The organism is Streptomyces sp. NPDC096040 (assembly GCF_040303265.1).
In the GTDB taxonomy this organism is placed as follows: domain Bacteria; phylum Actinomycetota; class Actinomycetes; order Streptomycetales; family Streptomycetaceae; genus Streptomyces.
On the sequence record NZ_JBEOTA010000014.1, the window covers coordinates 1 to 54391 of the forward strand.

Genomic DNA, 54391 nt, shown 5'->3' on the forward strand with positions numbered 1-54391 from the left:
GACCGTGTCGACGAGAAGAAGACTAACCATCCCAGGATCCAATGTCTACTCCGACAAGCATAGATTTTCGCACGCAGGGGTCACCGGCAGGGCCCTCACCGCCGTATGCCGTCTCTCCGTGTCCGGGGGCGGCAAGGGGCGACTGCCGGTGACCCCTGCGTGCGAAAATCTATGCTTGTCGGAGTAGACATTGGATCCTGGGATGGTTAGTCTTCTTCTCGTCGACACGGTCAAGTGAGACCCGGCAGACACGAACTGCCGGGTAGCAGTACCTGAAGTTGCAGGTCAGTGCGGATCTGGAGCTCCGGAGCCAACGCGTTTGCACCACGGTGACGGGGCTGAGAACCGCACTGGGCAGCCCGCAGGTCGAGGGGCTGCCAACAGCATCACCGAGCAGTACCGCAGTACCCGTACATCAGGTGGTTGGTTCAGAGGAAGGACGGAGGAGTTAGACGCCATCAGGATCGCCCGGCCCGAGAAGCTCTCGGTCCGGGTACCGCAAGACGACCCGGAATGGAAGGTGGTCCCCGGTCACGCAGCCGCGATCCTCGCACCCCTCCCCTTACCGGGCCGGGTAGCGCAAACAGAAGGTCGGCGCAGCATTAGGGCCGACAGATGGTGTTCAATTTCCTTCGGGGCTCTGGTGCCGTACGGCACCAGGGCCCCTCGACGCGTTGTACAACGAGGTGACATGGCAGCAGATACTCCACTCGGCGATCGTCTGGATGACGACGACTACCCCGCATACACCATGGGCCGGGCCGCCGAAATGCTCGGCACCACCCCTGGCTTCCTCAGAGCCATCGGTGAGGCTCGTCTGATCACTCCGCTCCGTTCGGAGGGCGGTCATCGCCGGTACTCCCGCTACCAACTGCGGATCGCCGCCCGCGCCCGCGAACTCGTCGACAGGGGAACCCCGATCGAGGCTGCTTGCCGCATCGTCATCCTCGAGGACCAGCTCGAGGAAGCTCAGCGCATCAACGCCGAGTACCGCCGTGCCGCGAACGAGGCTTCCGGCATTTCCAGTCCCGGTTCGAGCTGATCGTGCGGGCGCGGGCGGGCCGGCTCGAGCCCGCCCGACGACCGATCTGAAAGCCAGGCGGAGCGCGAGCTCGATCTCGTCACCCTCTCCGACGTGCTTCAGGGCGGCTACCAGGCGAGTGCGTCCTTCGCGTTGTCCTGCCAGTAGGTGAAGGTGGCAGCGCTGTTGAAGAAGACGCCGCCCTTCGGCAGCTTCAGGGTCCTTTCCTTGTTGATCGCGTTGCCCTTCCTGTCGGTGAAGAACACGCCCAGGGTCTTCTCCTTGGCTCCGCCTTCGCCGTCGGGGGGTGGACGTCGTGATGCCCGCGTACGCGGACCGGCCCGGCTTGAGCGTCACCACGGCCTGCGGCGTGGTCTCCTCGGCCCATGGCAGGGGGGCCTGGGCGTCGGCGGCGGCCCTCAGGTAGGGGGCGATGCAGGCGTAGCAGGGCTTGGTGCCGGTGTTGGTGGCCTTGAGCAGCAGGTGGTTGATCGGGCGGGACACCTCGGTGACGGTCAGCGGCAGCAGCCGCCGAACTGACCGAGCTGGGTGACGGCGGTGAAGGCCACACGGCGGGACAGGATGCCGCCGGCGAAGTCGACGATGCCGTAACACACGGCGGACATCAGCGCGAGAAGGGCACCCAGAAGTGCCCCCGAAACGGGGTGAACCGCTGCCGCGGCACTGCGTGAGGCGGTTGGTGCGCTGCGGGTGTACGGCGAGCGTCCGGGGGTAGTCGAGGCGGGCTGGTGAGGGAGCGGCGCATCGCCTGGGGAGGTCGAGCGCCGCTCCCTGCCGGAAGGGGGCACCGTCCTGCGGCTTCCGACCCAGTGCTGGGTGTCATGTCACCGTGGCGGGAACCCGGCGGCCATGAACACTGAGACAGGGGTGCGGCCATGAAAGACGCCGAGAGTGGGATCCGGGGGTCGTACTGGCTCGAGACGGCGCCGCCCGTCCATCCCGCGCCGCCGCCGTCCGGTGACCTTTCCGTGGAGGTCGCCGTGGTCGGCGGTGGCATCGCCGGGCTCAGTACGGCCTGGGAGCTGGTCCGGCAGGGGCGTGAGGTGGCGGTGCTGGAGGCGGACCGGCTGGCCGCCGGGGTGACCGGGCACACCACGGCCAAGCTGACCGCCCTGCACACCCTGATCTACGACCACCTGCGCCGGACCCGCGGCCCCGAGGGCGCGCGGCTCTACGCGCTGTCGCAGAGCGAGGCGATCCGGCATGCCGCCGGGATCGTGGCCGAGCTGGGCATCGACTGTGAGTGGGAGGAAGCGGCGGCTTTCACGTACGCGCAGAACCCCACGCGGGGGGAGGAACTACGCGCGGAAGCCCGGGCGGCGCGGGAGGCCGGGCTGCCCGCCGAGTTCGTCACGGAGACGGACCTGCCCTTCGGGGTGGCCGGGGCGGTCCGGGTGAGCGGGCAGGCTCAGTTCCATCCCCGCAAGTACCTGCTGGCACTGGCGGACGACCTGCGCCGGCGCGGCGGCACGGTGTACGAGGGGACACGGGTCGTGGGCCTCACCGAGGGCGAGCCCTGTGTGCTGGAGACGGACGCGGGGGTGTCGGTGCGTGCCGACACGGTCGTGGTCGCCACCCACTATCCCGTCTTCGACCGGGCCCTGCTGTTCACCCGGCTCTCCCCGCGCCGGGAGCTGGTCGTGGCCGGGACCGTCGACGAGGACCGGGCCCCGCGCGACATGTACATCACGCCGGAGCAGGGCACGCGGTCCGTGCGCAGCGCACCCCACGGGGACGGCAAACGCCTGCTGATCGTCACCGGCGAACACTTCACGCCCGGCTCCGCCGACGTCGAGCAGCGTTTCGCCCGGCTCTCCGACTGGGCCGACAAGCACTTCCCCGGGCTGACGTTCACCCACCGCTGGGCCACCCAGGACAACGACTCCACCGACTCCGTGCCCCTGGTCGGGCCGCTCCACCCCGGCAGCCGCCACACCTACGTGGCCACCGGTTTCGGCGGCTGGGGTCTGAGCGGCGGCATCATGGCGGGCCGCCTGATCAGCGACCTCGTCGGGGGACGTGAGGTCGAGTGGGCCGGTTTGTACGACCCTCGGCGCCTGGGCCCGGTGATCCGCGAGGGGGTGTCGTTCCTGAGGCACCAGGCTCAGGTCGCCCGGCACTTCATCGGCGACCGGCTGCCGACGCTGACCGGAACGCGGCCGGAGGACATCGTCCCGGGCGACGGCGCCGTGGTGAGGCTCGGCGGGCATCCGTGCGCCGTTCACCGCGACGAGAGCGGGCAGCTCCAGGCCGTGTCCGCCACCTGTACCCACCTCGGCTGTCTCGTCGCCTTCAACCGTGCCGAGCAGGCGTGGGAATGCCCGTGTCACGGTTCCCGCTTCGCCCCGGACGGCCGGATCCTCCAGGGGCCCGCCGTGAAGCCGCTGGAGAAGCGGGATCTGTGAGGCGCACGGGGGGTCCCGGACGCTTGGATCAGGGCAGTTCCGCGCTGTCGAGGCTGAGCAGTTCCATGAGCTGGGGCCGGTGGAGGCCGGCGATGTCCTCGAGCAGGTCGGGATGGCGCAGCAGAGCGGCGGCTTCGGTGTCCCACTTCCCGGGGTCGGTCAGCCGCCGCAGGCCGTCGACCGACTCGTGTTCGCTCACGGAGTGGGCCTGGCGGGCGGCGTGGGTGGCCAGGGCGGGGTCGGCCAGGAGGCAGGCCGCCCAGCTGACGACGGTTTCGTCGATCCAGGTCCGCCAGGCGGTGTCGTCGGGCTGCGGCTCGCATCCGGTGAGCCAGTCCAGGCGATGGGATCCGCTGGGTGCGAGCAGGTGGAGCAGCTGCACGTCGAGGTCGGTGGGGAACCGCAGGGTGGCGGCGAGGGCGACGGCCTGGCGGGCCTGGGCCTCGGCCAGCGCCCGGCTGAGCGCGCCGCCGGGGGCGGGATAGGCGGCGAGGAGCCAGCGGGTGGAAGCGGTTATGACAGGTGTCAGATCGTCGGTCACGGCGGCGGGTCCCTTGGGAACGTGCTCGCCTGTGGCCGTGTCCGGCAGATCGGTCCCGCGAGCTGTTTCGCGGAGCCACGCTGCCCCGCTCGTGACCCACCAGCGTAGGCAGCCGGACCCGAAGAGGGAATGAGCCACATCACAGGAGGTCAGGCGTCCGGGTTCCCGATCAGGAACCCGGACGTGTGCCGCCTGCCCCTGCGGGGGTGGGTCAGGACCTGCCGCGGCCGGTGATGAAGTCGCGGGCCCGGTCCACCAGACCGGCGCCCGGGGCGAGGAGCTTGTTCGCGGGCGGAGTGTTCGGGGCCGCGGGGTGCGGGCGGGTCGGGGCCAGGGACTTGGCCCGGCGGATCTTGTCTCCGAGGTCGTTCAGCGCCTCGGGAGAGCAAGCCTGCCGCAGCATCGGGAAGAGGTTGTCCTCCTCGTCCTGGACGTGGGCGGCGACCTCGTCCATGAGCTGCTGCAGCAGCGGGCTCATCCGGGAGTCCTCGGTGTCCGTCTTCTCCAGCTGCTTGAGGATCTTCTCGACGCGGCTGTGGTCCGCGATCTCCTTGTCCGCGATCCGGTCGCCGCCGTCGATGTGCTCGCGTACCGCCGGGTACAGGTACTCCTCCTCGGCGATCGAGTGCCGTACCAGCTCGATGGTGACCTCGTCCACGAGGTCACGGAGTTCCTGCCCGCCGCCCGGCATCATCTGGATCCGGGCGAACATCTTCTCGACCTCCCGGTGGTCGGCCATCAGTTCCGCAAGCGCGTCTCCGCCATGCCCCATCGTGTGTCCGCCTCTCGCTGGTCGTGCTCGGCCGGGACGATCCCGCCCAGCTGTCACTGGTTCCCGATCCGGCCGGACGCGGCGCAGCCCAGGGCGAGGTCCACCCGGTCGGACGCCTCGGCCATTACCTCGGCACTCGGTGACCGTCGCACGTAGAAGGGCCGGTGGGCGGGTTATTTGGCGCCGCCGCCTCCGCTGCCGAAGGATCCGCTGGAGCCGGGCTCCCAGCGCGGGCGGGTCTGGTTCTCGCCGGGCCTGCTGGGGGCGTTTCCGAGCTGGTGCGGGGTGAGGCGGTCGTCGTCGCCGGTCGCCCGGGGCACTTCGTTCGGCTCGCGCATGTTCTGTTCCTCCCGCACCGGCCCCGAGGGCGGCGGTGTGGGGTGGTCCCCGCGACGCGGTGGCGGGGACTCCTTGCGCCGGGCGCCGATTCCGAAGCGTACGGCGCCCACCAGTGCGGCCGTGAGGAGAAGACCGCAGACGATGATGACGACCGCCCCTGCTACCGAGCCGGCGGCGGCCAGTTGCTCATGGGTCGTGTGCATGGGCGCCGGGTACCCGCCGGCCCGCAGCGAATGCCAGGGCGAAGGGTCATGGCTGACGTGGCGTGCACCGGGGCATCGGTAGCGTCGCACGGAGTGGACGAAATTCCGTGTGTCGGCCATGCCGGTGTGCGTGGCCAGACAAAGCGGAGAGTCGTCTCCGGGATTGCCTCGTCCTTCCGGGGCATCCGGTAGGACATGGCTACTGGATCGGCAACGGCGCGCGGACGCGGACTCGGTCAGGCTCAACGTGCGGCGAACAGCAGAGCGGTCGCGGCAGCGGCCCGTGCAGGCTTCGTCGCCCGCGGGGTCCTCTACGCACTCATCGGCGTTCTCTCACTGCGGATCGCCTTCTCCGGAGGGGGCCAGCAGGCCGACCGGGGCGGCGCGATCGCCGAAATCGCCCAAAAGCCCTTCGGCGCCGTACTGTTGTGGCTGCTCGGAATCGCCCTGGCCGGGATGGCCCTGTGGCGGCTGTCCGAGGCCGCCTTCGGGCAGGCGGGTCCCGACGGCGCGAAGCCGGGCAGGAGGGCGATGGCCGCGGGCCGTTTCTGCTTCTACGGATTCGTCGCATACTCCGTGCTCTCCTACGCCGCCGGGGACAAGGGCAGCGGCAGCGGCAGTTCCGACAAGAACTCCCAGGACGTCACGGCGAAGGCGTTGGACTGGCCCGGAGGGCAGTGGATCGTCGGCGTCGCGGGTGCCGCGGTGACCGCTGCCGGCGTCTGGATCGCCGTCCGGGCCCTGATGCGCAAGTTCGAGAAGCACCTGAGGATGTCGGAGATGTCGCAGCGGACGCGTAAGTTCGTGGCCTTCTTCGGTATGTTCGGCGGCACGGCCCGGGGCATCGTCTTCGCCACCGCGGGCTGTTTCGCCATCGCCGCGGCCGTCCGGCACGAGCCCGGCGAGGCCAAGGGCATGGACGACACGCTGCGTACGTTCGCCGACACCCCTGCGGGCCCCTGGCTGCTGGCGCTGATAGCGGTCGGCCTCATGGCCTTCGGGGTCTTCTCCTGCGCCAACGCACGCTGGCGCAACGTCTGACAGCCGCCGGTAGAACGCGGCACACGACGAGTACAGGACGAGGAAGAACGCGCAGGTGACGGATCCTCTCGTCTCCGGCGGGGCTTGGCCGGCCACCGTCTCCAAACCGGCGCGGAAGGCCAGTTGCCGGCCGACTCCGGAGACCGCGCCGCCGACGGTCAGGAGTGCCAGGTCGGAGGTGAGCAGTGCCATGGCCACGACGACCATGCCGAGGATCAGACCGGCGCAGCCGAGCAGGAGCGAGCGGCGTTCGCTACCCATCGACTCCGCGCCCCGGCGGGCGCAGGTCTGGCTACTTGGCTGCCTCGGCCTCGTGTGCGCGGCCCGTCCGGCGCCGCGGCGAAGTAGGGGCTCGAACGTACGCGGACCTCGCTCTCCCTGGTGGTCGACGACCACCGTGACGCCGCGCCGCTGACCGGCGCACCGGCCCGCGCCGCCCGACGGTTTTACCTCGGCATTACCTCCCCATGACCGAATGACTACAGATCTGTAGTCATGATGGATCGGTTCTTGGTTAGGTATGCCTACGCTAATGAAGCTGTCAGTGGCGGAGGTCGGGCAGGGAGAGCCGCATGTGGGATGACGCGTTTCCGAGCTTCCTGATCGGACTGCGGGAAGGACTCGAAGCCGGACTCGTCGTCTCCATCCTCGTGGCCACTCTCGTCAGGGCCGACGCCCGCTCCCGTCTGCCGCAGGTGTGGACGGGCGTGCTCGCGGCGATCACGCTCGCGATGAGCTTCGGTGCGGTCCTCACCTTCACCGCCGCGTCCCTGTCCGCGACCGCTCAGGAGGCGTTCGGCGGCACACTCAGTGTGATCGCGGTCGCGTTCGTCACCGCGATGGTGTTCTGGATGCGCCGCTCGGCCCGCACGCTGTCCGGCGAGATCAAGGAGAGGGTCACCGGGGCGCTGACCATGGGCGCGGGGGTCCTGATCCTCACCTCCTTCCTCGCCGTGGGCCGGGAGGGCCTGGAGACCGCGTTGTTCCTGTGGACCACCGCCCAGGCGGCCGGCGAGTCGGCCGGTCCCCTGACCGGCGCCGCGGTCGGCCTGGTCCTGTCGGCAGCCCTGTGCTGGGCTCTCTACCGGCGGGTCCTGAAGATCAACCTGACGAAGTTCTTCACCGCCACCGGTGCCGTCCTGATCGTCATCGCGGCCGGCGTCCTCGGCTACGGCCTGCGCGATCTGCAGGAGGGCGGTGTGCTGCCCGGCAGGACGGCCTACGCGATCGACCTGAGCGGCAGCGTCGACGCCGGCTCCTGGTACAGCACGCTGGTCCAGGGCGTGTTCAACCTGACGCCGACCATGACCTGGCTGCAGGTCGCCGGCTACGTCGGTTACCTCGCCACGGTGATGACGCTGTTCGTCCGCGGAGTGCGTGCCCCGGCAGCAGGGCCCGCCGCCCGGAAGGCGGTCTCCGCACAGGGCGCCCCGTCGGTGCGCCGCCGCCCCGGCTGGGTGGTCCCCGTCGCCGTCGTCACCGTCCCCGCCGTGATCGCGGGCCTCGCCGTCGCCTTCGGCCGGCCCAAGCCCGCCGCGGCGCAGACCGTCGCCGTCTCCGGGAAGGAGTGCGGCAACGGCTTCTCCGCGCCGAAGCCGGGCCGGCAGACCTTCCAGATGCACAACACCGGCGACAAGACCTCCGAGGTGTATCTCGTCGACCCGGACACCAACGCGGTCTACGGCGAGATCGAGGGCCTGGCCCCCGGCACCACCCGTGCCCTGGTCGCCACCGTGGCCGGCGGCACGTACGCCTGGCGGTGTGTCCCCACCGGCGGCACCGCGGTCACCTCCAAGGCCGTCCGTGTCACCGGTGGGGGAGCGGCGAAGGCGGTCGTGCCGGTCTCCGCGCGGGACCTGGCCACACCCCTGAAGCAGTACAGGGCGTACGTCGACCAGGGCCTGGCCACTCTCGTCGCCCAGACCCGCTCGCTCGCCGCCGACATCAAGGGCGGCCACCTCGACCGGGCCCGCACCGACTGGCTCACCGCCCACCGCACCTACGCCTCCCTCGGCGCCGCCTACGGCACGTTCGAGGACTTCGACCAGAAGATCAACGGCAGGGCCGACGGACTGCCCGGCGGCGTTCATGACAAGGACTTCACCGGCTTCCACCGCCTCGAGTACGGCCTGTGGCACGGTGAGTCCGCGGCCGCGCTCGCGGGCCCGGCCCAGCAACTCGCCGCCGATGTCGCGGGGTTGCGCGAAGCCTTTCCGCGCCAGGACTTCGACCCCTCCGACCTGCCGCTGCGGGCCCACGAAATCCTCGAGAACACCCTGCAGTTCGAGCTGACCGGCGACACCGACGAGGGCAGCGGCACCAACCTCGCCACCGCCGACGCCAACCTCGCCGGCACCCGCGAGCTGCTCGCCGTACTCGAACCGCTGCTGACCACCCACTCCCCGCACCTGCTGCCGACCCTCGACTCGGACATCGCCCGGCTGCAGAAGCTTCTCGACGCCGCCCACCACGGCGGCTCCTGGACCCCCGTCAGCGGCCTCGACGCGACCGCCCGGGCGCGTGTCGACGGAGCCACCGGCCAGCTCCTGGAAGACCTCTCCCCGGTGCCGGACCTGCTGGAGATCCGGAAGTCAGCCTGATGCCCACCCCCGCACCCCGCCACAGCGTCGACCCCGTACCCAGGGAAGGGAACGCCCCCATGCCGTCCGCCGAATCCACCGCCCCGCAGGGCGGCTGCCCCGCCGGTACCGGCCGCCGCTCGTTCGTGAAGACGGCCCTCGGCGCCGGAGCCGCCGGAGCGGTCCTGGCCGGCGGCGGCCTCGCGCTCGCGGAGAGCGGTGGCGGCACCGCCGACGCGGCTACGCAGACGGAGAACGCCGCCAGGGTCCCCTTCCACGGCACCCACCAGGCCGGCATCGTCACCCCCGCCCCCTCGGCCGCCACCTTCGTCTCCTTCGACGTGATCGCCGACGACCGCGACGCACTGGCCGATCTGCTGAAGACGATCACCAGCCGCGCCCGCTTCCTCACCTCCGGCGGCACCCCCGCCGACCTCGGCGTCGGCGCCCCGCCCGCCGACAACGGCATCCTCGGCCCGACCGTCCCCGCCGACGGCCTCACCGTCACGGTCGGCGTCGGCGCGTCCCTGTTCGACGACCGCTACGGCCTCGCGAAGGCCAGGCCCCGCAGCCTGACCCCGATGCGGACCTTCCCCAACGACAACCTGAAGGCCGCCGAGTGTCACGGTGACCTGTCCCTGCAGATCTGCGCCCACCGGCAGGACACCGTTCTGCACGCGCTGCGCGACATCGCCAAGCACACCCGCGGCGCCCTGCAGATCAAGTGGCGTATCGACGGTTTCCAGAACACCCCGCGGCCCACCGGCGCGCAGCGCAACCTGCTCGGGTTCAAGGACGGCATCGCCAATCCCGACGTCACTTCCGCTCGCGAGACCAACCGCCTCGTCTGGGCGGGCGACGGCGAGCCCGCCTGGGCCGCGGGCGGCAGCTACCAGGTGATCCGCGTCATCCGCATGCTGGTGGAGTTCTGGGACCGCGTCTCGCTCACCGAGCAGGAGAAGATGTTCGGCCGCCGCAAGGACACCGGCGCCCCGCTCGACGGGGCCAAGGAGACCGACATCCCCAACTACGCCAAGGACCCGCAGGGCAACGCGATACCGCTGGACGCCCACATCCGCCTCGCCAACCCACGCACCGCCAAGACCGACAGCACCCGCATCCTGCGCCGCGGCTACAACTACGACCGTGGGATCGACGACGTCGGCAACCTCGACATGGGCCTGGTCTTCTGCTGCTACCAGCAGGACGTCAAGCGGCAGTTCGAGGCCACCCAGACCCGCCTGATCGACGAACCCCTCGTCGACTACATCTCACCCACCGGCGGCGGCTACTTCTTCGCCCTGCCCGGAGTCCGCGACAGCAAGGACTGGCTGGGCCGCGGGCTACTCGCCACCTGACCCCGCGACCTCGGGCCCGCCCAAGCCGTTCAGGCCGCCTGCCATGGGGCGCGTCCCGAATCCGTGGCGTCCTTGCGGGTCACCGACAGACATGGAGGCGCCCAGCGGACGGGTGAGGATGTAGGCGGTCCAGAAGCTCCACACCGCGTCCGGGCCGAGGGTGAAGGGGGCGATCGCCACCGCCGCGGTGGACAGGGCGAACAGAACCGCGGACAGCCCGTGGCCGAGGTCCATGCGCTCGGAGACCAGGTGTCGCCGGCGGCGGTGCCGAGGGCGAACGTGAACAGCACGGCCGGCCAGTAGAACGACCCGCGGCCGGTGGCAGAGCCGGCCAACGCTCGCTCTCAGTCGGCGTTGGGCCTGGCGAGGCCGTGGTCGTAGGCGAAGATCACGGCCTGGATGCGGTCGCGGGCGCCGATCTTGGCGAGGACGCGGCCGACATGGGTCTTGACGGTGGACTCGGACAGGACGAAGCGGGTGGCGATCTCGCCGTTGGTCCAGCCCTTGCCGATGGCGACGAGGATCTCGCGTTCGCGGTCGGTGAGGGAGCCGAGCCTGGAGTCCTCGCCGGCTTCCCCGCGGCGGGCGGGGACGTAGCGCGCGAACTCGTCCAGGAGGCGGCGGGTGAGCGCCGGGGCGATGACCGCGTCGCCGGCGGCGACGGCCCGGATGCCCGCGAGGAGTTCGTCGGGGCGCACGTCCTTCAGCAGGAAACCGCTGGCACCGGCGCGGAGCGCGGCGTGGACGTACTCGTCGAGGTCGAAGGTGGTGAGCACGAGGACACGCGAACGCTCACCGGCCGCTGCGATACGGCGGGTGGCCTCGATGCCGTCCATGCCGGGCATGCGTACGTCCATCAGGACCACGTCCGGACGCAGTTCGGCCGTCTTGCGCACGGCCTCGGTCCCGTGGGCGGCCTCCCCCACGACCTCGGTCTCGGGGATGGAGTCCAGCAGCATGCGGAAGCCGTACCGCTGCAGCGGCTGGTCGTCCACGATGAGCACGGTCGTCACCGGGCACCGCCTTCGGGGGTCAGGTCGAGGACGGCCTCGACGCTCCATCCTCCGCCGGCCGCCGGACCGGCGCTGACGGTACCGCCGTACAGAGCCGCTCGTTCCCGCATGCCCACCAGGCCGTGTCCTTCCTCGTGCGGTCCGGGCAGGGTGATGGCCGGGCCGGTGTCCTGGACCCGGATGGTCAGCCGGGTGTCCGTCTCGATGATCGCCAGGTGCACCCGGGCGTCGGTGTCGGCGTGCTTGAGGGTGTTGGTGAGGGCTTCCTGGACGATGCGGTACACCGTCAGCTGCACCCCGCTGTCCAGGGCTTCCACGTCGCCGGAGGTCCGGTAGACGACCTCAAGACCGGCGGCGCGCACCTTGGCGCACAGCGCGTCGATGTCCGCGATGCCGGGCTGCGGGCTGAGTTCGGGGCCGCCCCGGGGACCGTCCGCCGGCTCGCGCAGCACGCCGAGCACGCGGCGCAGTTCGCCGAGGGCCTGGCGGCCGGTGTCCCCGATGAGCCGGAGGGCTTCCTTGCCGCGTTCGGGTGCGAGGTCGGTGGCGTAGGCGCCGGCGTCGGCGAGCGTGATGATGACGGACAGGTTGTGGCCGACGATGTCGTGCATCTCGCGGGCGACGCGGGTGCGTTCGGTGGCCGTGGCCAGTCTGCTGCGCTGGTCGCGCTCGATCTCCAGCCGGGCGGCCCGGTCGCGCAGTCCGGCGAGCTGGGCGCGTCGGATCCTTACCATCAGGCCGAGCGCGAGGGCCGCGGTCGCCGTGCTGAGCAGGAAGAACAGCGCGTCCCAGACGGACACCGCGGCGGACGCGCGCACGGCGACCAGCACCATGGCACCCGCCGTGGCGGCGCAGGCCCACGGCAGCTGCCGCCACTTTCCGTGCAGGGCCAGGCTGTACAGGGCGACGAAGAGGGCGACGTCCGCGCGCAGCGCGGCGCCCAGGGACCACTGGAGGACGAACACCGCGGCGATGACACCGAAGGCCGCCACGGGCCTCCTCCGCCGCCACAGCAGGGGCAGCACGAGTCCGGCCTGCAGCGTCAGCATTCCCGCGACGGGCAGCTGGGTGAAGGCGAGCCGGAAATGCCGGCCGTCGCCGTCGCCGCCGTCGCCGCCGCCGTGGGGGAACAGGTCGGGCAGGCAGAACATCAGGAAGACCAGGGCCACGACCGCGGTGTCCAGCACCCACGGATGCGCCCGGTCGGCATGCCGCAACCGCTGGCCGCCCCGGGACAGCCGGGCGACCAGCGGTCCCATCCCGCTGAGGTCATCGGTGCTCACGGACGTCACCTGTCCATGATGCGGTCGTCACACGTCGCTGCGCGTGAGCCGGTACGCCGCTCCGGCCAGTGCCAGCGCCGTCCAGCAGAGGAAGACCAGCAGTCCCGCGCCCGGTGACAGGGTCGTGGAGTCGTGGGTCAGGGCGAACATCGACTCCCCCGCGTTGGAGGGCAGGTAGGGGCTGATGTTGTCCTGCCAGGAGCTGGGCAGCAGGGAGATCAGTCCCGGGATCAGCATCAGGGCGGCCACCAGGACCGAGATCCCGCCGGCCACCGATCGCAGCAGCGCGCCCAGGGCGGTGCCGATCACCCCGACCAGGCCGAGATAGAGCCCGGCGCCGAGCAGGCTGCGCAGGACACCCGCGTGCGAGAGGCCCATGGCGGCGGGCGTGCCCGAGACGATCCCGCTCCCGATCAGGAAGGTGACGAAGGCACCGACGGTTGCCACGGCCAGCGCGACCAGCCCGAACACGGCCGCCTTGGACCACAGCACCGGCAGCCGCCGGGGCACCGCCGCGAGCGTCGAGCGGATCATGCCGGTCGAGTACTCACCGGCCGTGACCAGCACGCCGAGCACGCCGAGGGCCAGCTGGGCGAAGTTCGTACCGAAGAGGGACAGGCTGACGGCCGTCCGGTCGGCGAAGTCATGGTCGAGGTGGCCGGAGTTGAACCCCGACTTGTAGCGGCTCGCGGCGATCAGGCCGAACGCCACCATGAACAGCAGGGCGAGGCCCAGGGTGATCCAGGTCGAGCGCAGGGACCACAGCTTCGCCCACTCCGAGGCGAGGACCCGCCGTCCCGTCACCCGGTAGGCGGGGCGGTCCGGGGCGGTCCTGGGTTCCTCGACGGTTGCGGTGAGGGTGCTCATGCGGGCCTCCCGAGGGTCTCGATCCCGGTCGTGGAGCCGTGGTACTCCACGGCGTCCCTGGTCAGGTCCATGAACGCCTCCTCCAGTGACACCGTCCGCGCGCTCAGCTCGAACAGCGCGATCCCGTGCTCCGCCGCCTTCAGGCCGATCTCGCGGGCACTCAGCCCGGTCACCTGGAGCTCCTCGGAGCCGATCCGGCCGGTGACGTCGACGCCCGGCCCGGCCAGCACGTCCCGCAGCCGCGCCGGGTCCTGCGACGCGACCTGCACCGTGTCGCCGCCCGCCTCGCGGATCAGGTCGCCCACGGTCGTGTCGGCCAGCAGCCGCCCACGCCCCACGATGATCAGGTGGTCCGCGACCAGAGCCATCTCGCTCATCAGGTGCGAGGAGACGAAGACCGTGCGGCCCTCGTCGGCGAGCGCCTTCAGCAGATTACGGATCCAGAGCACGCCCTCCGGGTCCAGCCCGTTGACCGGCTCGTCCAGCATCACCGTCTGCGGATCGCCCAGCAGAGCCGCCGCGATGCCGAGCCGCTGGCCCATCCCGAGGGAGAAGGCGCCGGCCCGCTTGTTCGCGACGCTGCCGATGCCCGCGAGGTCGATGACCTCGTCGACCCGGCGGCTCGGAATGCCGTGGGTCAGCGCGAGGGCTCGGAGGTGGTTGTGGGCCGAGCGGCCCGGGTGGATCGACTTCGCCTCCAGCAGGGCGCCGACCTCCTGGAGGGGGGCCTGGTGGCGGGCGTAGTGCTGTCCGTTGACGGTGACGGAGCCGTTCGTCGGGGCGTCCAGGCCGACGATCATGCGCATCGTCGTGGACTTGCCCGCGCCGTTGGGCCCCAGAAAGCCGGTCACCGTGCCCGGCTTCACGACGAAGTCCAGCCCGTCGACGGCCGTCTTCTCGCCGTACCTCTTGGTCAGCTGCCGTGCCTCGATCATCCGCGTTCTCCCTGTTGGGCTCGGGCGTCGGTCGCCTTCTGCGCCTCACAGGCCACGCTAAGAGCCGCATCGGCCGATCCCGTGGTACCGGAAGCCTGAACCGTGCCGGCCGCGTGGTACCGCGGTACTACGCCCCTACCTGCGGTGCGGTGCGTGTTCGTCGGTTCCGTGGTGGTCGCAGCAGGCGTCGTCCGGCCGCTGCGGACGGTGCCCCGCCCACGCCGCGCCCGGCGTTCCGGCGTCCGCCGCGCACTGGGCCCGTACCGCGCTGTCGACCAGGTCCTCGCTGTCGGAGGCGGCGTTGGCGAGGCCCGCGCAGCACAGGGTGAGCAGGAGGGCGCCCGCCACGAAGGGCAGGGTGCGGCGCGGGGGAGGCGGGTCCAGCAGGGCCCGCACCCGCTGGGGCACGGCCCCGCCGGTCGCGGCCAGGGCGGCGGGGCGCGCCGCGCCGGCGGAGGCGAGTGCGGCCCGTCCGACGGCGCGGGCGACGACCGTACGGCTGCCGACGCGGGCGGCGGCCTCCTCGTCGGCCCAGCGCTCCAGGACGAAGCCACCTGCCTCGGCGAGGGGGCGCAGCAGCGGATTGGCGGCGGCCGTGAGCCGCCACACCGCCTGGAAGAGGTGGTGGCGGCCGCGGAGATGGGCCCGTTCGTGCGCCAGCAGCGCCTCCCGCTCCACGTCACCGAGGCAGCGCAGCATCCCACTGGAGACCACGATCCGTCCCGGGGCGCCCGGCAGCGCGAACGCCTGCGGAACCTCGTCGTCGACCACCGCCAGCTCGGTGTCTCCGGGCATCCGGCCGCATTCCCGCCGCGCCCACACGGCATGGCGGACCTGCCGTACGGCGGCCACGCCCAGCGACGCCAGCCCCGCCGCCAGGGCCAGGGCGCTGACGGCCGCTACGGACAGGGAGACCGGGTCCTCGGTACGCAGCGCGGCCACCGACCAGTGGCCCTCCTCCGCGACCTCGGGGATTTGCGCGAACCCCATGAACGCCAGCAGGGCCAGCGAGCCGAGCCAGCCGACCGCGGTCACCAGCGCGGTGCAGGCCAGGGCCCAGGCGGCAGGCCGTGGCGCCGGGCGCCGGGCGGCCCGGGGGGCGAGCACCGCGAGGACGACGGTGACCAGGAGCGGGATGTAGACGCTGATCGTCACCGGATCACGGCCCGTCGTCGCCGTGTCCGGCGTCCTGCCCGCCCAGCAGGCGGTGCAGCAACTGCTCGTCCTCCTGGGAGAGTTCGGACACGAAGCGGGACAGCACCGCCTCCCGGTCCGAGCCGCGCTTCAGCAGGCTGTGCATCTGCACGGCGGTCTGGGAGGCCTCGTCCCGGACGGGCGCGTAGGCGTAGCCACGGCCCTCGGGGTGCCGTACGAGCATGCCCTTGTCGTGCAGACGGGACAGGATCGTCAGCACCGTCGTGTAGGCGAGGTCCCCGGGCAGCCGCTCCAGGACCTGCCGTGCGGTCAGCGGCTGGTCTGCGGCCCACAGGGCGGCGAGAACGCCGCTCTCCAGCTCGCCGCGTGCCCTCCTGCCGCTCGCTCCGCTGCTTTCGTCGCTCTTGTGGTCGCGCACCGTCCACCAACCTTCCCGCTCGGCGGACCAGCCTAGCCGGGGGGGGCTACTACGGCTTGTAGAACGCGGCACAGGGCCACCGCCGACGGAACTACTACATCTCGTACGAGGTTATCTACTACATGTTGTAGAGTCCGGTCGCCCACTCCACTCGCGGAGGAACCATCCCATGCCCTACCTCGGAAGTACGGTGCATCTGCGGGCCCTGGCGGCCGGCGCGCTGCGCCCCGAGCCGGCGCCGCCCACGGCCCAGGCCGAGCGCGTCGCGATCGTCTCGGCGAGCATCGGCGCCGGCCACGACGGCGCCGCCGCCGAACTGGCCCGCCGGCTCACGGCCCACGGCATCGTCGTCGACCGGTTCGACCTGCTGGACCTGCTGCCCGCCCGGCTGGGACGGCTCGTCCGGGACGGATACCACCGCATGCTCGTCCGGGCCCCCTGGGCCTACCAGCGGGTCTACCGCAGCACCGAACGCGCAGGTGGCGGCGGGCCGTTGGCGAGGGCGCTGCTGCGCACCGCGGAGGAGCGCATGCTGCGGGCGCTGCATCCCGGCACCGGCGCGGTCGTCTCCACCTACCCGGGAGCCAGCCGTGTCCTGGGCAGCCTGCGGCTGAGGGGACGGCTGGCCGCGCCCGTCCTCACGTATCTCACCGACTTCTCCGTGCACCCGCTGTGGGTGGCGGACGGTGTCGACGTGCACCTCGCCGCGCACGCCGTGCCCGCCGCCCAGGCGCGAGCCGCCGGGGCGCGGGACGTCCGGGTGTGCGGGCCGGTGGTGGATCCGCGGTTCCGTCCCGGCGGTGCGCGGGAGCGCGAGGCGGCCCGGGTCCGCTTCGGGCTGCCGGCCGACGCCCCGCTGGCGCTGCTGGTCGCCGGTTCCTGGGGCGTCGGACCGGTCCGTCAGGTCGCCCTGGAACTGCGCGAGTGCGGCGTAGCCGTCCCGGTCGTCGTCTGCGGCCGCAACGAGGAGCTGGCCGCACAGCTGCGCGCGGACGGCATCGAGCACGCCTACGGCTGGGTCGACGACATGCCCGCGCTGATGCACGCCGCCGATGTCCTGGTCCAGAACGCGGGCGGGCTGAGTTCCCTGGAGGCGTTCGCCGTCGGGCTGCCCGTCGCGAGCTACCGGTGCATACCGGGCCACGGGCTGACGAACGCCGCCGCTCTGGAGGAGGCCGGCGCGGCGGTCTGGATCCGTGACCCGGACCAGCTCAAGGACGTACTGCGCGACCTGATCGACGGCCCGCTGGGCCTGCGTCGGCGCACGGCCGGTCTCGCACTCTTCGCCGACGAGCCCGAGGGCGGCCCCGCCGCGGAGATAGCGCGCGTCCACCGCCTGGGGCTGCCGCCCCTGCCTCCGCGACCGTCGGCACGTCGGCGCAGGGCCGCCGCCCGCCGGCTCGCCGCCACCGTGGTCGTGGCCAGCGGACTGTGGGCCTGTGCCGTCGGCACGGGGATCGCCGCCGCGTACGACGGTTCAGGCGTGATCCATGCCATCGGGCACCGCCTCGACCTGGTCGACGACCACCCCGACCACGCCGGCTCGGAAGGCCACCACTCGTGACCGCCGCCCGCCTGCTGCGCACCGCCGCCCTCGCCGCCGTGCCCGCCCTCGTGGCCGCCCACGCCGCACCCGTGGTCTCCACCTTCGGCCCGTTGCGCAACCGCGCCATGCCGCGCCTGGCGGGCCGGGGCCGCCCGGACCACATCGCCCTCACCTTCGACGACGGACCCGACCCGCTGTCCACCCCGCACTTCCTGCGCCTGCTGGCCGAGCGCCGGGTCCGGGCGACGTTCTTCCTGCTGGGCAGGGAGGCGCGCCGCTCGCCCGGCCTGGTCCGCGAGATCGCCGCGGCGGGACACGAGATCGGCGTCCACGGCTGGCGACACCGCCCGTTGCTGCTGTGCGGCCCGCGCGCCACGTACGACGACTTCGCCCGCGCCCGCGACACCGTCGCCGACATCACGGGAAGCATGCCCACGCTCTTCCGGCCCCCGTACGGCGTGATGTCCACCGCCGCCCATCTGGCCGCCCGCCGCCTCGGTCTCACGCCGGTGCTGTGGACCTGCTGGGGCGAGGACTGGACCGCCCGCGCCACACCGGAGTCCGTCCACCGCACGGTGGAGGCCGGCCTGGACGGCGGCGGCACCATCCTGCTCCACGACTCCGACTGCACCTCCGCCCCGGGCGCCTGGCGCTCGGCCCTGGGTGCCCTGCCCCTCATCCTCGACACCTGCGGGGAACGGGGCTACGAGGTCGGCCGGTTGTACGACCACGGCCGGCCCCAGCCGGCCTGACGCACTGGCGGGTCCGCAGCGGGACCATGTCGGTCAGGGAGTGACCTCGCCCTGGGCGACCTCGACCTCGTGATGGAAGTCGACGACGCCGGCCGTTCCGGCGGCGACGGACAGGAGCGTGCAGACCACGAGGAGAAACGCGGTGGTGCGGGTGGCTCGCGGGCGTTTCCCGGCGGGGCCGAGGAGGGCGGCGACACGTTGCGAGACCGGGCCCGTCGTCGCTGCGGGCGCGAAGTCCGGCCGAGTGGTGGGGGAGGCGTGGCCGGCCAGGGCGGCGCGTGCGATGGCGGTGGCGATCAGACGCCGGTCCCCGACGGCGGTGGCGGCGGCCTCGTCGGCGTCCCGCTCGGCGGCGAGCCGGATGGTCTCGCGCACTCGGCGCAGGGCCGGGTGGCAGTGGGCGGTGAGTTCGGCGACCGCCAGGAAGTAGTGGTGGCCGGCCCGGTTGTGGGCCCGTTCATGGGCGAAGAGGGCCTCGCGTTCGGCAGCTCCCAGGCTGCGCAGCATCGCGGTGGTGACGACGATGCGGTGGGGTCGTCCGGGCAGGGCGTAGGCGTCCGGGTGGGGCGAGTCGACGACGCAGAGGTCACCGGCGGCCGGGCGGCGGTCGGCCTGGGTCCGGGCGGTGCGGAAGGCGCGGGTCTGCCGGAAGGCCGAACGCACGAGGGTCAGGACGCTGAGGACGAGCACCCCGGTGGCCGCCGTCGCCGCGGGAACGACGACGTAGTCGGAGGGGGTGCGCAGGGGGTGGATGAGCTGGCCGAGGGCGGCGAAGGCGGGGAGCTTGAGCAGTCCGGTGAGGACCAGTGCTCCGAGGGCGGCGACGCAGGCTCCCGCCAGCGCCAGGGCCGAGGCGGCCAGGACCCACAGCGCGGTGGTGGGGGAGAGACGGTCGAGAGTCCGGCGGCCCAGCGTCGGCGCGAGGAAGGGCAGGATCAGCGGTACGAACAGCACGGCGGTCATCGCTCGTCACCGTCCAGGAGCTGGCGCAGGACCTGCTCGTCGCCCGGGTTGAGCTGGGCGACGAAGCGCGCGAGGACCGTCTCCCGGTCGGCGTCCCGGTCGAGTTCGGTGTGCATCCGCCGAGCGGTCAGGCCGGGAGCGTCCTGGACCGGGAGGTAGGCGAAGCCGCGCCCCTGCCGCTCACGGCGGACGACGCCCTTCTCGTGCAGACGGGTCAGGATCGTCGCCACCGTCGTGCGTGCCAGACCGGCGCCGAGTTCGGTCTGCACCCGCCCGGGCGTGAGCGGGGCCCCGGCGGCCCACAGTGCGGCCATGACGGCCGCTTCGAGCTCGCCGGCCGGCCGCCTCTCGTCCCTCGTGTCGGTCATGGGAACGTCCCTCACTCCACGATCGTCTACAGTTGAGTAGACCGTCTACTGGATTGTAGTCACTTGCCTGGTGCCTCCGTCGTGGCGCATCCGGCTGTCCGGGCGAACGATGAAGGGACCCTCGACGATGACCACAGCCATGCACCTATCGTCGCAGCTCGCTGTCAATGTGCTGGATGCGCGCTCGCTGCTGTCCGCCTTCGGCGTGCTGGGCGTGGCTGTGGTGCTGTTCGCCGAGACCGGGCTGCTGATCGGTTTCTTCCTGCCGGGCGACTCACTGCTCTTCACGGCGGGCCTGCTGTGCACCGGCACCGCCGACCGCGGCCTGAAGCTGTCGCTCGGCCCGCTCCTGATCGCCGCCGCGGTGGGGGCGCTGGCGGGCTCGCAGTGCGGATATCTCCTGGGCCGCAGAGCGGGCGGCGCCCTGCTCGACCGTAGCCGCTCGGCCCGCCTGCACGAGGGGGCGAAGCGCGCCGAGGAGCTACTGGAGCGCTACGGGTACGCGAAGGCGATCGTGCTGGCCCGCTTCGTTCCGGTGGTGCGCACGGTCCTGAACCCGATGGCGGGCGCCCTGCGGGTGCCGGTACGGACCTTCACCGTCTGGCAGGTGGTCGGCGGGCTGGCGTGGAGCCTCGGTCTCACGCTGGCGGGCTACGCGCTGGGCTCTTCCGTACCGAACGTGGACCGGTATCTGCTGCCGATGGTCGCGGTGATCGTGGCCGTGTCCCTGATTCCGCTCGCCTCCGAGGTGTACCGCTCGCGGCGGGAGGCGAAGGCGAAGGAGGCCCAGGGATGATCCTCGCCTTCGGCGGGGCGTCCATCGACGGCTCGGCCTATACCGACGTGGTCCGCCTCGCCCAGCACGCACCCGCCTGGCTGAACGACGCCGTGTCGGCGTGGTCGACGTACGGGCTCGCTGTGTTCGCGGTGCTCATGGTCGTCGGCTGGTGGAGTGCGCGACGGGTGGACGCCACCGCGTCGGTGACGGCGCTCGCGGTGCCGTTCGTCGTGGTGGTGGCCTACGGAATCGATGCGGCGCTGAAGCTGCTCGTGCACGAGAACCGGCCCTGCCAAAGCCTGAAAGTGACTGTCCTGGAGGCTTGTCCGGCGCGTGGCGACTGGTCCTTCCCCAGCAACCACACGGCCATCGCCGCCGCGGCGGCCGTCGCCCTGCTGTTCGTCGTCCGCCGCCTCGGCGCGGTCGCCGTGGTGGCCGCCGGTGCGATGGCGGCTTCTCGGGTCTGGGTGGGTGTGCACTACCCCCACGACGTGGTGGCGGGAGCCATGGTGGGCGCGCTCACCGTGATGGCCGCCATGCCCGTGCTACGCCGGTGGGCGGAGCCCCTGGCCGTGCGGCTCACGGCTACCCGTCTGCGCCCGCTGCTGGCGACGTCATGAAGCGCGGCGACGCCGCCGAACTGGCCGGCAGCTGCGGCCTCGGCGCATGGATCGCGTTCGGCCTGCTGGCCGCGGCCGTGGGGGGCCACGACGGCAGACCGCTGTTCGCGGACCACGACCTGCTCACATGGTCCGTCGCCCACCGGCCGGACGTGGCGGTGGCGTTCGCCCACGGGCTGACCGTCACCGGGACGGGTGTCGTCCCGTACGCACTGGCAGTGCTCGCCGGAATCGTCGCGGGACGGACCCTCCGGCAGCGTGCGCTCGCCGTCGCGCTCTGCCTGGCCTGCCTCGGAGCGGGCCAGGCACTGCGATACGGGGTGATGACACTCGTTTCCCGGCCACGGCCACCCCATGCGGACTGGGCCACCCATGCCTCGGGATGGGCGTTCCCGTCCGGACACACCACCACATCGGCCCTCACAGCGGGACTGCTGATCATCGCGGTCTGCGTGCGCGGCCCGCGCGGCAGGACCCCGCTCGCCCTGGTCATCGGCTGTTGGGGCGTGCTGGTCGGGCTGACCCGTATCTACCTCGGGGTGCACTGGTTCACCGACGTGGCCGGCGGCTGGCTGTTCGCCCTCGGCTGGCTGGGAGTGTGTCTGGGCGCCGTGACCCGCTGGCCGCCCGGGCGCTGGACGCCGAACGCCACGCGGACGGACACAGTGCGCGGAGCGGAGGAGCCGACGGAAGCAGCGGGCGGCCGGCCGGACACCACACGCGAACCGAGGGAGGACCATGCGGCAGACGATCCTGGTCGTCGAGGACGATCACGGCCTGCGTGACGTGCTGGTGCGCGGGCTGCGCGACGAGGACTTCGACACCGTCCCCGCGCCGGACGGCGCCACCGCCCTGCGGCTGGCCACCCCCGGCGTCTCCGCCGCCGTGCTCGACATCGGGCTGCCCGACGCGGACGGGCGGGACGTGTGCCAGGCGATGCGCGCCAACGGGTTCCTCGCTCCCGTCATCTTCCTGACCGCCCACCACCGGCTCGCCGACCGGCTGTCCGGGTTCTCGGCCGGAGGCGACGACTATCTGCCCAAGCCGTTCCATCTCGCCGAACTCGCGGCCCGCCTGCGGGCAGCTCTCAAACGGGCCGCGCCGCCGCCGGTCGCCACAGCGGGAGACCTGGTCCTGGACGCGGTCCGGCACACGGTCGGTGTACGGGACACCCGGGTCGATCTGACGCCGACCGAGTTCCGTCTGCTGGCCGCGCTGATGGCCGCTCCCGGCGCCATCGTGCGCCGCCGCGAGCTGGTCCGGGCGGGCTGGCCCGAAGGGGCCCAGGTCCACGACAACACCCTCGACCAGTACCTGACCAGGCTGCGCCGCAAACTGCGCGAGGCGGGCAGCGACCGGACGATCGGCACGGCCCGCGGCATCGGCCACCGCCTGTCATGAGCGAGGTCCGCCACCGGCCGCGGCCGGCCGCAACCGCCCTCCTGCACCGTCTGGCGCCCCGCACGCTGCGCGGCCGGCTCTCACTCGTGGCCCTGGTCACGGCCACGCTGCTGATGCTGGTCCTCACCGTCGCCTTCAATGCCGTGGCCCAGCACCGCCTCCAGCACCAGGCGGACGACGAACTGCGCACCCGCGCCGCCGCCGTCGCGACGACCGTCGACACCAGCGGCACGACCGTACGCGTCCTGGAGACCTCCCACGACGACCTCCTCGACGCCAACGTGTGGATCTACGCCGGCCGCCGCCTGCTCGAGGCACCGCCGGCCGCCGGGTCCCTGACCCGCGTCGCCGACACACTCGCCGGGCACGGCGGCCGGCGGTGCGTCACCGTCGACGTGCGTGGCCCCCTCCGGCTGTGCTCCCAGCCGGTGCCCGGAGCCAGGAGCGAGGCCACGGTGGTCACCGCGCTGGACCTCTCCCCCTACCGGAGCTCGGCCGACACCCTGCTGCTGGGATCGCTCGTCCTGGACGCCGTCATGCTCGCCTGCACCTACGCCCTGACACGGCTGGCGGTCGGCCGCGCGCTGCGCCCCGTCCGTACGATGACCGACCAGGCCACCCAGTGGAGCGCCGTCGCCTCCGAGGAACGCTTCGGCAGCATGCGCCACCCCGCCGAACTCGCCCGCCTCGGCACGTCGCTGGACGCCATCCTGGACCGTATCCGCACCCTGCTGCGCCACGAGCGGCAGCTCACCGGGGAACTCTCGCACGAGCTGCGCACACCGCTGAGCCGGATCATCGCCGAACTCGACTGGTGGCAGGCCCGCCCCCGCACGGCCGAACAGACCCACGCCACCCACCAGGTCATCGCGGATGCCGCCGAGTCCATGCGCACCATCTGCGACACCCTCCTGGAGGACGCCCGCAACGGCACACTCACAGCTCCCGGCACCGTGGAGGTCCTGCCCACGCTGCGCCGCCTCACCCAAGCCCTGGACGTGCCGGACCACGTGACGCTCACCACCGACGGCCCTCCCCTGGTGGCCGGAGTCCCGCCCGCCCTCCTCGAACGCATCGTCAGCCCGCTCCTCGCCAACGCCTGCCGCTACGCGCACACCAGTGTCGCCGTCCGTTCCTACTCCGCGCCCGACGGCGTACGCGTCGACGTCATCGACGACGGACCCGGCGTACCGCCCTCGTTCGCCGGACAGCTCTTCGAGCCCGGTCGCCGTGCGGATCCCGGCGACGGGCACGGCGGAGCGGGCCTGGGGCTGCCGCTGGCGCGACGTCTGGCCCGCTCCGCCGGCGGCGAGGTGGCGGACGACCCCGGGCACACGCCCGGCGCACGGTTCGTGGTCAGCCTGCCTGCCGGGTGACGGCAGACGCGCTCGGCGGTCTGCCGTATCACCCCATGGTGTCGTGCTGGACGTCCTTGCGGGAGAGGGCCAGATAGCCGACGAAGCCGAGAATGGCCACCGTCCAGGCCAGCGTGACCGGCCCCAGGCCGAGGTCGAGCCCGCCCCGGCCCCGGTTGACCGCCATCCAGTCGGCGAGGGAGGCGCCGAGCGGGCGGGTGATGACATAGGCGGCCCAGAAGGCGGCCACCGCGTTCAGGCTGCCCCAGCGGTGCGCGACGGCGGGAACGGCGATCGCAAGGCCGTACACAACGGCGGATCCCAGATAGCCGAGGCCGATCGTGGCGGTCAGATCCCCCGCGGCGGTGCCCAGCGCGAACGTGGCCAGGACGGTCGCCCAGTAGAAGGTCTCCCGGCGCCGGGTGTGGATGCTGTGGATGGACAGCGTGCCTTCGCTGCGGTACCAGAGGACGAAGACGACGGCCAGCGCGGCCATGAAGAACGGCGTCGAGAGCGCGTAGGGCACCCCGAGGCCGACGTGCAGGACATCGGCGGCCATCGTGCCGAACACGCTGACCATGACGATCGCCGTCCAGTAGACCCAGGCCACGTACCGCCTGACGGCGAACTGCACCGCCAGGGCCGCCACCAGGGCGACGCCACCGATGCCGACGGCAGGAATGGGGCCGAGCGCATGGGCCAGGAAGTCGGAGGCCGTCTCTCCCATGCCGGTCGTCAGCACCTTGATGATCCAGAAATAGACGGTCACCTCCGGCACCTTGCTCGCCGCGTGACGGATGTGGCCCGCGGGCCGGTTGTGCGTGAGGTGATCGGTCGTCATGGCAAGGACGATGGCACGACGCCCAGGAGGTGCCCCAGACCCCTTTGCCAGAAGTTTGTGGCTTCTGGGGTTGGAGTTGCCCGACGTCTCTCCGAACCTGAACACAACCTGAACGCCGTGGCGGATGCGCTGGTCAGCGGCGTACGGGCGGTGGTAGTGGCTCTCCCCGTGTACGTCGGCGGTCACTCCGGGTCGTCCGGGTCCGTCGTGCGCCGGGCCAGTGCCTCGGTGGCGGCGGTGAGCTGTCCCGGGCCCTGTGGGTCTGCCAAGCGGTCGCACTCCGATGAAGCGCACTGTTTCCATTTCTTTAACCGGCTTCAGCGCAAGAAAGGCAGTGGTCTGGACCAGCGTTTCCGGCCGGGTCGGTTGGGGACTCGGGAGACGACGGGCAGGGGCAACCGACCGGACCGGGACGGCCTGGGGCAGAGAGAAGATGAGATGCCGTGACCATGGAAGCAGTCATGAAGACGGGCAGTGTCCGCCGAGCCGAGACGGGGTGGGCGAAGGCGCGTCGCCTGCGCGGGCAGGGGATACGCACCTGGGTGCGTGCGACGATCGATGGCGAGGCGGGTCAGACGGGGCGCGGGGACGACTGGAACGTCGTACGGGGTGAGGACTGAGCCGCCGGCACCCCGGACGCGCCTCACCCGCCCTCGTGTGGGGTGCGGCGGGGTCATGGGCACGGTCACCTCTGCCGCGCTGTGCCAAGATCGGGGGTAAGCAGTGGTGCGATGTGGCCTCGGGGAGGTGAGGGTCATGTCCGGTGACGACCTGTTGGGCGGCGGGGACGCCGAGGACGATACGGACGTCGAGCGTGCCCGCGTCGCTCACGAACTCACCGCCGCGGTGCGCGGACGGTCACCGGTGGAGGTCCCCGACGCTCTGTGCCGTGCCTGTGTCGTGCTGCTTCCCATGGTGTCGGGGCTCGTGGTGACAGTGCTCGCGGACGGTCCGGACAGGGGAGTCGTGCTGTTCGCCAGCGACGGGATCGCCGCACGGCTGGCGGAGATCCAGTTGACCCTCGGTGAAGGGCCGTCCCTCGACGCGGTCCGGCTGCGCACGCCCGTGTTCGCGACGAATCTCGCCGACGCCCCCGACACCCGACGCTGGCCGCTGTTCTCCGTTCAGGCCGCCAAGGCCGAAGTGGGGGCGGTTTTCTCGGTGCCGCTGGCGGGTGCCGGAAGTGCGCTGGGGACGCTTGATCTGTACCGGGAGACGCCGGGCTCGTTGAGTCGTGAGGACGTGCGGACCGCGTCGCTGGTGGCCGACGCGGTCACCCTCGCGGTCATCGCCCTTGATCAAGCTTCCCCGGACCCCGAAGGAGTCGTGGCGTGGCTGACAGGAGCGGAGTCGGATCGAGAGGAGGTGCATCAGGCCACCGGGATGATCATGATGCAGCTTGGCGTGAGCGCCGAGGAAGCGCTGCTACGCCTGCGTGCGCGGGCCTTCGCCCAGGGCAGTACCTCCACCGAGGTGGCCCAGGCGATCATCAACCGCACCATGGACCTCCGCGATGACTGAACGGCCGTCACCCGCGACCCGCTGCACCTTTTCCGGCACCTGGTCCACGCCTGCCAGAGCCTGCTGAACGTGGACGCGGCGGGTATCGCGATGGCCGACGCCCCGGGGCGGTCCAGGCGGTCCCGGTGCTTCTGCACGAGCGCCCCCTGGGCGTCCTCACCCTGCTGCGCCGGCACGCCGGGACGCCCGTCCGAGGACGACGTGCATCTCGCCCAGGCCCTCGCGGACTCCGCGGCGCTCGCCCTCGTGCACCGGTCTCCGAGCCGCCCCACGTCGACGATGTCGCCACCCGGGCGCAGAGCGTCATCGCGGCCAAGGCCACCCTGGAGATCGCCAAGGGCATGGTCGCCCAGTACACGGGCGCCACGATCGGCGAGGCTGCCCGGCTGCTCATCACCTACGCGAGCGCGGGGTCCGGCTCACCGAGACCGCTCGGGCCCTGGTCGCGCGCGATATGACACCGGACGCCATCGTCGAGGCGCGGCCTCGCAACTGAGCCGAGTCCGGGCGGTCCGGTCGCGCAGGCCCTCGCGGACTCCGGTCGCCCGCCGCGCCCGGGCCCCTCTCGTCGGGAGCTCATCCGGACGAGCTGCCCTCGTCGGCGCGGAGCGCGCCCACCGCGGCGGCCAGCTGGGTCTGCAGACCGTCGGGCAGTGAGTCGCCCTGCACTGCCGCCAGGACTTCCTCGGCGATGTGGTGCAGCTTGGTGTTCGTGTTCTGGGAGACCGTTACCAGCACGGCCCAGGCGTCCTCGGAGGTGAGGGAGAACGTCGCCATCAGAACGCCCGTGGCCTGGTCGATGGCCGGTCGCGTACGCATGGCCCGCCGCAGGTGAGCGACCTCTGCCAGAAGGTCCTCCGCACCCGGGGCGTCCTCGATCTCGTCGCTCAGGGCGTCCTCCGTCTCCCCGCTCCGGGCGTCCTTCGCCGCCCAGGTACCCGCCAACAACGGCCATGTTCCTGTCTTGATCAAGAGGTTCGTCACAGCGGGGCCGATCGCTCCCACGCTGAGGGTCTTGCCTTGCCCGGCGGCGTGCCGCCGCGCTGCCAGCAGCACGTTCAGCCCGGAACAGTCACAGAACCCGACTCCGCCCAGGTCCAGTTCCACGTGGTCACGGCACTGGTTCACGGCGTCCTCCAGCGCGGACTTCAGCACTGGCTCGCCGGCGATGTCCAGCTCGCCGCGGATCACGACGGTCACGGTGCCGTCGCGCGACCACGTGCGAATCTCGGGTTCGTACGGCATGTCGACCGCCGGGGTCCCGGCTGCCTTCGCACCTGCGGCGCCGGCACTGTGCGGGATCCGTCGCTGCTGCATGGCTGCCTCCACACGACGGCACAAGCTCTCCACAAGATTGACCCACCGACCAATTACACGTCAAGGGATACCGGAAAGATATTTCAGTGTTTTGAATGCGCGAACAACACGTCTAGTCTGGGAACCATGGCGCAAGTAGCTGAGGCACCAGAGCCACACATCGGCTGGACGTTTCTCACCAACCACGCCCGCGTGCTGGTCGCCATCGCGGAGAACCAATCCACCCGCATTCGCGACATCGCGGCACGCTGTCGGCTCACCGAACGGGCGGTCCAGAAGATCATCACCGACCTGGAGTCCGACGGGTACCTGACCCACACCCGCGACGGCCGGAGCAACATTTACCGCATCCAGCCGGACACCAGTCTCCGTCACCCGGCGGAAGGCGGCCTCCCCGTCGCCGAACTGCTCTCCTTCCTCCTCCGGCACGACCACGAGCGCGACAAACGTCGGGTATGAGCCTGCCCGTTGCGACGGTGCGGCAGGAGCCGGTGCCGGCACACCTTCAGGCGAGGTGCGGGGCCTCGGACAGGCGGGCGGACGCTTCGAGAAGCAGTGCGTGGACGAAAGCCTGCGGGAGGTTGCCGCGCAGCTGTCGCTGGGCGATGTCGAACTCCTCGGCGTACAGGCCGGACGCGCCGCAGGCTCCGCGGTTGCGTTCGAACCAGCGGTGCGCGGCGACCGTATGACCCTGCTGGTGTTCGGCCAGGGCCATCACGAAGCCGCACAGCAGGAACGCTCCCTCGGCCTGTTCCAGGGGCCTGTCGTCGTGGCGGAAACGGTAGACGAAGTGGTCCTGTGCCAGCTCACGCCGGCACTCGGCGAGGGTGGCCCGGGTGCGGACGTCGTCGGCGGGCAGGGCGCCGCGCACGGCCGGAAGCAGTAGCGCGGCGTCCACCTTCGGGTCGTCGGGTGCGCGCTGCCAGCGGCCGTCCGGGTGCAGGCAGGTGGCCGTGGTCGCGGTCAGCAGGGTGTCGGCGAGTCGGTCGCAGGTGCCGGCGAGCGGGCGGTGCGGTGCCGCGTCGGCCAGGGCGCGAAGCCCGGCTACGCAGGTGAGCCGGCTGTGGGTCCAGCGCCGGGCGCCCAACTCCCAGATACCCGCGTCCGGTTGGCGCCATCGTTCGCCGACGGCCCGCACGGCGTAGTCGGCGGCCTTCCAGCCGTCGGCGTTCAGCCGGCCGTGTCGTTCCGCGGCGGCGAACAGCAGCAGTGCCTCGCCGAAGCAGTCCAGCTGGAACTGGTCACGCACCCGGTTGCCGATCCGGTCGAAGCCCCCGGGATAGCCGGGCAGGTCCAGTTCGCACTGGCCGGGTACGGCCGTGCCGTGCACGGTGTAGGCAGGGGCGAGGTCCGGGCCGTCCGCGTGCAGCCGCTCGGTGACGAAACGGACGGCGGCGTCCAGCAGTTCGGGTGCCCCGGCGGCCGCCGCGGCCTGTCCGGTGAAACTCTGGTCGCGGATCCACACGTACCGGTAGTCGTAGTTGCGGCCCTCCTCGGCCCGTTCGGGCAGGCTGGTGGTGGCCGCGGCGACCATGCCGCCGCCGCGGGTGGTCAGCCCGCGCAGCACGGCGTAGGCGCGTCTGGCGTCGGTGACGGCGATGGTCTGCCGCAGCGGGGGTACCGCCCGCCGCCACGCGTCCTCGGTAGCGGCCCATGCCTGCGGGGCGCGCGGGAGCGCGCGCGGCAGCGGCGAGTCGGAGCACTCCAGGACCAGGTCGCGGCGCTCGCCGGGCTCCAGCCGCAGATCGGCGACCAGGCCGTCAGGTCCGGCTGTCGCGGACGGGACGCCCTGCCAGCGCAGCTGATGGCGGCCGGTGTTCAGGTGCCAGACGCCGTCATCACGGTGCACGGAGTCCAGCGCGGCGCGGCCGTAGTCGGCGTGCGGGTCCAGTACGACCCGCACCTGGGCGGGCCCGTCCACGGCGGCCAGCTGCCGCAGCAGGACCAGGCGGCCCTCCTCGCCGGGGAAGGCGAGGGCGTCGCGGCACTCCACGACGCCCTCGTTGGTGGTCCAGCGGTTGCGCCAGATCAGGGTGCCTTCCTCGTAGTAGCCACCGGGGACGTAACGGCCGTGCGGGGTCACGGCGTAGACGCCCCGGCCGCCGACGAGGGAGGCGAAGACGGCGTCGTCGTGCCAGGCCGGAGTGCAGAGCCAGCCGATGGCGCCGTCCGGTCCGATCAGGGCGCCGCGCTCCCCGTCGGCCAGCAGCGCGTAGTCGTGCAGCGGGTGCGGCGGAAAGGTCGTGCTGCTCATTGGTGTGTGCCTCCTGCCTCAGCCCACCCGGTACGGTCGCGCGCGCTCGGCGTTCAGGGTCAGGCCCAGCCCCGGCGCTCCGTCCGCGCCGGGGGCGATGGTGCCGTCGGCGGGGTCCAGGACGCCGTCGAAGAGGAGGCGTTCGATGCGGACGTGGTCGTGGAACCACTCCAGGTGGCGCAGGTTGGGCACTGCCGCGGCCACATGGGCGTGGGCGTGCGGGGCGCAGTGGCCCGAGATCTCGATGCCACGGGCCTGGGCGAGGGCGGCCGTACGCAGCCAGACGGTGATGCCGCCGCACCGGGTGACGTCGGCCTGCAGGCAGTCCACCGCGCCCGCGGCGAGCATGTGCTCGAAGTAGGGGAGGGTGTAGCCGTACTCGCCCGCCGTGACGTCCATGGTGACCAGACCGCGGACGGTCGCGAGGGCGCTGAGGTGGTCGGAGGAGACCGGTTCCTCGAACCAGGTCACACCCTCGTCGGCGAGTGAACGGGCGACGCGGACGGCCTGTTTGGCGCCGTAGCCGCCGTTGGCGTCGACATACAGTTCGGGCCGGTCGCCGATGCTGGCGCGCGCCCGGGCGACCCGCCGCCGGTCCCGCTCCTCGCACCGGCCCCATGACTCCCCGATCTTGATCTTGACGCGGGGGATGCCGTCCTCCTCGGTCCAGCCGCGCAGTTGCCGCTCCTGGCGTTCGGCGTCGTACGTGGTGAAGCCGCCGCTGCCGTAGACCGGCACATCGTCGCGTGCCGCGCCCAGCAGGCGGACGAGCGGGACGTCGAGCAGACGTGCCTTCAGGTCCCACAGGGCGATGTCCACGGCGGCGATCGCCTGCGCGGCCACGCCGGGCAGTCCCGCGTTGCGCACCGCCCGGTGCAAGGCCTCGCTGATCCGTGGCACGTCGAACGCCACACTGCCCACGACCACGCCGGCGAGCAGGTCGTCGACGACACGCGCGGCGGCCGCGGGCGCGTAGGTGTAGCCGAGCCCGGTGACTCCGCCGCAGCGGACGGTGGCCAGGACGAGCGTGGTGCTGTCCCAGGCGAGGGTGCCGTCCGCCTCGGGCGCGTCGGTGGGCACGGTGAAGACGGCGCTGTCCACGCGCTCCACGACCGGGGTGTCAGTCATTGTCGTCTCCCTGTGCGGGCTGCGGGCGGAACGTCGACCGTGCGGTGCAGGACGCGCTCGGCGGTGGTGATCCAGGTCAGGCCGCAGCGGTCCGGCCGGGGGGTACGGCGGCCCGGAACCCGGCGGTGGCCGCCGTGGCGGGACCCGGCGGCTCCGCACGGCTCGACCGGACCACGGGCGCCGACGCGAGGGACCACGAGAGCGAGCTCCATTGGCGCACCTGGGCGGACGAGGTCGTGGCGAGCTGGGCGGCCGGTCTGCCGACCGACCCGGAGCCGGCCGGCACGGCCGTCGCCCCGCCGGCGGACAGTGCCCGCACGACGCGGCCGGCGGCCGGGTTCCGGCGTCCTGTCGCATCCGGGGCACGGGATCCGCGGGCGGCCGCGCTGCTGCGTCACCGGATCTCCTGGCGCCCGTCGCCGACCTGCACAGCCCCGGACTGGTCGGTCCCCTGTGCCCAGGACGGGCGGCGGCCGCTGTGGCCAGGACGGGCGGCGGCCGCTGTGGCGAGGACGGGCGGAGGCCGCCTGAGCCCGGCGATTCCTCCGGCCGTGGCGGGACCGGACGTCAGCCCCTCTTCCCGCGGCCGGTCAGCGTGTCGCGCAGTCGGTCGACGAGACCGGCTCCGGGAGCCAGCATCTTGTTGGCCGGAGGGGTGTCCGGCGCGGAGGGGTGCGGGCGGGTCGGCGCCAGCTTCTTCGCCTGCCGGACCTTGTCGCCCAGGTCGTCGAGTGCTTCCGCGGTGGCCGCCAGACGCAGCATGGGGAAGAGACTGCGCTCCTCGTCGGCGACGTGCGAGCGGATCTCGCTCATCAGCAGACCGATGAGCCGGTCGAACTCGGGGTCCCCGGCCTCGCAGCTCTCCAGATCCTTCATGATCTGTTCGGCCCTGGAGTGATCGGCGATCTCCTTGTCGGCGATCGCGTCTCCGTCGGCCAGGTATTCGCGTACGGCCGGGTACAGGTACTCCTCCTCGGCCACCGAGTGCCGTACCAGTTCCATCGTGGCCTGATCGGCGTAGATCTTGCGGTTCTTGTCCCCCGAGGGCAGCCCGTCGATCTTTCCGAAGAGCTCCTCGACCTCTCGGTGGTCCGTCACCAACTCGTTGATGACATCTCCGCCGTGTCCCATCACAGCACCTCCGTTCGAAGTCGCCCCGTCCCGGTCGGTGCGGACGCGAGGCGCGCTTCGAGTGCCCTCGGCGACGGTGGGCCAATCCTGGGCCGGCTCAATCCACCGGATGTCCAGGAGTGATGTCCAGGCATTCATGGAGCCGCAGCGCCCGGCCGCCGGTCCGCTCGCCCCACTGCACGGGTGCGACGACGAACCCGACGTGGTCCCCGCCCTCGACCTGCCGCTCGACCGTGCCGACGAACCAGGCCGCCGCGTCCTCCAGGACGACCGCGCCGCCGTGTCCCCGCGTCCACGGCACGCGCGCGAACTTGTCGACCTGCTCGCCGCACTCCCCGCCGAACAGGGCGGCCAGTTCGTGCTGCTCAGGCGTCAGCAGGTGAACGGCCAGACGGCCCGCGGTGCGGGCGAGCCCGTAGGTGTGGTTGGCCGTGGAGAGCCACACCATGAACCGCACCGGCCGGATGGAACACTGCGAGAAGAAGCCCACCAGGCACCCCGACCGCTCCTCGCCCGCCGCGGCCGTGACCACACACATCTCGGGATCCAGCCGGCCCACGAACCCCTCGACGTCGGGCACGTGCCCTCACTCCCGTCCTGTCCGTCCGTCCCACCGGTACCAGTTCAGCACATGAACCCGGCCACCGAGGGGCGACGCTGTTCCGTCCAGTTACGTCTGCGGCCAGGGGGTACTCGTGAGCCGCTGCCGGAACCTTCCCGCGCAGCGGCGCCCGTTCTGCGACCCCGGAGCGACCGTGAAAGAACTCTTCATCATCAACCACCCCTTCGAAAGGGCCATCGACCGCGACCGCGCCCCGGCCATCGCCTCGCCCATCCGGCCCGGGAGACGACGCCCCGGACGGAGTCACGCGGGCGCCGTCCGCGCTGCCGTTGCGGACGCCCGGCCGAGGACGGCCCCATGACGGCCGAAGCTCTCACCGCCGGCCCGGGCCCGCGCTGCTGGGTACCCCCGGGCGTCTACCGCCCCCAGACCGACACCCGGCTCCTGGGACGGGCGATGCGCCGCGAGGGGGTCGGCCCGGAGACGGACGTACTGGATCTGGGCGCCGGAAGCGGCATGCTCGCGGTGGAGGCCGCCCGCCTCGGCGGACGGGTCACCGCCGTCGACATCTCCTGGCGCGCGGTCGCCGCCACCTGGCTGAACGCGGTGCTGAACGGGCAGACCCTGCGCGTGCGCCACGGTGATCTCGCGACTGCCGTGCCCGACCGCCGCTTCGATCTGGTGATCTCCAACCCGCCCTATGTGCCCGCCCCCGGACCCCTGCCGACGAGGGGCCCTGCCCGGGCCTGGGACGCCGGAACGAACGGGCGGCTGCTGATCGACCGCATCTGCGACACCGCGCCGGCGGTGCTGCGGCCGACGGGAACACTCCTGATGGTCCACTCGCACCTGTGCGGCACCGGGACCACGCTGACCCGCCTGGCGGAGGCCGGTCTGCGCGCGGAGGTCGTCGACCGGGCCCGGCTGCCCTTCGGCCGCGTACTGCGCTCCCGGCTCGCCTGGCTGCGTGAACAAGGACTGACGGCGGACGGCACGACAGAGGAGCTGGTGGTGATCCGTGCCCAACCCATCTGAACGACCCCGACGCGTCCGCGTCCAGCGCGACGGACCCCTGCTCATCGAGGGGCCGGTCGAAGTGGTCGGCGAGGACGGCGAGGTGACCGTCTCGAAGCGCTTCACCGTGGCCGTCTGCACCTGCCGGCGCAGCCGTACCTTCCCCTGGTGCGACACCAGCCACCGCCGCCGCGACAGGCGGCCCGGCGAAGGGGGCGCCGGGTGAGCCACTCCCCGCCCCGACAGCAGTCGCGGCTGCGGCCCCCGCCGGTGCCCGAGCCGCGCGGCGCGCTCTCCGCCGCCGTGACCGCCCGGCTGCGCGGATCGGATCCCGGCAGCATGCCGTCCCCGGCAGGCTCTTCGCCGTACGGCGACGATCTGCAACTCGCCCTCTACGTCCTCTACGAGCTGCACTACCAGGGCTTCGAGGGCGTGAGCGAGGACCTGGAGTGGGACAGCCGGCTGCTGGCCCTGCGAGGTGCGATCGAGGACCGCTTCCTGAGCGCGCTGCGCACGGACGTACCGATCGACGCCACCGACACGGCTCGGCAGGCGCTGGACGAACTCCAGGTCGAACCGGTGGACGGCTCCGGCAGCGTCTCGCACTTCCTCCGGGACCACGGCAGCCTCGACCAGCTGCGCGCATACGCGGCGCTGCGTTCGCTGTACCACCTGAAGGAAGCGGACCCGCACGCCTGGGTCCTGCCGAGGCTGCACGGGCGGGCCAAGGCGGCCATGGTCGCCGTGGAGTTCGACGAGTTCGGCGCAGGCCGTGCCGACGAGATCCACGCGCAGCTGTTCGCCGACCTCATGGCGGACCTGGGCCTGGACACGCGTTACGGGCACTACGTCGACGCGGCGCCGCCCGAGGCGCTGGCCACCGTCAACCTGATGTCGCTGTTCGGTCTGCATCGGGCGCTGCGCGGGGCGCTCGTCGGTCACTTCGCCGCCGTCGAGGTGACCTCGTCCCCCGCCTCGCGCCGCCTGGCCGAGGCGCTGCGCCGGGTGGGCGCCGGTCCCGCGGCCGTGCGGTTCTACACCGAGCACGTGGAAGCGGACGCGGTCCACGAACAGGTCGTACGCCATGACGTCGTCGGCGGACTCCTGGCGGCCGAACCGCACCTGGAGACCGACATCGTCTTCGGGATCCGCGCGACCACCCATCTCGAGGAAAGCCTGGCCGCCAGGCTCCTCGGCGCCTGGCACGAGGGCGGCACGGTGCTGCGCGGGGCAGCGGACTGGTGATGCCCCGCCGGGGGTACCCCGGCACCATGAGACTGAGCGTGGTGGATGTGGGGGCGAAGACGGTCCGGTTGGTGGTGGCGGACGCGGAGGGCGGAGTCCCGCTGCCCGTGCACACCGCCAAGTGGAAGCTGCGTCTTTCCGAACAGGTCGACGCCGACGGGCGTATCACCGACGACTCGGTCGACAGGTTGGTCGAGGCGGTCGCCGCCGCGGGCAGTACGGCGCAGCGATGGGGGGCCGCCGGGCCGCTGGCCTTCGCGACGACGGTGGTGCGCAACGCCCCCAACCGGCTGGAGGTGCTGCACTCCATCCGCACCAGGACCGGTGTGCAGATCTGCACGCTGCCGGGGGAGGTGGAGGCCGAACTGACCTTCCTGGGCGCGCGGCGGTGGATGGGCTGGCAGGCCGGGCCGCTGGTGCTCTTCGACATCGGCGGCGGCTCGTTGGAAGTGGCCTTCGGACGCGGTCGCCTGCCCGACTTCGTGGCCTCGCTACCGCTCGGCGCGAACCGGCTCACCAGGGAGTTCTTCGACGGCGAGGCTCCGCCGAGCGCGCGGCTCGTGAAGTCGTTGCGGCGCAGGGTGCGCCACCAGCTGCGGGACGTGGCCGCACGGATCCGCTGGGAGGGCCCGCGCACGGCGGTGGCGACCTCGCGTACCTTCCAGCAGTTGGCGCGGCTGTGTGGCGCCGCGCCCGGACGCGAGGGGCCCTTCATGCCGCGCTCCCTGGCCCGGCGCGACCTGCGTGGCTGCATCGACGTCCTCGCGGCTCTGCCCGCGTCCGAGCGGGCGGAACTTCCGGGTATCTCGGCACCGCGGGCCGGCCAGAGCCTGGCCGGAGCCGTCGTGGGCCACACGGCCATGAAGCTGACGGGGGTCAGGACCACCGCGATCTGCCCCTGGGCCATCCGGGAGGGAGTCCTGCTGCGCTACATCGAAGACGGGGCCGCCTGGTGGTCGGACATCGCAGAGGGCACGGACCAGCCGGTGACGGCCACCGGGGTTCCGCTGCGGATCGCGACACCGCCGAGTGTGCGTGGGTGACCACGACGCGGCCGGGGCCCCCTCGTGCAGGGAGACGGCGGGCTTCGTCTCTTTCCCGGGTCTGCGCGCCTGGCCCGTCAGAGGCAACTGTCTCCGGTCAGCGGGTGCTCGGTCTGCTGGTCCGGCGGCACACCTCCACTTTTGCCACCGCCCTTGTCGCCCTTGTCCGTGCCGTGGGCACGACCGCCCTTCGCCTGGGTCTGCGACGCCTTGAGTTCGGCGCTGTCCCGCGGTGTCGCGCCGCCCTTGTCGCTGCGTCGCTGTTCCGGCTGCTGTGGATCGGACATCTGCGGTCACCCCGCTCGCGTCGAAGGTCGTTCGAGTCCGACGGGTTCCCATGAGTCCCGCCCGAAGCACGGGGAGCCCTGCGCTCCGCCCTACACCCCGGGCCGGGCCCGCAGGCAGCGGCGCAGTTCCTCGGCGTACGGAACGACGACCCCCAACCCGATCACGCCGGCGAGTCCCGCGAGATACGCGGCGGGCAGCGGCCGTTCCTTGGGCAGCAGGCGCCAGTCCTGCGGATGCGGGCCGCCACGCAGTGTCGAGCGGACCTGGTCGGGATGCAGGCAGGCGGTGAACGCCAGAGCGGTGAGCGGCAGTACCTCGAGGAAGCTGTGGATGTGCTGCTCGACCGGGCGGATCTCGCGCTCGCCCGTGGCCAGCGAGACGTCGTACAACGCGGTGGCACCGTGCGCCACGGCAGCGGCGCCCATCGTGGTGAGCACCAGGGGGTTGACGCGGGCGAGCAGGCCCATGAGGACCGGCACTCCGACCTCGGTCATCATCAGCGCGTGGACCACGGACTCCTTCGTGCCGCTGGTGCGCTCGATGCCCGTCCGTCGGTGCATCCACCAGTCCGTGAGGCCGGGCACCACCCACAGAGGCAGGAGCCCGAGTAGCAGAAAACGCCGAGCGGCGGCCTCCGTAGCGGCCGCGTGCGGCCCGGCCCGCAACTCGTCGGCCCGCCGCCACTGTCGCCAGACCTTCCGGGGCAGAAAGCGCGCTGCTCCCATGACAACCTCCCATCCGCCACGGCCTCGTACGGCCCGCCTCCCCGTACCCTCCCGCACGCCCAGGGCCCCCGCACGCCCTGGTTAGGCCAGCCGGACCAGCGGGTACTCGGGGGCGCGTTGCCAGACCCGCCACCCCACGCTCCACCTGGGAGAACGCGATGCCCGACTTCGGATACTTCCTCTCGTGCGAGGAGCACAGCCCGGCAGAACTCGTCGAACAGGCCCGCATGGCCGAGCAGGCCGGCTTCGACTCGCTCTGGATCTCGGACCACTACCACCCGTGGAATGACAACCAGGGCCAGAGTCCGTTCGTGTGGACGGTGATCGGCGCCCTGTCACAGGCCGTTTCGCTGCCCGTCGAAACAGCCGTGACCTGCCCCATCATGCGCACCCATCCGGCGGTGATCGCCCAGGCGGCCGCCACCAGCGCCGCCCAGCTGGGCGGCCGGTTCCGACTGGGAGTCGGCACCGGCGAAGCCCTCAACGAGCACATCCTCGGCACGCACTGGCCCGAGGCGCCGGTACGCCTGGAAATGCTGGAGGAAGCACTCCAGATCATCCGGCAGCTGCTCACCGGCGAACCGACCAGCCACTACGGCAAGCACTACACGGTGGAGAACGCCCGCCTGTACACCCTGCCCGACGAGCCGGTACCCATCGACGTCTCCGCCTTCGGCCCGCAGGCCGCCGAGGTCGCGGCACGGATCGGCGACGGCCTGATCACGATGATGCCCGACGCCGCCCTCGTCGAGCGCTTCCGCCGTGCCGGCGGTACCACCAAGCCGGTCTACGGCGGACTCAAGGTGTGCTGGGGCACGGACCGGCAGGAGGCGATCCGCACCGCGCACCGCCTGTGGGCGAACGAGCAACTCCCCGGGGAGCTCGCGCAGATACTCCCCACACCGCGCCACTTCGAGCAGGCGTCCACGTCGGTCACGGAGGACCAGGTGGCCTCCGCGGTGCCGTGCGGTGACGACCCGGACACGCACATCGAGGCCCTGACCGCGTTCGTCGACGCGGGGTTCGACACCGTGTACGTCAGCCAGATCGGCAAGGACCAGCAGAACTTCTTCGACTTCTACCGCACCAAGATCCTGCCGCGACTGCGGGGCTGACAGCGCGGTACGGGCGGCACCTCGCGAAAACCCCCAGGCCCGCGGCCTGGGGGTTGCCCTGTTGCCCTGGAGGCACGGCGTGGAGCGTGTCAGTGGCCCGTCGCCAGGTGGAGCTTGAGCAGGTCCACTCCGTAGTCGTTGCCGTTGGGGGTGAAGTCGTCGTACGCGATGGTCTGGCCGAAGCCGCCACCGGAGGGCGGGCCGGACGGGGAGGCGCTCGCGGTGGCGTCGGCGGCGGTGGTGGACGATTCGTCGGCGCCGGCCATGATGGCGGCGTAGCCGCCCATGGCCGCGACGGCCGAGACGCCGCCGGCGAGGAGTGCCTTGTTCATGAACCGGCGGCGGGAGCGGTGGGCCGCCGGCGTTCCCGGTTTGTGTCCGTGCGTCGAGTCGGTCATGTCGCCGACGATTTCGTCGGCGATTAAAGCGGGCCTGGCAGGATCCTGTGTATCGGACAGGAGTCCGTCGACAGCGGCGGACCCACCTGTGGCGTGTTCTCGGCCTCCGAGGTTGATGAAAGGTCAGACCGTCTGCGGGGCCGGGGCCTTGAAGCGGTGGGTCGGGACCTCCGGCAGGGTGCGCCTCGCCAGGCCGGCGAGGGTGGCGCCGGGGCCGATGTCCAGGAACGCGGTGGAGTCCAGCTCCTCGTGGAGGACATGCAGGGTGTCCGCCCAGCGGACCGGGCTGACCCCGCCCAGTCGGAGCGCCACCGCCGCCGTCTGATCGCCGAACTCCTGCGCCCGGACACCCTCGGCTTCGGCATCCACTTCGCGGACGTGGTCTTCGGCCGGGTGCGGCCGCAGGGCGAGAACGCGACCTGGCATCCGCTGTGACGCCCCCGGTCCCCGCCCTACTCGGATGATCTGTTCCGAGAGATGTGACGGGGTGCACTGGGTACCGTGGCTCCCCCCCCGGATACCGGAATGGACAGAGGAGCACGGTCAGTGACCAGCGACAACCGCATAGGACCGCCCGCCTTCGGAAGTGAACGCGACATGCTGCGGGCCTTTCTCGACTACCACCGCGCCACCCTCGCCATGAAGTGCGAAGGGCTCACCGACGAGGAGTTGCGGCAGCAGTCGATGCCACCGTCCACGCTCTCGCTGCTCGGTCTGGTCCGGCACCTGGCGGAGGTGGAACGGGCCTGGTTCCGGCGGGTGTTCGAGGACCGTGACGCGCCCATGGTCTGGTCCGACAGGATCGACTTCCAGGCGGCGTACGACGCGAGCGGGTCGACCCGGGACGAGGCGTTCAAGGCCTGGGAGGACGAGGTGGAGACCTCGCGCCGTATCGAGCGCGAGGCCGGCTCCCTGGACCAGGCCGGATATCAGCCGAGGTGGGAGGAGGAGGTGTCGCTGCGGATGGTGATGACGCACGTCCTCCTGGAGTACGGCCGTCACAACGGGCACGCCGACCTGCTGCGGGAGGGCATCGACGGGAGCGTAGGAGCCTGAGCGCCCATCAACCCGAGCCTTGAGTCGAACAGCCCCCAGGTCATTGAGCTGGGGGCTGTCGGCTGTCAATCCTTACGGGTCGCGGACGTCCGGCTGATATGCCGGATTGGTCCGATTGTCGTGGGGCCGACCGACCTAACGTCTCAGTCGTCCCGAACTTCCGTCCCACACACGGAGAATGACGATGACGCTCGCCCGTACCGTCCGCATCGCCGCGGTACGGCCGGACGCCAGCCCTGCTGCCCTGGGCGCCCCCCGACGCCGACGTGCCCATGGCGCAGGCATCTCGCTCCGTGCCACAGCGGTCCAGTGCGGCTTCGCCGACGTGTACCACTTCTCGCGCCGGTTCCGCGCGGTCTACGGCATGCCCCCGAGCACCTTCCGTACGGTCCCGCCCGAGTCGGCACCGCCGTCCCCGATCACGAACGGCGCCCTGTCCGCGCTCCAGGCCCTGGCGCCGCCCTCACATCCCGGACGGTGACCGGCCGACCGTCAACCGGCCCGGCCGGTACGGGACATAGGCCGCCCCGTCCAGGCCGAGCGCGGTGGCCGAGCGCTGGAGCGCGGCGGGGGTCGCGGCGTCGTCCCAGTGGCCGGTGCCGACGCGGTGTTCGAGGGCGTGCAGGGCGGCCACGGTCTCGGCGGTAGTGAACGTGCAGTGGCCCTGCCGTTCGACATACGCCTGCCGCAGCAGTGCGCCGTCGCCGGCGGCGCGCACCCGGGCGGCGAAGCGGCTCTCCTGCTGGACCGGCACCAGGTTGTCGGCGGTGGTGTGAATGTCGAGCAGGGGAACGTCGAGTCCCTGACCGGCGGAGGAGGTGCGCCACGCGGTGTGGACGGCGCCGGGATCGGCGGTGGTCGTGGCGCCCTCCGTCAGGGTGCGCAGGTCGGCACGGAGGTCGAGGCCGGCCGCCCGGTAGAGGGCGTGGACCTGGGGCGCGTGCTCGGAACCGGCGAGCAGCCGGGCGTAGTCCACGCCCCGGTTCCAGGAGTTGTTGCCGCCGACGGACCGCTCCACGGCGTATCGGCCGCCCTCCACGAACGCCAGGATGCCCTGCGCGAACCAGTCGTACTGCTGCGCCTCCTGGGCCGCCCAGTCGGTCGCGGCGGGCCGGTCCTTTCCGGGCGACCAGGCGGGCAGGTTGAGGAAGGCGGCGGCCAGCGCGATCCGGGCGCGGCCCTGTGGGGTGGCCTGGGCGGCGGTCACCGCCTGGGTGAGCAGGCCGGCGGTGGCGGAGGCGTCGGCGGCGGTGTCGAACCGTACGAGTCTCACGTCCTGCCCGGGCAGCAGCAGTCGGGCGATCGTGTACTCGGCGTCCAGCTGGTAGTTGTCCAGGTCGGTGCCGCCCGCGACCAGGCCGCACTGGCCGAGCGCGCCGTCGATACGGCCGCCGCCGTCCCGGGCCAGCTGGGCGTTGACGAGCCCGCCCATGGACTGGCCGACGGCCAGTGTGCGCCGGGGCTCGCCGATCTTCGCCGTGACCGCGTCGAGGGTCGCGAACTGGTCGCGTTCGGCGCTGTCCAGAGCCCACATCGAGCCGTTCGGGTCGTACGACGACCCCGCCATCGCATAGCCCTCCGCGAGCAGCTCGGTGCGCACGGCGTCGGTGGGGGCGTCCTGGGCGACGGTGGGGCCGAAGCCGTGGCTGAACAGCAGCAGGGTGCCGTTCCAGCGGCCGGGTACGTCCGCGACCCAGGTGGCCCCGTCGGAGAGGGTGCCGGTGAGGTGGCCGGCGGCCGCGGCGTCGTCTGCCCGGGCGGCGGGTGCGGGGAGGGTGGCGAGGGCCGAGGACGCGAGCGTTGCCAGGGCGGCGAGGGCGATACGCAGCCGGGTGCGGGAGGCGCGGGGGCGGGTGACGGCGGGCATGGGGGCGGCTCCTTGTACGTGGGGGAGTACCCGGTGCAGTACTCAGTGCACTGAACGAAGCGTCCAGAAACATAGGGCCGTTTCTCTGCTGCCGTCAATGAAGTGCACAACAAAGCTGCCGTCGCGATAGCGCCCGCGAAGGGACCGGGGGTGTCTCGCGGCTTCGGCCGGTCCCCCCGGTTCAGGTCCGCCGAAATCCGTGCACACGGTGACCTGTACCGCCTGCCGCCCCGGCCACCCCGACCTGACCAGCGGGAACACCCACCCCGCCACCCGACCCCGCCCCACTGTGCCCCGTACGCCCCAACCGCCGTGTTGTCCATACGTCTTGACGCACCCGCCCGCTCCGCGTTTGCTTCCTTCACATCATCGGTCGCGCATGATGTCCCCCCACTCGGAAGGCGCCTGGTGTGAGCGCTCCTGTCCTCCGCGGCACCCCCGTGCCCCGTATCGCCCTGGCCCTGGCCGTCTCCACGTCCGCTCTCACGCTCGGCGCGTGCGGCGTCGTCGACAGCATCGGCGCGAGCGGTGACTCCCCGTCCGCGAAGAAGGGCGACGACATCACGGTGGGGCTGCTCCTGCCCGACAAGGACACGGCCCGGTTCGAGAACTTCGACCACCCCATCCTCAAGAAGGAGGTCGCCTCCCTCACCCACGGCAAGGGCAAGGTCGTCTACGCCAACGCCGAGGCGGATCCGGCCACCCAGAGCCGGCAGTTCCAGCGGATGGTGGACCAGAAGGTCGACGTCGTCCTGGTGGACGCGGTGGACGCCAAGGCCATCGCGCCGGAGGTCCGGAAGGCGAAGGACGCCGGCATCCCCGTCATCGCCTACGACCGGCTCGCCCAGGGCCCGATCGACGCGTACGTCTCCCACGACAACGAACTCGTCGGCGAGGTCCAGGGCCGCGCCATCGTGGAGGCGCTCGGCACCAAGGCGGAGACCAGCGAGATCGTCATGATGAACGGCGACCCCGCGGACCCGAACACGGCCAGTTTCAAGGACGGCGCCCTCGACGAGTTCCGGAACAAGGTCCGGATAGCCAAGGCGTACGACACTGACAAGTGGTCGCCGGCGGTCGCCGGGGCGAACATGAAGAAGGCGATCAAGGCCGTCGGCCTCAAGAACATCGCCGCCGTCTACTCGGCCAACGACGGCATGGCGGGCGCCGTCATCGACGCGCTGAAGAAAGCGGGAGCCACCAGCATCCCGCCGGTGACCGGGCAGGACGCCAACCTGGACGCGGTGCAGCGGGTCGTCTCGGGCGAGCAGTACATGACCGTCTACAAGTCCTTCCTGGACGAGGCCACCCAGGCCGCGCAGATGGCGGTGTACAAGGTGCAGGGCCGGGACATCCAGTACGACGCGCTGACCCGCGACACGGTCGACAGCCCGACCCGGAAGAAGATCCCCGCGACGCTCGTGCCGGTGGTGTCCCTCACGAAGGACAACATCAAGGACACCGTGGTCGCGGACGGCGTCTACTCCGTCGACGAGATCTGCACCCCGAAGTACGCGGCGGACTGCGCGGCGATCGGGCTGAATTGACATGCTCCTCGCCGTGACGGGCGAGGATTCCGGCCTCCCTTGACTGGTTGCTGTGCCGCTACGCGGCACGGTTTCCGGTCGGGAGTCCGTGGCTTCCTGTTTCCTCGCGCTGTGCCGGGATTGCTCCTGGTCTTACCGGCGCTCCGCAGGCCGATACCGCCGGTCCGGCGGCCGTCTTCACGTTGATCGCGGCGTCGGTGTCCCGGTCGTGGACGGTGCCACAGGCGGAACAGGTCCATTCCCGCACGCTCAGGGGTTCGGGTCCGTCCACGGCACCGCAGGTGGAACAGGTCTGGGAGGCCGGTGTGAACCGGCCGATCTTCACCAGGGTGCGGCCGTACCGGGCGGCTTTGTACTCCAGCATGCTGCTGAACGACGACCATCCGGCGTCGTGCACGGACTTGGCCAGCTTGGTGCGGCCCAGTGCCGCCACCGACAGGTCCTCCACGGCGATCCCTTGGTTCTCGGAGATCAGCTTCGTGGAGAGCTGGTGGTGGAACTCGCGGCGTGCGTCGGCGACCTTGGAGCGGCCGGGGCTCCCGTCACCGGACCTGCACGGCGTGCCGCACAACTTCACCGTGTGCCGGGCGAGTTGGAGGCGGCGGCACGGTTACCGTGAAAACGCACGGAATGACCCCTTGCGATGAGGGAACATCTCGGTGGTCCACGGTGCACGTCTCGGTACGGCCGGTGCGGTCGAGGTCTCCCGGCTGCGCGGTCTGTGGCGGGTCACACGGCCCTGGCATCCGGGACTACGGCCGTACCTGCGCAGCTACGTCGGCTACTGGGAGGCCGTGACCTCGCCCTACGAGGTGCGGCTGGTGCCGACCGGGCGGGCGACGCTGGCCAGGGCGGTGTCACCATCATGATGGCCACCGGTGACTCGACCCACCTCAGGGCAGCGCTCGACACCGGCATCGAGCACCTGCGCCACTCGACGTCGAGCAAGGCCACCGCGGCCTGACCCGACCGGCGCCCCGTCATTCCGGTCCCGCGGTGTGGGGCGGGGCCCCGGGATGATTGTCTGGCTCCGGCAACCCCGTCCCGACCGGCTTCGCCGCAGGAGGATCCCGCAGTCATGAGCAGTGCCTACGCGTACGAGTACAAGGTCGTCACCTTCCGGGAGTCGCTGATCGGCGACGCGCTGGACAGCGACAAGCTGGAGAAGGTCCTCAACAAGCACGCCGAGGACGGCTGGGGCCTCAAGGCCATCACCTCCGCCGACGTCAAGGGCCGGATAGGTCCCGGCGCGGTCGAGGGCCTGCTGCTGACCTTCGAGCGCCCGCGCGGCTGAGCGAGGCAGACCACACCGGAACGCCCCCCCGACCCACAGCGGGTCGGGGGGGCGTTCCGGTGTGCTGACGGGTTACTTCACCGGCTCCGGCTCGGGCGCGCTCTCCTGCTCCGCCTCGCCCGCCGGGTCGACCGGGGTCTTGACCGAGTCGAGGAGCAGCTGGGCCACGTCGACCACCTGGATGGACTCCTTGGCCTTGCCGTCGTTCTTCTTGCCGTTGACCGAGTCGGTGAGCATCACCAGGCAGAAGGGGCAGGCCGTCGAGACGATGTCGGGGTTCACCGACAGCGCCTCGTCGACGCGCTCGTTGTTGATGCGCTTGCCGATGCGCTCTTCCATCCACATCCGGGCACCGCCGGCGCCACAGCAGAAGCCGCGCTCCTTGTGGCGGTGCATCTCCTCGTTGCGCAGGCCCGGGACGCTGGCGATGATCTCGCGCGGGGGCGTGTAGATCTTGTTGTGGCGGCCCAGGTAGCAGGGGTCGTGGTAGGTGATGATGCCCTCGACCGGGGTGACCGGGACCAGCTTGCCCTCGTCCACCAGGTGCTGGAGCAGCTGGGTGTGGTGGATGACCTCGTAGTCGCCGCCGAGCTGCGGGTACTCGTTGCCGATGGTGTTGAGGCAGTGCGGGCAGGTGGCGACGATCTTCTTGGCCGACTTCGGCTTCTTCGTCGCCGGATCCTCGTCATCCTCGCCGAAGGCCATGTTCAGCGCGGCCACGTTCTCCATGCCGAGCTCCTGGAACAGCGGCTCGTTGCCGAGCCTGCGCGCCGAGTCGCCGGTGCACTTCTCGTCGCCGCCCATGATCGCGAACTTGACGCCCGCGATGTGGAGGAGTTCCGCGAAGGCCTTGGTGGTCTTCTTGGCGCGGTCCTCCAGGGAGCCCGCGCAGCCCACCCAGTACAGGTACTCGACCTCGGTCAGGTCCTCGATGTCCTTGCCGACGACCGGGACCTCGAAGTCGACCTCCTTGAGCCACTCCAGGCGCTGCTTCTTGGCCAGGCCCCAGGGGTTGCCCTTCTTCTCCAGGTTCTTGAGCATCGTGCCCGCCTCGGAGGGGAAGGCGCTCTCGATCATCACCTGGTAGCGGCGCATGTCGACGATGTGGTCGACGTGCTCGATGTCCACCGGGCACTGCTCGACACAGGCGCCGCAGGTGGTGCAGGACCACAGGACGTCCGGGTCGATGACGCCGTTCTCCTCGGCTGTGCCGATCAGCGGGCGCTCGGCCTCCGCCAGAGCCGCCGCGGGGACGCCCGCCAGCTGCTCCTGCGAAGCCTTCTCCTCGCCCTCCATGGTCTTGCCGCCGCCCGCGAGCAGGTAGGGCGCCTTGGCGTGGGCGTTGTCGCGCAGCGACATGATCAGCAGCTTGGGGGAGAGCGGCTTGCCGGTGTTCCAGGCGGGGCACTGCGACTGGCAGCGGCCGCACTCGGTGCAGGTGGAGAAGTCCAGCAGGCCCTTCCAGGAGAACTGCTCGACCTGGGAGACACCGAAGACGTCGTCGTCACCGGGGTCGGTGAAGTCGATCGGCTTGCCGCCGGAGGTCATCGGCAGCAGGGCGCCCAGGGAGGTCGCACCGGTGGCGTTGCGCTTGAACCAGATGTTCGGGAAGGCCAGGAAGCGGTGCCAGGCGACGCCCATGTCGGTCTTCAGGGCGACCACGATCATCCAGATGAAGGAGGTCGCGATCTTCAGGCCGGCGAAGAAGTAGGTGAGGTTCTGGAGCGTGGAGACGTCCATGCCCCGCAGCCAGGACACCACCGGGTACGAGATGAAGAAGGAGGCCTCGTACGAATCCACGTGGTGCTGGGCGCCCTCAAGGGCGTGCAGCATGAAGATGCAGACGCCGACGATCAGGATGACCGTCTCGACGAAGTACGCCTGGCCGAAGTTGGAGCCGGCGAAGCGGGACTTGCGGCCCGGCCGGTTCGGCTTGCTCAGCTGGCGGATGACGATCAGCACCAGGATGCCGAGGACCGTCATGGTGCCGATGAACTCGACGAAGACGTTGTACGGCGCCCACTCGCCGATGACCGGCAGCAGCCAGTCGGCCTGGAAGAGCTGGCCGACGGCGTTGACGATCGTCAGCAGGAGGGAGAAGAAGCCGACCGCGACGAACCAGTGCGCCACGCCGACGATGCCCCAGCGGTTCATCCGGGTGTGGCCGAGGAACTCCCTGACCACCGTGACGGTCCGCTGGACGGGCTCGTCGGTACGGGTGCCGGCGGGCACGTTCTGGCCGAGCCGCATGAAGTTGTAGATCTGCAGGACGGCGCGGGCGAACAACGCCACGCCGACCACGATCAGAACCAGCGACACGATGATCGCGGCGAGTTGCATGGGGGGCTCCTCGGGCCTGCGAGGGGTCTCTTCGGGTCTCTTCGCGAGGGTTCCCGAAATTACTAAGCGGTAACTTATGCAGTCGGTCTGAGACTACCCGCATCTTTACTCGCACTGTAGTCAGGTGCGGGGTGATCTGAATCGCTGAGGTGCGCCTGACCTGCCGCTGCCTTGCGGTGGCAAAGTGATCGTGTTATTCGTGTTATTCGTGTGGAATTGTTACATTTAGGTCTAATTTAGACGTGTGCTCTACGGGATCGCCGCCGCCACCACAGCCCTGCTGCTCGCCGCCCTCCTCGCCGCGCTGATCCGGCCGCTCGCCCTGCGGCTGGGGCTCGTCGACCGCCGGCGGGCGCGGCCTGTGCCGGTGCTGGGCGGGCTGGCGGTCGTGGGCGCCACCTGTCTGGTCGCGGGCGCCGGTGACTGGACCGGTGCCGCACCGCTCGGTACCGGGGTCGGGGAGCTGCTGGTCGCCGGGGGAGCCGTGGCGCTGCTCGGGCTGGTCGCCGACGTGTGGCGGCTGAAGACGCGGTTCCTGCTGTTCGGTACGGCTGTGGCGGCCGCGTGTGTGGTGCCGTACGGGGAGTTCGGTGTGGTCGAAGGGCTGCTCGGTGTGCTGTGGATCGCCTTTGTCGCCGTCGCCTTCAAGGGGCTCGACCACGCCGACGGGCTCGCCGGGACCGTGGGGGTGATCACCGCCTTCGGGGTCGGGGCCTGTGCCGCCGCGGAGGTCATGGACGGGCTGGCCGTCCTGCTGAGCGTGCTCGCCGCCGCGCTCACCGGGTTCCTGATGCACAACTGGCATCCCGCGCGGATCGCCCTCGGCGCCACCGGCTCGCTGTTCGCGGGGTTCGTACTGGCCGCGGCCGCGCTGATCACGCGGACCGGTTACGACCCCTTCGCCAGTGCGGGCGTGCTGTTCGCGCTCACCGCCGTCGCGAGCGCCGACGTGCTGCTCGTCGTACTGTCGCGGCTCCTCGCCGGGCGGCCGGTGCTGCGGCGCGGGCCCGACCATCTCGCGCACCGGTTGCGGCGGCTCGGGCTCACCCCGCCGGGCGCGACCGTCGTCCTCGGTGTCGCATCCTTCGCCGGGGTGCTCGTCGGGGTGCTGGTGCACGGCGGCTGGGTCGGGCGGACCGGCGCCACATGCGTCGCCTGCGTCACCGTCAGCGTCGTACTCCTACTCCTTCGGGTGCCTGTTTATGGGGTCCGTCGGCTGGAATCAACGCAGGTCAGCGGGCACTTGCGTGTAAGGAACGGATAAGAGTTGAGCCGTCGCGACTCAGGTCTGTTGACCCATGGCGAGGCTTGATGCACACTTGAGTCCGTTCCACTCAAGTCAGCTGGAGGAAATCACCATGGCACGTGCGGTCGGCATCGACCTGGGCACGACTAACTCTGTCGTCAGCGTTCTTGAAGGCGGCGAGCCCACCGTCATCACCAACGCCGAGGGTGCCCGGACCACGCCGTCCGTCGTCGCCTTCGCCAAGAACGGCGAGGTTCTGGTCGGCGAGGTCGCCAAGCGCCAGGCGGTCACCAACGTGGACCGCACCATCCGGTCGGTCAAGCGTCACATGGGCACCGACTGGAAGATTCAGCTGGACGGGAAGGACTTCAACCCGCAGCAGATCTCCGCGTTCATCCTGCAGAAGCTGAAGCGGGACGCGGAGGCCTACCTGGGTGAGAAGGTGACCGACGCGGTCATCACCGTCCCGGCGTACTTCAACGACTCCGAGCGTCAGGCGACGAAGGAGGCCGGCGAGATCGCGGGCCTGAACGTCCTGCGTATCGTCAACGAGCCCACCGCGGCGGCGCTGGCCTACGGCCTCGACAAGGACGACCAGACGATCCTCGTCTTCGACCTCGGTGGCGGTACCTTCGACGTGTCCCTCCTGGAGATCGGCGACGGCGTCGTCGAGGTGAAGGCGACGAACGGCGACAACCACCTCGGTGGTGACGACTGGGACCAGCGCATCGTCGACTACCTGGTCAAGCAGTTCGCGTCCGGTCACGGCGTGGACCTCGGCAAGGACAAGATGGCCCTCCAGCGTCTCCGCGAGGCTGCCGAGAAGGCCAAGATCGAGCTGTCCTCGTCCACCGAGACCTCGATCAACCTGCCCTACATCACGGCGTCCGCCGAGGGCCCGCTGCACCTGGACGAGAAGCTGACGCGCGCTCAGTTCCAGCAGCTGACCGCGGACCTCCTTGAGCGCTGCAAGACGCCGTTCCACAACGTCATCAAGGACGCCGGCATCCAGCTCGGCGAGATCGACCACGTCGTCCTCGTCGGTGGCTCCACCCGTATGCCCGCCGTCGCCGAGCTCGTCAAGGAGCTGACCGGCGGCAAGGACGCCAACAAGGGCGTCAACCCGGACGAGGTCGTCGCCATCGGCGCCGCCCTCCAGGCCGGTGTCCTCAAGGGTGAGGTCAAGGACGTCCTGCTGCTCGACGTCACCCCGCTGTCCCTCGGTATCGAGACCAAGGGCGGCATCATGACCAAGCTGATCGAGCGCAACACCACGATCCCGACGAAGCGCTCCGAGATCTTCACGACGGCCGAGGACAACCAGCCGTCCGTGCAGATCCAGGTCTACCAGGGCGAGCGCGAGATCGCGGCGTACAACAAGAAGCTCGGGATGTTCGAGCTGACCGGTCTGCCGCCGGCCCCGCGCGGTGTCCCGCAGATCGAGGTCGCCTTCGACATCGACGCCAACGGCATCATGCACGTGACCGCGAAGGACCTGGGCACGGGCAAGGAGCAGAAGATGACCGTCACCGGCGGCTCCTCGCTGCCGAAGGACGAGGTCGACCGGATGCGCCAGGAGGCCGAGCAGTACGCGGAGGAGGACCACCGCCGCCGCGAGGCCGCCGAGACCCGCAACCAGGGCGAGCAGCTCGTCTACCAGACCGAGAAGTTCCTCAAGGACAACGAGGACAAGGTCCCGGGCGAGATCAAGACCGAGGTCGAGGCGTCCGTCGAGGAGCTGAAGGCCGCGCTCAAGGGCGAGGACACCGCCGAGATCCGCACCGCCACCGAGAAGGTCGCGGCCGTCTCCCAGAAGCTGGGCCAGGCCATGTACGCCGACGCCCAGGCCTCGCAGGCCGCCGCCGGTGGTACCCCCACCGCTGAGGCCGACGACGTGGTGGACGCCGAGATCGTCGACGACGAGCGCAAGGACGGTGCCGCGTGACGGAGGAGACCCCGGGCTTCGAGGAGAAGCCCGACGTCCCCTCCGGCGCCACCCCCGACGACGCCGAGCCGAAGGCCGCTCCCGCACAGGGGGCGGCCCCGGCCGGGGACGCAAGCGCAGAACTGACCGGTCTGACCGCACAGCTGGACCAGGTACGCACCGCGCTCGGCGAGCGCACCGCGGACCTCCAGCGCCTCCAGGCCGAGTACCAGAACTACCGCCGCCGAGTGGAGCGCGACCGGATCACGGTCCGGGAGATCGCCATCGCGAACCTCCTGACCGAACTCCTGCCCGTGCTCGACGACATCGGCCGCGCACGGGAACACGGCGAACTGGTCGGTGGTTTCAAGTCGGTGGCCGAGTCGCTCGAGACGGTCGCGGCGAAGATGGGACTCCAGCAGTTCGGCAAGGAGGGCGAGCCCTTCGACCCGACGATCCACGAGGCGCTGATGCACAGCTATGCGCCGGACGTCACCGAGACGACGTGCGTGGCGATTCTGCAGCCCGGGTATCGCATCGGCGAGCGCACCATCCGCCCCGCGCGGGTGGCGGTCGCCGAACCGCAGCCGGGAGCGCAGGCGGTGAAGGCCGAGGGGACCGACGAGGCCCCCCCGGCCGGCGAGGACAAGGACAACGGCCCTGAGGAGGGCTGAAGTCGTAGAGATTGAGCGGAACACCGGAAAGGGGGCGCGTCGGGGATGAGCACCAAGGACTTCATCGAGAAGGACTACTACAAGGTCCTCGGCGTCCCCAAGGACGCCACCGAGGCCGAGATCAAGAAGGCGTACCGGAAGCTCGCCCGCGAGTTCCACCCGGACGCCAACAAGGGCAACGTCAGGGCCGAGGAGCGCTTCAAGGAGATCTCCGAGGCCAACGACATCCTCGGCGACCCCAAGAAGCGCAAGGAGTACGACGAGGCGCGCGCCCTCTTCGGCAACGGTGGCTTCCGCCCCGGGCCGGGCGCGGGCGGCGGCAACTTCAACTTCGACCTGGGCGACCTCTTCGGGGGCACCGCGCAACAGGGCGGGGGCGGCTTCGGCGGCGGTTTCGGCGACGTCCTGGGGGGCTTGTTCAACCGGGGCGGCGGCGCGGGCACGCGCACCCAGCCCCGGCGCGGCCAGGACATCGAGTCCGAGGTCACGCTCAGCTTCACGGAGGCCATCGAGGGTGCCACGGTCCCGCTGCGGATGTCCTCGCAGGCCCCCTGCAAGGCCTGTTCGGGCACCGGCGACGCGAACGGCACACCGCGTGTGTGCCCGACCTGCGTCGGCACCGGCCAGGTGGCGCGGGGATCGGGCGGCGGCTTCTCGCTCACCGACCCCTGCCCGGACTGCAAGGGCCGCGGCCTGATCGCGGAGAACCCCTGCCCTGACTGCAAGGGCAGCGGCCGCGCCAAGTCGTCGCGCACCATGCAGGTCCGGATCCCGGCAGGGGTGACGGACGGCCAGCGGATCCGGCTGCGCGGCAAGGGCGCACCGGGCGAGCGGGGCGGCCCGGCGGGCGACCTGTACGTCATGGTCCACGTCGACACCCACCCGGTGTTCGGCCGCAAGGAGGACAACCTCACGGTGACCGTCCCGGTGACCTTCACCGAGGCGGCGCTCGGCGGCGAGGTCAGGGTGCCCACCCTGGGCGGACCGCCGGTCACCCTCAAGCTGCCCCCGGGCACGCCCAACGGCCGCACCATGCGCGCCCGTGGCAAGGGCGCGGTCCGCAAGGACGGCACCCGCGGCGACCTCCTGGTCACCGTCGAGGTGAGTGTCCCGAAGGACCTGTCGGGGAATGCTCGTGACGCACTGGAGGCGTACCGCGAGGCGACCGCGGGCGAGGACCCGCGCGCCGAGCTGTTCGAGGCCGCGAAGGGAGCATGACAGGGATGGACGGCCGTCGACGCAGTGACAATTTCCGCGGGCCGTACGAACTGACCGAGGAGACCCCGGTCTACGTCATCTCGGTGGCGGCCCAGCTCTCCGGACTGCACCCGCAGACGCTGCGCCAGTACGACCGCCTCGGCCTCGTCTCGCCCGATCGCACGGCCGGGCGGGGCCGCCGCTACTCGGCCCGCGACATCGAACTGCTCCGCCAGGTGCAGACGTTGTCGCAGGACGAGGGCATCAACCTGGCCGGCATCAAGCGCATCATCGAACTGGAGAACCAGGTCGTCGCCCTCCAGGCCCGCGTGGCGGAGATGGAAGCGGCCCTGGACGGCGCGGCGGCCGCCATGCAGCAGCGGGAAGCAGCGGTACACGCCTCGTACCGCCGCGACCTGGTGCCGTATCAGGAGGTCCAGCAGACCAGCGCACTGGTGGTGTGGCGGCCGAAGAAGGCCAAGGACTAGCAGCACCTGTGCGAAGGGGCCCGGAGGTTCGCCTGAACCTCCGGGCCCTCGCGTGTCACTCGGCGGGTGCGCCGACCGTCCGGTCGGCTTGTTGGCCGTCCAGGTGAGCCGCGCCTTGCCGGTCGTGGAGTCGTACGTGACCGAAGTCCCGGCCGGGGCTTGGTCTTGTCGACGCCGGCCGACGTGAGGGGCGTGTACGTGAACTCGACCTTGGCGGCGCCGGTCCGGTTCACGTAGTCGATCCGCGGGGTGTGCCTGCCCTGGGGGACGGTGACGTCGAGCGTCTTGGTCACCGTCCTGGTGGTGTTCTTCCACAGGTCGACCTTGCGGCCGCCGTCGACGTACACCCGGATCCCGTCGAGCCCGGAGACGGCGAGGGCGAAGGTGCCGCCGGAGCCGAAGTCGTCCTTCGGGAGGCCGGAGGCGGGGGCGCCGCTCCAGCTCTCGCTGATCGCGGAGTCGCAGTCGGTCTTCTTCGGTGTGCCCTTGAACGTCGTGTCCGCGAACAACTCCCGTTTGTAGACGGGTGAGGCGCAGTTCGTGGCCGCCGATGCGGTGACGGCCGCGGTGCGTCTGGCTGGGTTCATTCGATCCTCTGGGCGTATCCGTGACGACGGAGACGGCCGTTACCGATGTCGACCCATGAGGAATGGAGTTGGTTGTACTGATCTTTGCCCACCCGTGAACTCCCTTTGAGTGGAGGGTCCGTAAAGGCAGTTTGGAGGCGGTTCCGCTTGCCCTTCACAGGTGCAGCGGAGGGTAGTGTTGCGCACTCGTTAAGTAGTTCCGCTTGACGCCGGGTGTGGCGTACGCGTTGTCTTTTCAGACATCTGGGTCGCAAGCAGCCCCATGTCCGGAACGCACTGAAGTGAGCCCCCGTATGCGTCGAATAGCCATGTTTGTGGCCGCGTCCACGATGACCCTCTCGCTCGCCGGCTGCGGCGTGCTCAACGCGACGGGATCGTCGAGCACCGCGAGCCCGACCAAGGGCAACGACATCACGGTGGGTGTGCTGATGCCGGACATCATCAACGCCCGGTACAGAAACTTCGACTACCCGATCATGAAGGCCAAGATCGCCGAGCTCACGAACAAGCAGGGCCGGATCGAGTACGCCAACGCCGGGTCGATCGCCTCCAAGCAGGCCGAGCAGATGCAGAAGATGATCGACGACAAGGTCGACGTCATCGTCCTGGACGCGGTCGACTCGCACGCCATCGCGGGCACGGTGAAGAAGGCCAAGGACGTGGGCATCCCGGTCATCGCCTACGACCGCCTCGCCGAGGGCCCGATCGACGCCTACGTCTCCTTCGACAACGAGCTCGTCGGCGAGGTGCAGGCCCGTACGCTCCTTGAGGGCCTCGGGCCGAACGTAGACACCTCCGACAAGGTCATCATGATCAACGGCTCGCCGACGGACCCGAACGCCAAGCAGTTCAAGACGGGCGCCCTGTCCGAACTGAACGGCAAGGTGACGATCCCGTCCGCGGCCTCGTTCGACACCAAGGACTGGGACCCGGATATCGCCGAGCAGGAGACCACCAAGGCGATCAACGCGATCGGCAAGGACAACATCGCCGCCGTCTACTCCGCGAACGACGCGATGGCGGGCGGCATCGTCAAGGCCCTCAAGGCGGCCGGCTTCACCAACATGCCGCCGATCACCGGCCAGGACGCCGACCTCGACGCCATTCAGCGGATCCTCGCCGGCCAGCAGTACATGACCGTCTACAAGCCCTACCCGGACGAGGCCGAGGCCGCCGCCGAGATGGCCGTCTACAAGGTGCAGGGCAAGGACATCCAGTTCGACGCGCTCACCCAGGACCAGGTCGACAGCCCCACCACCAAGAACATCCCGTCCCAGCTGGTGCAGGTCAGCGCCGTGACGAAGAGCAAGATCAAGGACACCGTCGTCGCGGACGGCATCTACAAGGTCTCGCAGATCTGCACCGCCGACTACAAGACGGCGTGCGCGGAGGCGGGCCTCAAGTAGGCCCGCCACCCGGCGGCTGCCGCGGGCCACTACGCGGCTCCGGCCGGGGACGACGACCCGCCGGCTGTCGTCGCGGCTCAGGCGCCGGCCCATCAGGGGAGCTGATCCAGGACCCGCCGCATGTCCACGGGCTCCGGGCCGGCGTCGGCGTACTCGACGTACCGTCCGGTCCGGGCGAACGGGCCCAGGTCAACGTGACGGGGTGCCACGCGTTCACCCACGAGGATGGGGGAGGCGGAGAGGGCGACCGGACGCTCGGCGATGACAGCTTCGCGAGTGACCGTACAGCGGCAGCCGCCTGGGCACCGTCCGGTCCTCGGTGGCCCGGGCATGCCCGTAGGCGTCGGCGAGACAGGCCTCCAGGGCCCGGACCCGCTGGGCCAGGCCTCTTCGTACGGTCGCCGCCAGTACCGGCTCGTAGGCGGTCCTGACCTCACCCGGCCGCACCC

The 54391-nt window shown here is 71.2% G+C and carries 57 protein-coding genes and 3 pseudogenes; 32 read left to right on the top strand and 28 right to left on the bottom strand.

Annotation, left to right across the window (positions count from 1 at the left end; genetic code table 11):
- Positions 1-691 precede the first annotated feature (691 nt).
- Complete coding sequence (locus ABTY98_RS20165; RefSeq protein WP_352222290.1) at positions 692-1042, top strand: helix-turn-helix domain-containing protein; 351 nt, start codon at positions 692-694, stop codon at positions 1040-1042.
- 107 nt (positions 1043-1149) lie between these two features.
- Here the strand turns inward: ABTY98_RS20165 and ABTY98_RS20170 are convergent, their stop codons facing one another.
- Complete coding sequence (locus tag ABTY98_RS20170; RefSeq protein WP_352222291.1) at positions 1150-1287, bottom strand: hypothetical protein; 138 nt, start codon at positions 1285-1287, stop codon at positions 1150-1152.
- A gap of 73 nt (positions 1288-1360) precedes the next feature.
- Positions 1361-1525, bottom strand: a pseudogene (locus ABTY98_RS20175) (DUF4232 domain-containing protein); the annotation flags it as partial.
- Between the two features lie 392 nt (positions 1526-1917).
- Here ABTY98_RS20175 and ABTY98_RS20180 point away from each other — a divergent pair.
- Positions 1918-3447 (top strand): FAD-dependent oxidoreductase, encoded by a 1530-nt coding sequence (locus tag ABTY98_RS20180; RefSeq protein WP_352222292.1) that lies wholly within the window; start codon positions 1918-1920, stop codon positions 3445-3447.
- 28 nt (positions 3448-3475) lie between these two features.
- Here ABTY98_RS20180 and ABTY98_RS20185 read toward each other — a convergent pair whose 3' ends face one another.
- The 3 genes from ABTY98_RS20185 to ABTY98_RS20195 all read right to left on the bottom strand — a co-directional run bounded on the left by ABTY98_RS20185 (position 3476) and on the right by ABTY98_RS20195 (position 5302).
- The gene (locus ABTY98_RS20185; protein WP_352222293.1) at positions 3476-3988 is read right to left on the bottom strand and encodes a hypothetical protein; all 513 of its coding nucleotides are present in this window, start codon (positions 3986-3988) and stop codon (positions 3476-3478) included.
- A gap of 211 nt (positions 3989-4199) precedes the next feature.
- Positions 4200-4760, bottom strand: coding sequence for a hemerythrin domain-containing protein (locus ABTY98_RS20190; RefSeq protein WP_352222294.1), 561 nt, complete (start codon positions 4758-4760; stop codon positions 4200-4202).
- Positions 4761-4933: 173 nt separating this feature from the next.
- Positions 4934-5302, bottom strand: a complete 369-nt coding sequence (locus tag ABTY98_RS20195) for a DUF6479 family protein (RefSeq protein WP_352222295.1) — start codon at positions 5300-5302, stop codon at positions 4934-4936.
- Positions 5303-5497: 195 nt separating this feature from the next.
- Here ABTY98_RS20195 and ABTY98_RS20200 point away from each other — a divergent pair, with 195 nt between their 5' ends.
- The 3 genes from ABTY98_RS20200 to efeB all read left to right on the top strand — a co-directional run bounded on the left by ABTY98_RS20200 (position 5498) and on the right by efeB (position 10280).
- Entirely contained in the window at positions 5498-6343 is an 846-nt protein-coding gene (locus ABTY98_RS20200; protein WP_352222296.1) for a DUF1206 domain-containing protein, read from the top strand.
- A gap of 572 nt (positions 6344-6915) precedes the next feature.
- Positions 6916-8943, top strand: coding sequence for an iron uptake transporter permease EfeU (efeU, locus tag ABTY98_RS20205; RefSeq protein ID WP_352222297.1), 2028 nt, complete (start codon positions 6916-6918; stop codon positions 8941-8943).
- 59 nt (positions 8944-9002) lie between these two features.
- Positions 9003-10280, top strand: a complete 1278-nt coding sequence (efeB, locus tag ABTY98_RS20210; RefSeq protein ID WP_352222298.1) for an iron uptake transporter deferrochelatase/peroxidase subunit — start codon at positions 9003-9005, stop codon at positions 10278-10280.
- On the opposite strand, the pseudogene ABTY98_RS20215 reads toward efeB, so the two are convergent.
- From ABTY98_RS20215 to ABTY98_RS20245, 7 genes and pseudogenes are all read right to left on the bottom strand, one after another.
- A pseudogene (locus ABTY98_RS20215) lies at positions 10266-10600 on the bottom strand (hypothetical protein); the annotation flags it as partial. The gene efeB and the pseudogene ABTY98_RS20215 overlap by 15 nt on opposite strands.
- Before the next feature lie 24 nt (positions 10601-10624).
- Positions 10625-11293 carry a response regulator gene (locus ABTY98_RS20220; protein WP_352222299.1) on the bottom strand — a complete coding sequence of 223 codons (669 nt, stop codon included), beginning with the start codon at positions 11291-11293 and terminating at the stop codon, positions 10625-10627.
- A complete protein-coding gene (locus ABTY98_RS20225; RefSeq protein ID WP_502994286.1) occupies positions 11290-12585 on the bottom strand; it encodes a sensor histidine kinase in 1296 nt (431 codons plus the stop codon). The genes ABTY98_RS20220 and ABTY98_RS20225 overlap by 4 nt, the downstream gene beginning before the upstream one ends.
- Before the next feature lie 18 nt (positions 12586-12603).
- Complete coding sequence (locus ABTY98_RS20230) at positions 12604-13443, bottom strand: ABC-2 transporter permease (protein ID WP_352222301.1); 840 nt, start codon at positions 13441-13443, stop codon at positions 12604-12606.
- Positions 13440-14378, bottom strand: a complete 939-nt coding sequence (locus tag ABTY98_RS20235) for an ATP-binding cassette domain-containing protein (RefSeq protein WP_352222302.1) — start codon at positions 14376-14378, stop codon at positions 13440-13442. Before ABTY98_RS20235 ends, ABTY98_RS20230 begins: the two co-directional genes overlap by 4 nt.
- Positions 14379-14513: 135 nt before the next feature.
- Positions 14514-15533, bottom strand: coding sequence for a M56 family metallopeptidase (locus tag ABTY98_RS20240; RefSeq protein WP_352222303.1), 1020 nt, complete (start codon positions 15531-15533; stop codon positions 14514-14516).
- A 4-nt stretch (positions 15534-15537) separates the two neighbouring features.
- Entirely contained in the window at positions 15538-15951 is a 414-nt protein-coding gene (locus ABTY98_RS20245; protein WP_352222304.1) for a BlaI/MecI/CopY family transcriptional regulator, read from the bottom strand.
- A 169-nt stretch (positions 15952-16120) separates the two neighbouring features.
- On the opposite strand from ABTY98_RS20245, the gene ABTY98_RS20250 reads away from it, so the two are divergent.
- Both ABTY98_RS20250 and ABTY98_RS20255 read left to right on the top strand, forming a co-directional pair.
- Positions 16121-17515 carry a glycosyltransferase gene (locus tag ABTY98_RS20250; RefSeq protein ID WP_352222305.1) on the top strand — a complete coding sequence of 465 codons (1395 nt, stop codon included), beginning with the start codon at positions 16121-16123 and terminating at the stop codon, positions 17513-17515.
- The gene (locus tag ABTY98_RS20255; protein ID WP_352222306.1) at positions 17512-18249 is read left to right on the top strand and encodes a polysaccharide deacetylase family protein; all 738 of its coding nucleotides are present in this window, start codon (positions 17512-17514) and stop codon (positions 18247-18249) included. Before ABTY98_RS20250 ends, ABTY98_RS20255 begins: the two co-directional genes overlap by 4 nt.
- Before the next feature lie 33 nt (positions 18250-18282).
- Here the strand turns inward: ABTY98_RS20255 and ABTY98_RS20260 are convergent, their stop codons facing one another.
- Together ABTY98_RS20260 and ABTY98_RS20265 are read right to left on the bottom strand one after the other, a co-directional pair.
- Complete coding sequence (locus tag ABTY98_RS20260) at positions 18283-19212, bottom strand: M48 family metalloprotease (RefSeq protein ID WP_352222307.1); 930 nt, start codon at positions 19210-19212, stop codon at positions 18283-18285.
- Positions 19209-19580: a BlaI/MecI/CopY family transcriptional regulator gene (locus tag ABTY98_RS20265; RefSeq protein WP_352222308.1), complete on the bottom strand. Its 372-nt coding sequence runs from the start codon at positions 19578-19580 to the stop codon at positions 19209-19211. The genes ABTY98_RS20260 and ABTY98_RS20265 overlap by 4 nt, the downstream gene beginning before the upstream one ends.
- 127 nt (positions 19581-19707) lie before the next feature.
- Here ABTY98_RS20265 and ABTY98_RS20270 point away from each other — a divergent pair, with 127 nt between their 5' ends.
- From ABTY98_RS20270 to ABTY98_RS20290, 5 genes are read left to right on the top strand one after another with little or no spacing between them, the layout of a single operon-like run.
- Positions 19708-20376: a DedA family protein gene (locus ABTY98_RS20270; RefSeq protein WP_352222309.1), complete on the top strand. Its 669-nt coding sequence runs from the start codon at positions 19708-19710 to the stop codon at positions 20374-20376.
- The gene (locus tag ABTY98_RS20275) at positions 20373-20978 is read left to right on the top strand and encodes a phosphatase PAP2 family protein (RefSeq protein WP_352222310.1); all 606 of its coding nucleotides are present in this window, start codon (positions 20373-20375) and stop codon (positions 20976-20978) included. Before ABTY98_RS20270 ends, ABTY98_RS20275 begins: the two co-directional genes overlap by 4 nt.
- The gene (locus tag ABTY98_RS20280) at positions 20975-21763 is read left to right on the top strand and encodes a phosphatase PAP2 family protein (RefSeq protein ID WP_352222311.1); all 789 of its coding nucleotides are present in this window, start codon (positions 20975-20977) and stop codon (positions 21761-21763) included. The genes ABTY98_RS20275 and ABTY98_RS20280 overlap by 4 nt, the downstream gene beginning before the upstream one ends.
- On the top strand, positions 21717-22379 hold the full coding sequence (locus ABTY98_RS20285) for a response regulator transcription factor (RefSeq protein ID WP_352222312.1): 663 nt from the start codon (positions 21717-21719) through the stop codon (positions 22377-22379). The genes ABTY98_RS20280 and ABTY98_RS20285 overlap by 47 nt, the downstream gene beginning before the upstream one ends.
- On the top strand, positions 22376-23755 hold the full coding sequence (locus tag ABTY98_RS20290; RefSeq protein ID WP_352222313.1) for a sensor histidine kinase: 1380 nt from the start codon (positions 22376-22378) through the stop codon (positions 23753-23755). The genes ABTY98_RS20285 and ABTY98_RS20290 overlap by 4 nt, the downstream gene beginning before the upstream one ends.
- A gap of 28 nt (positions 23756-23783) precedes the next feature.
- Here ABTY98_RS20290 and ABTY98_RS20295 read toward each other — a convergent pair whose 3' ends face one another.
- Entirely contained in the window at positions 23784-24575 is a 792-nt protein-coding gene (locus ABTY98_RS20295; protein ID WP_352222314.1) for a COG4705 family protein, read from the bottom strand.
- A gap of 443 nt (positions 24576-25018) precedes the next feature.
- Here ABTY98_RS20295 and ABTY98_RS20300 point away from each other — a divergent pair, with 443 nt between their 5' ends.
- The 3 genes from ABTY98_RS20300 to ABTY98_RS20310 all read left to right on the top strand — a co-directional run bounded on the left by ABTY98_RS20300 (position 25019) and on the right by ABTY98_RS20310 (position 26554).
- On the top strand, positions 25019-25195 hold the full coding sequence (locus ABTY98_RS20300) for a hypothetical protein (protein WP_352222493.1): 177 nt from the start codon (positions 25019-25021) through the stop codon (positions 25193-25195).
- A 136-nt stretch (positions 25196-25331) separates the two neighbouring features.
- Positions 25332-26096 (top strand): GAF and ANTAR domain-containing protein, encoded by a 765-nt coding sequence (locus tag ABTY98_RS20305; protein ID WP_352222315.1) that lies wholly within the window; start codon positions 25332-25334, stop codon positions 26094-26096.
- Positions 26097-26221: 125 nt separating this feature from the next.
- On the top strand, positions 26222-26554 hold the full coding sequence (locus ABTY98_RS20310) for a hypothetical protein (RefSeq protein WP_352222316.1): 333 nt from the start codon (positions 26222-26224) through the stop codon (positions 26552-26554).
- A gap of 118 nt (positions 26555-26672) precedes the next feature.
- Here ABTY98_RS20310 and ABTY98_RS20315 read toward each other — a convergent pair whose 3' ends face one another.
- The gene (locus ABTY98_RS20315) at positions 26673-27413 is read right to left on the bottom strand and encodes an ANTAR domain-containing protein (RefSeq protein WP_352222317.1); all 741 of its coding nucleotides are present in this window, start codon (positions 27411-27413) and stop codon (positions 26673-26675) included.
- Positions 27414-27539: 126 nt separating this feature from the next.
- On the opposite strand from ABTY98_RS20315, the gene ABTY98_RS20320 reads away from it, so the two are divergent.
- The gene (locus ABTY98_RS20320) at positions 27540-27872 is read left to right on the top strand and encodes a helix-turn-helix transcriptional regulator (RefSeq protein ID WP_352222318.1); all 333 of its coding nucleotides are present in this window, start codon (positions 27540-27542) and stop codon (positions 27870-27872) included.
- 46 nt (positions 27873-27918) lie between these two features.
- Here ABTY98_RS20320 and ABTY98_RS20325 read toward each other — a convergent pair whose 3' ends face one another.
- From ABTY98_RS20325 to ABTY98_RS20340, 4 genes are all read right to left on the bottom strand, one after another.
- Positions 27919-29667 (bottom strand): glycoside hydrolase family 15 protein, encoded by a 1749-nt coding sequence (locus ABTY98_RS20325; RefSeq protein ID WP_352222319.1) that lies wholly within the window; start codon positions 29665-29667, stop codon positions 27919-27921.
- An 18-nt stretch (positions 29668-29685) separates the two neighbouring features.
- The gene (locus ABTY98_RS20330) at positions 29686-30795 is read right to left on the bottom strand and encodes an enolase C-terminal domain-like protein (protein ID WP_352222320.1); all 1110 of its coding nucleotides are present in this window, start codon (positions 30793-30795) and stop codon (positions 29686-29688) included.
- 567 nt (positions 30796-31362) lie between these two features.
- Positions 31363-31926, bottom strand: coding sequence for a hemerythrin domain-containing protein (locus ABTY98_RS20335; RefSeq protein WP_352222321.1), 564 nt, complete (start codon positions 31924-31926; stop codon positions 31363-31365).
- Between the two features lie 97 nt (positions 31927-32023).
- Positions 32024-32506, bottom strand: a complete 483-nt coding sequence (locus ABTY98_RS20340; protein ID WP_352222322.1) for a flavin reductase family protein — start codon at positions 32504-32506, stop codon at positions 32024-32026.
- A gap of 339 nt (positions 32507-32845) precedes the next feature.
- Between ABTY98_RS20340 and ABTY98_RS20345 the strand changes: the two genes are divergently transcribed.
- From ABTY98_RS20345 to ABTY98_RS20360, 4 genes are read left to right on the top strand one after another with little or no spacing between them, the layout of a single operon-like run.
- On the top strand, positions 32846-33523 hold the full coding sequence (locus tag ABTY98_RS20345) for a HemK2/MTQ2 family protein methyltransferase (RefSeq protein ID WP_352222323.1): 678 nt from the start codon (positions 32846-32848) through the stop codon (positions 33521-33523).
- On the top strand, positions 33507-33728 hold the full coding sequence (locus tag ABTY98_RS20350; protein ID WP_352222324.1) for a CDGSH iron-sulfur domain-containing protein: 222 nt from the start codon (positions 33507-33509) through the stop codon (positions 33726-33728). The genes ABTY98_RS20345 and ABTY98_RS20350 overlap by 17 nt, the downstream gene beginning before the upstream one ends.
- The gene (locus ABTY98_RS20355; RefSeq protein ID WP_352222325.1) at positions 33725-34747 is read left to right on the top strand and encodes an iron-containing redox enzyme family protein; all 1023 of its coding nucleotides are present in this window, start codon (positions 33725-33727) and stop codon (positions 34745-34747) included. Before ABTY98_RS20350 ends, ABTY98_RS20355 begins: the two co-directional genes overlap by 4 nt.
- A gap of 26 nt (positions 34748-34773) precedes the next feature.
- Entirely contained in the window at positions 34774-35790 is a 1017-nt protein-coding gene (locus tag ABTY98_RS20360) for a Ppx/GppA family phosphatase (protein WP_352222326.1), read from the top strand.
- A gap of 77 nt (positions 35791-35867) precedes the next feature.
- On the opposite strand, the gene ABTY98_RS20365 is transcribed toward ABTY98_RS20360, so the two are convergent.
- Positions 35868-36077 carry a hypothetical protein gene (locus ABTY98_RS20365; RefSeq protein WP_352222327.1) on the bottom strand — a complete coding sequence of 70 codons (210 nt, stop codon included), beginning with the start codon at positions 36075-36077 and terminating at the stop codon, positions 35868-35870.
- 90 nt (positions 36078-36167) lie between these two features.
- Complete coding sequence (locus ABTY98_RS20370; RefSeq protein ID WP_352222328.1) at positions 36168-36803, bottom strand: diguanylate cyclase; 636 nt, start codon at positions 36801-36803, stop codon at positions 36168-36170.
- Between the two features lie 158 nt (positions 36804-36961).
- Here ABTY98_RS20370 and ABTY98_RS20375 point away from each other — a divergent pair, with 158 nt between their 5' ends.
- Positions 36962-37918 carry an LLM class F420-dependent oxidoreductase gene (locus ABTY98_RS20375; protein WP_352222329.1) on the top strand — a complete coding sequence of 319 codons (957 nt, stop codon included), beginning with the start codon at positions 36962-36964 and terminating at the stop codon, positions 37916-37918.
- Between the two features lie 89 nt (positions 37919-38007).
- Here the strand turns inward: ABTY98_RS20375 and ABTY98_RS20380 are convergent, their stop codons facing one another.
- Positions 38008-38316, bottom strand: coding sequence for a hypothetical protein (locus ABTY98_RS20380; RefSeq protein ID WP_352222330.1), 309 nt, complete (start codon positions 38314-38316; stop codon positions 38008-38010).
- Between the two features lie 123 nt (positions 38317-38439).
- On the bottom strand, positions 38440-38742 hold the full coding sequence (locus tag ABTY98_RS42370) for a hypothetical protein (RefSeq protein WP_502994288.1): 303 nt from the start codon (positions 38740-38742) through the stop codon (positions 38440-38442).
- Between the two features lie 120 nt (positions 38743-38862).
- On the opposite strand from ABTY98_RS42370, the gene ABTY98_RS20390 reads away from it, so the two are divergent.
- On the top strand, positions 38863-39372 hold the full coding sequence (locus ABTY98_RS20390) for a DinB family protein (protein ID WP_352222331.1): 510 nt from the start codon (positions 38863-38865) through the stop codon (positions 39370-39372).
- A gap of 184 nt (positions 39373-39556) precedes the next feature.
- Positions 39557-39853: a helix-turn-helix domain-containing protein gene (locus ABTY98_RS20395; RefSeq protein ID WP_352222332.1), complete on the top strand. Its 297-nt coding sequence runs from the start codon at positions 39557-39559 to the stop codon at positions 39851-39853.
- Here ABTY98_RS20395 and ABTY98_RS20400 read toward each other — a convergent pair.
- Positions 39836-41239: an alpha/beta hydrolase gene (locus ABTY98_RS20400; RefSeq protein ID WP_352222333.1), complete on the bottom strand. Its 1404-nt coding sequence runs from the start codon at positions 41237-41239 to the stop codon at positions 39836-39838. The two genes, ABTY98_RS20395 and ABTY98_RS20400, sit on opposite strands and share 18 nt — an antisense overlap.
- Before the next feature lie 410 nt (positions 41240-41649).
- Here ABTY98_RS20400 and ABTY98_RS20405 point away from each other — a divergent pair, with 410 nt between their 5' ends.
- On the top strand, positions 41650-42786 hold the full coding sequence (locus ABTY98_RS20405; protein WP_502994290.1) for a sugar ABC transporter substrate-binding protein: 1137 nt from the start codon (positions 41650-41652) through the stop codon (positions 42784-42786).
- Between the two features lie 58 nt (positions 42787-42844).
- Here the strand turns inward: ABTY98_RS20405 and ABTY98_RS20410 are convergent.
- Positions 42845-43312: pseudogene (locus ABTY98_RS20410) on the bottom strand (RNA-guided endonuclease TnpB family protein); the annotation flags it as partial.
- A 133-nt stretch (positions 43313-43445) separates the two neighbouring features.
- Here ABTY98_RS20410 and ABTY98_RS20415 point away from each other — a divergent pair.
- Both ABTY98_RS20415 and ABTY98_RS20425 read left to right on the top strand, forming a co-directional pair.
- Entirely contained in the window at positions 43446-43655 is a 210-nt protein-coding gene (locus ABTY98_RS20415; protein WP_352222494.1) for a hypothetical protein, read from the top strand.
- Positions 43656-43864: 209 nt separating this feature from the next.
- Positions 43865-44080: a DUF4177 domain-containing protein gene (locus ABTY98_RS20425; RefSeq protein WP_352222334.1), complete on the top strand. Its 216-nt coding sequence runs from the start codon at positions 43865-43867 to the stop codon at positions 44078-44080.
- 72 nt (positions 44081-44152) lie between these two features.
- Here the strand turns inward: ABTY98_RS20425 and ABTY98_RS20430 are convergent, their stop codons facing one another.
- The gene (locus tag ABTY98_RS20430; RefSeq protein ID WP_352222335.1) at positions 44153-46420 is read right to left on the bottom strand and encodes a (Fe-S)-binding protein; all 2268 of its coding nucleotides are present in this window, start codon (positions 46418-46420) and stop codon (positions 44153-44155) included.
- 244 nt (positions 46421-46664) lie between these two features.
- Between ABTY98_RS20430 and ABTY98_RS20435 the strand changes: the two genes are divergently transcribed.
- The 5 genes from ABTY98_RS20435 to ABTY98_RS20455 all read left to right on the top strand — a co-directional run bounded on the left by ABTY98_RS20435 (position 46665) and on the right by ABTY98_RS20455 (position 51949).
- Entirely contained in the window at positions 46665-47684 is a 1020-nt protein-coding gene (locus ABTY98_RS20435) for an MraY family glycosyltransferase (RefSeq protein WP_352222336.1), read from the top strand.
- Between the two features lie 94 nt (positions 47685-47778).
- Positions 47779-49611, top strand: coding sequence for a molecular chaperone DnaK (dnaK, locus tag ABTY98_RS20440; RefSeq protein WP_352222337.1), 1833 nt, complete (start codon positions 47779-47781; stop codon positions 49609-49611).
- Positions 49608-50264: a nucleotide exchange factor GrpE gene (gene grpE, locus ABTY98_RS20445; protein WP_352222338.1), complete on the top strand. Its 657-nt coding sequence runs from the start codon at positions 49608-49610 to the stop codon at positions 50262-50264. The genes dnaK and grpE overlap by 4 nt, the downstream gene beginning before the upstream one ends.
- Positions 50265-50309: 45 nt before the next feature.
- Positions 50310-51482, top strand: coding sequence for a molecular chaperone DnaJ (dnaJ, locus tag ABTY98_RS20450; RefSeq protein ID WP_352222339.1), 1173 nt, complete (start codon positions 50310-50312; stop codon positions 51480-51482).
- A gap of 5 nt (positions 51483-51487) precedes the next feature.
- The gene (locus ABTY98_RS20455; RefSeq protein WP_352222340.1) at positions 51488-51949 is read left to right on the top strand and encodes a heat shock protein transcriptional repressor HspR; all 462 of its coding nucleotides are present in this window, start codon (positions 51488-51490) and stop codon (positions 51947-51949) included.
- Here ABTY98_RS20455 and ABTY98_RS20460 read toward each other — a convergent pair.
- Positions 51946-52536 carry a PA14 domain-containing protein gene (locus tag ABTY98_RS20460; RefSeq protein ID WP_352222341.1) on the bottom strand — a complete coding sequence of 197 codons (591 nt, stop codon included), beginning with the start codon at positions 52534-52536 and terminating at the stop codon, positions 51946-51948. The genes ABTY98_RS20455 and ABTY98_RS20460 overlap by 4 nt on opposite strands.
- Before the next feature lie 293 nt (positions 52537-52829).
- Here ABTY98_RS20460 and ABTY98_RS20465 point away from each other — a divergent pair, with 293 nt between their 5' ends.
- Positions 52830-53942 (top strand): sugar ABC transporter substrate-binding protein, encoded by a 1113-nt coding sequence (locus tag ABTY98_RS20465; protein WP_352222342.1) that lies wholly within the window; start codon positions 52830-52832, stop codon positions 53940-53942.
- Positions 53943-54391: the final 449 nt, after the last annotated feature.

What these genes read in the sequence shown, in the direction of transcription:
- ABTY98_RS20165 (WP_352222290.1), top strand. Translation starts at nt 692, where the DNA reads ATGGCAGCAGATACTCCACTCGGCGATCGTCTGGATGACGACGACTAC.
- ABTY98_RS20180 (WP_352222292.1), top strand. Translation starts at nt 1,918, where the DNA reads ATGAAAGACGCCGAGAGTGGGATCCGGGGGTCGTACTGGCTCGAGACG.
- ABTY98_RS20190 (WP_352222294.1), bottom strand. Translation starts at nt 4,760, where the DNA reads ATGGGGCATGGCGGAGACGCGCTTGCGGAACTGATGGCCGACCACCGG.
- ABTY98_RS20195 (WP_352222295.1), bottom strand. Translation starts at nt 5,302, where the DNA reads ATGCACACGACCCATGAGCAACTGGCCGCCGCCGGCTCGGTAGCAGGG.
- ABTY98_RS20200 (WP_352222296.1), top strand. Translation starts at nt 5,498, where the DNA reads ATGGCTACTGGATCGGCAACGGCGCGCGGACGCGGACTCGGTCAGGCT.
- efeU (WP_352222297.1), top strand. Translation starts at nt 6,916, where the DNA reads ATGTGGGATGACGCGTTTCCGAGCTTCCTGATCGGACTGCGGGAAGGA.
- efeB (WP_352222298.1), top strand. Translation starts at nt 9,003, where the DNA reads ATGCCGTCCGCCGAATCCACCGCCCCGCAGGGCGGCTGCCCCGCCGGT.
- ABTY98_RS20230 (WP_352222301.1), bottom strand. Translation starts at nt 13,443, where the DNA reads ATGAGCACCCTCACCGCAACCGTCGAGGAACCCAGGACCGCCCCGGAC.
- ABTY98_RS20235 (WP_352222302.1), bottom strand. Translation starts at nt 14,378, where the DNA reads ATGATCGAGGCACGGCAGCTGACCAAGAGGTACGGCGAGAAGACGGCC.
- ABTY98_RS20250 (WP_352222305.1), top strand. Translation starts at nt 16,121, where the DNA reads ATGCCCTACCTCGGAAGTACGGTGCATCTGCGGGCCCTGGCGGCCGGC.
- ABTY98_RS20260 (WP_352222307.1), bottom strand. Translation starts at nt 19,212, where the DNA reads ATGACCGCCGTGCTGTTCGTACCGCTGATCCTGCCCTTCCTCGCGCCG.
- ABTY98_RS20265 (WP_352222308.1), bottom strand. Translation starts at nt 19,580, where the DNA reads ATGACCGACACGAGGGACGAGAGGCGGCCGGCCGGCGAGCTCGAAGCG.
- ABTY98_RS20270 (WP_352222309.1), top strand. Translation starts at nt 19,708, where the DNA reads ATGACCACAGCCATGCACCTATCGTCGCAGCTCGCTGTCAATGTGCTG.
- ABTY98_RS20275 (WP_352222310.1), top strand. Translation starts at nt 20,373, where the DNA reads ATGATCCTCGCCTTCGGCGGGGCGTCCATCGACGGCTCGGCCTATACC.
- ABTY98_RS20280 (WP_352222311.1), top strand. Translation starts at nt 20,975, where the DNA reads ATGAAGCGCGGCGACGCCGCCGAACTGGCCGGCAGCTGCGGCCTCGGC.
- ABTY98_RS20285 (WP_352222312.1), top strand. Translation starts at nt 21,717, where the DNA reads ATGCGGCAGACGATCCTGGTCGTCGAGGACGATCACGGCCTGCGTGAC.
- ABTY98_RS20290 (WP_352222313.1), top strand. Translation starts at nt 22,376, where the DNA reads ATGAGCGAGGTCCGCCACCGGCCGCGGCCGGCCGCAACCGCCCTCCTG.
- ABTY98_RS20295 (WP_352222314.1), bottom strand. Translation starts at nt 24,575, where the DNA reads ATGACGACCGATCACCTCACGCACAACCGGCCCGCGGGCCACATCCGT.
- ABTY98_RS20305 (WP_352222315.1), top strand. Translation starts at nt 25,332, where the DNA reads ATGTCCGGTGACGACCTGTTGGGCGGCGGGGACGCCGAGGACGATACG.
- ABTY98_RS20315 (WP_352222317.1), bottom strand. Translation starts at nt 27,413, where the DNA reads ATGCAGCAGCGACGGATCCCGCACAGTGCCGGCGCCGCAGGTGCGAAG.
- ABTY98_RS20320 (WP_352222318.1), top strand. Translation starts at nt 27,540, where the DNA reads ATGGCGCAAGTAGCTGAGGCACCAGAGCCACACATCGGCTGGACGTTT.
- ABTY98_RS20325 (WP_352222319.1), bottom strand. Translation starts at nt 29,667, where the DNA reads ATGAGCAGCACGACCTTTCCGCCGCACCCGCTGCACGACTACGCGCTG.
- ABTY98_RS20330 (WP_352222320.1), bottom strand. Translation starts at nt 30,795, where the DNA reads ATGACTGACACCCCGGTCGTGGAGCGCGTGGACAGCGCCGTCTTCACC.
- ABTY98_RS20335 (WP_352222321.1), bottom strand. Translation starts at nt 31,926, where the DNA reads ATGGGACACGGCGGAGATGTCATCAACGAGTTGGTGACGGACCACCGA.
- ABTY98_RS20345 (WP_352222323.1), top strand. Translation starts at nt 32,846, where the DNA reads ATGACGGCCGAAGCTCTCACCGCCGGCCCGGGCCCGCGCTGCTGGGTA.
- ABTY98_RS20360 (WP_352222326.1), top strand. Translation starts at nt 34,774, where the DNA reads ATGAGACTGAGCGTGGTGGATGTGGGGGCGAAGACGGTCCGGTTGGTG.
- ABTY98_RS20365 (WP_352222327.1), bottom strand. Translation starts at nt 36,077, where the DNA reads ATGTCCGATCCACAGCAGCCGGAACAGCGACGCAGCGACAAGGGCGGC.
- ABTY98_RS20370 (WP_352222328.1), bottom strand. Translation starts at nt 36,803, where the DNA reads ATGGGAGCAGCGCGCTTTCTGCCCCGGAAGGTCTGGCGACAGTGGCGG.
- ABTY98_RS20375 (WP_352222329.1), top strand. Translation starts at nt 36,962, where the DNA reads ATGCCCGACTTCGGATACTTCCTCTCGTGCGAGGAGCACAGCCCGGCA.
- ABTY98_RS20380 (WP_352222330.1), bottom strand. Translation starts at nt 38,316, where the DNA reads ATGACCGACTCGACGCACGGACACAAACCGGGAACGCCGGCGGCCCAC.
- ABTY98_RS42370 (WP_502994288.1), bottom strand. Translation starts at nt 38,742, where the DNA reads ATGCCAGGTCGCGTTCTCGCCCTGCGGCCGCACCCGGCCGAAGACCAC.
- ABTY98_RS20395 (WP_352222332.1), top strand. Translation starts at nt 39,557, where the DNA reads ATGACGCTCGCCCGTACCGTCCGCATCGCCGCGGTACGGCCGGACGCC.
- ABTY98_RS20400 (WP_352222333.1), bottom strand. Translation starts at nt 41,239, where the DNA reads ATGCCCGCCGTCACCCGCCCCCGCGCCTCCCGCACCCGGCTGCGTATC.
- ABTY98_RS20425 (WP_352222334.1), top strand. Translation starts at nt 43,865, where the DNA reads ATGAGCAGTGCCTACGCGTACGAGTACAAGGTCGTCACCTTCCGGGAG.
- ABTY98_RS20430 (WP_352222335.1), bottom strand. Translation starts at nt 46,420, where the DNA reads ATGCAACTCGCCGCGATCATCGTGTCGCTGGTTCTGATCGTGGTCGGC.
- dnaK (WP_352222337.1), top strand. Translation starts at nt 47,779, where the DNA reads ATGGCACGTGCGGTCGGCATCGACCTGGGCACGACTAACTCTGTCGTC.
- dnaJ (WP_352222339.1), top strand. Translation starts at nt 50,310, where the DNA reads ATGAGCACCAAGGACTTCATCGAGAAGGACTACTACAAGGTCCTCGGC.
- ABTY98_RS20455 (WP_352222340.1), top strand. Translation starts at nt 51,488, where the DNA reads ATGGACGGCCGTCGACGCAGTGACAATTTCCGCGGGCCGTACGAACTG.
- ABTY98_RS20460 (WP_352222341.1), bottom strand. Translation starts at nt 52,536, where the DNA reads ATGAACCCAGCCAGACGCACCGCGGCCGTCACCGCATCGGCGGCCACG.
- ABTY98_RS20465 (WP_352222342.1), top strand. Translation starts at nt 52,830, where the DNA reads ATGCGTCGAATAGCCATGTTTGTGGCCGCGTCCACGATGACCCTCTCG.